The following is a 54,339-nucleotide window of genomic DNA, read 5'->3' on the forward strand; positions in this document are numbered from 1 at the left end:
GACGCGGAGAGCTTTCGGCGCAGGCTCGACACGTAGACCTCGACGAGGTTCGACTCGGTGCCGAAGTCGTACCCCCAGACCGCCTCGAGGATCTGAGCCCGCCGCAGCACCCGCCCGGCGTTGTTGGCGAGCAGGAGCAGCAGCTCGAACTCGGTGGGCGTGAGCTCGAGCGGCGATCCGGCGAGCTCGGCCGTCGACTCGCCCTTGTCCACCGCGAGGTCGCCGACCCGCAGCTGCGATTCGGCGGGCCGGGCGATCGCCGCGGCGCTGCGGGCCAGCACCCGTACTCTCGCCTGCAGCTCGGCGATCGCGAAGGGCTTGGTGAGGTAGTCGTCGCCACCGGCGCGGAGCCCTGCGATGCGGTCGTCGTGGCTGTCCAGCGCCGTGAGGAACAGCACCCTGATCTCGGGCCGGATCGCACGGATCCGCTCGAGGGTGTCGAGCCCGTCGATGTCGGGCATCATGATGTCGAGCACGACCACGTCGGGCTGGAACTCGCGCACCGCGATGAGGGCGCTCCGGCCGCGGTGCTCGATCCGCACCTCCCACCCATCGGCTCCCAGGGACTCGCCCACCGCCGCGGCGAGCGCCTGCTCGTCGTCGACCACGAGCGCGCGTGCCGGCGATCCGTCGGCCCGCACCACCGGCGGCAGTCCGAGCGGCATCGACGTCGCGGCGGATCCGGACTCGGTCGTGGCATCGGCCATGATCTGCTCCCCTCGCCCCTGCCGGTTCAATTCTGCGCCGTCAGGTCGTAGACCGTCACGCCGTCGACGGTCTTCGCCGTGAAGTTCGCCTCGACCCACTGCTGGATCTGGGAGGACGCGTCGCTGCCGCCGTTCGATCCTCCCATCCGCCCGCCGGCGATGAAGTAGTGGATCCGTCCCGCCGTGACGTAGGCCTGGAACTGGGCGAGCATCGGCGAGGGATCGCTGCCGTTGAATCCGCCGATCGGCATCACGGCCGCCCCCGTGCCCAGCTGGTAGCCGGCTGCGGTCTGCGAGCCGATCGCCGCGGCGGCCCAGGTGTAGGCCGACGCGTCGGCCGTGAGGAGCGTCTTCATGGCGGAGCCGACCGTGGAGGCCTCGAGCAGACCGCCCGCGCCACCCATGCCACGCCCCGCGCCGCCCGCGCCACCCTGGGTTCCCGTGCCGCCCACCTGCCCGCCGGTCTGCCCTCCAGGGAAGCCGCCGGTTCCCCCGGGTGCGCCACCGCCGAAGCCGCCGTTGCGGCCGGGGGTCCCGCCGGCGAAACCGCGCCCGCCGAATCCGCCCATGCCGCCCTGCACCGTCGGCCCCGCCGTCACGATGGAGCCGGAGTGCGCCGCACCGACCGTCTCGAGCGTGTACGCGGCGGGCGCAAGGAGCGCGCCCACGAGCAGGGCGGACAGCGTCGACGCGGTGAGGATCCGCGACCGCGGCGGAAGGAGCACGAGCGCGGCGCCGGCGAGCGAGACGACCAGCACCACGACCTTGAGCCACGGCAGCCAGGAGACCGCCCGGTCCAGCAGCGCCCAGGCCCAGCCGGCCGTGACGACCGCCGACACCGCGAGCAGGATGCGCACCCACAGCCGCTCCCGCTGCCGGAACAGGACGGCACCGGATGCTCCGACGAGCCCGGCGAGCGGGGCCGCGAGCGCGACCGTGTAGTAGGCGTGGAAGATCCCCGCCATGAAGCTGAATGCGATCATCGTAACGATGAGCCAGCCCGCGAGAGCGACGATCAGAACACGGCGAGGATCCCGCCGCGGCGCCCGGCCGATGAGTACGAGCGCGCCGACGCAGAGGATCAGGGCGGCGGGGATCAGCCACGAGATCTGACCTCCGATCTCGTTCTCGAACAGGCGGAACAGGCCGGTGGATCCCCACATCCCCGCCCCGCCCCCGGCAGCCGCACCACCGCCTCCGGTGACGCTGCCGGTCTCGTTCCCGGTGAGCCGGCCCAGGCCGTTGTAGCCGAAGGTGAGTTCGAGGAAGCTGTTCGTCTGCGAGCCGCCGATGTAGGGCCGGGCAGACGCCGGCACGAGCTCGACCACGGCGACCCACCAGCCGGCCGAGACGATCACCGCGCCCAGCGCAGCGAGCAGATGCCAGAGCCGCTTCAGGATCGGAGCCCCCGCGAAGGCGGCGTACAGGCCGGCGAGCACGGGCAGCACGAGGAAGGCCTGCAGCTGCTTGGTGAGGAAGCCGAAGCCGACGGCGACCCCGGCGAGGAGCAGCCAGCGCAACTGCCCGCGGTCGATCGCGCGCAGCGTCAGCGCCACCGACGCCGTCAGCAGCAGGAGCAGCAGCGCATCCGGGTTGTTGAACCGGAACATCAGCGCGGCGACCGGTGTCAGCGCGAACACTGCCGTCGAGACCAGCGCGGCGGCCGCACCGAACCGGCGCCGCACGGTGAACAGGATGATCGCGGCCGTGGCGACGCCCATGAGGGCCTCCGGCACGAGGATGCTCCACGAGCTGAGCCCGAAGATCCTCGCCGACAGCTCCATCACCCACAGGCTCGCCGGCGGCTTGTCCACCGTGATGGAGTTGCCGGCGTCGCTGGAGCCGTAGAAGAACGCGACCCAGTTCTGCGTGCCGGCCTGCACGGCGGCGGAGTAGAACGCGTTGGCCCATCCGCTCGCGGCGAGGTTCCAGACGTACAGGATCCCGGTGAGCAGGAGCGCGCCGGCCAAGGCGGGTGCCTCCCAGCGGGCGCGCGGGATCGCGTCTGCGGTGGAGATCGCGGCGACCGGATCCCGTCCGGTCGGCGGGTGGGCGGGCAGGGCGGGCGCGACGGCCACGGATGCGTTCATGATCGGTTCGCCTCCTGAGCGAGCGTGGTGAGATGGTGACGGGTGGACAGCGGTTCGACGGGCTCGGCGGGCGCGGGCTCCCCCCGTCCGCGCACGGCATCGCGGAACACCCAGATCTTCAGCAGCGCGAACCGCAGCAGTGTCGCGACGAGGTTCGCGACGGTGAGGACGCCGACCTCGGCGAGGGCTCCCGGACGCGGATCCGCCGTGTGCAGGAGGACGAGGGATCCGCTCGTGAGCGCCCACGCCATCCCGAACACCGCGAGACCCTGCAGATGATGCGTCGTGGCGCCCGCTCTGCCGCGGATGCCGAAGGTGAAGCGGCGGTTGGCGGCCGTGTTGGCGATCGCGGTGACGAGCAGCGCCAGGAAGTTCGCGGTCTGCGCCGGCATCACGACCTGGAGCACCAGATAGACCAGCGCATACGCGATCGTGGAGAGCACCCCGATGACGCCGAAGCGCACGACCTGCGCGATCAGGGGGGTCCGCGGCTGGGCGAACGGGTGGCGCCCGATGTCGCGATAGAGGTCGTCGACGGGGATCCGCCCGCGCGCGAGGCCCGTGCCGACACGGACCATGCCCTTCAGATCGGCGGTCGCGGTCGCGACGATGTCGACCGAGCTGTGCGGATCGTCGACCCAGTCGACGGGCACCTCGTGGATGCGCAGCCCCGCGCGCTCCGCGAGGATCAGCAGCTCGGTGTCGAAGAACCACCCGGTGTCCTCGACATGCGGCAGCAGGCGGCGGGCCACGTCGGCGCGGATCGCCTTGAACCCGCACTGCGCGTCGCTGAACCGCACTCCGAACGTGCCGCGCAGCAGCGCGTTGTAGGAACGCGAGACGAACTCGCGCTTGCCCCCGCGCACGATGCGCGAGGTGCTCGCCAGGCGGGATCCGATCGCGAGGTCGGAATGACCGCTGAGCAGCGGGGCGACCAGCGGCTGCAGCGCGCGCAGATCGGTGGACAGGTCCTCGTCGAGGTAGGCGAGCACCCGGGCCGGCGATGTCGACCAGGCCGCCTTGAGCGCACGGCCCCGCCCCTTCTCCGCCAGGTGCACCACCACCACGTGGTCGAGCCGGGCGGCCAGCTCATCGGCGATCGCCGCGGTGCCGTCGGTGCTGGCGTTGTCGGCGATCGTGATCCGCCAGGAGCCCGGCGCCTCGGCGCTGAGGTGCTCGTGCAGCAGCGCGATGCTCTGCGCGAGCGTCTCCTGCTCGTCGTGCACGGGGACGACGACGTCGAGGTCGAGGTCGAGGTCGAGAGTCGGATCCTGGGTCATGGGATCCATGCTCGGCGGCGCCCCGGGACGGGCGCTTTGGCACCGCTATGCGATGGCTAAGGACCCGCCTCGCTCACGCCGGAGCCGGCAGCACCCGCCCGCTCCTCGAGGTCAGCGCGACGGCCAGAGCGATGAGCGCGGGCGCACCGCCCGCGAGCAGGAACGTGATCTCTCCGCCGAGCGCGTGCACGGCCCAGCCCGCGGCGAGCGCCCCTGCCGCCTGCATGCCCGTCATGCACACGACGTAGAGCGACACCACCCGCCCGCGGATGGCGCCGTTGGCGGAGAGCTGGGTGAGCGAGTCGTTCCCGATCATGAACGCGGTCCGCATCAGCATCGATGCGACGAGCCCCACGACGAACAGTCCGGCGACGGGCGCGAGGCCCGAGCACGCCCAGACCAGGCCCGAGCCGGCGAGCAGCAGCGCGCTGTCGCGGAGGCGCAGCTGCCGCCGGCGCGCGGCCACCAGGCTGCCCAGCAGCGCACCCACCGCCGATGCGGTCTGGAACAGCGTGTACCCCAGCGTGCCGAGGCCGTAGCGCTCGTTCGCCGCCCAGGCCATCAGGATCGATGCCGTGAGGGCGAAGAACGCGAGCGACGAGATCAACAGCAGGGCGGTGCGGATCTCCGGCTTGCGCTGCACGTAGCGGATGGCTTCGCGGATCTGCCCTCGCCGAGCGGCGACCTTGATAGCCGGATGCAGCGCGGAGCGGCGGATCCCGAGCAGCATCACGATGCCCGCGAGCGGCCCGAGGGGTGCCGCCACGAGCGCCCATCCGGATCCGATGATCGCGACCAGACCGGCGGTGAGCAGTGCGCCGAGGATCCCGGCGAGCTGCTGCACGGCCGCGTTCAAGCTCATCGCGTTGGGCAGTGCGCGGGTACCGACCACCTGCACGAGCAGCACGGCCCGAGCCGGCGCCTCGAACGCCGCGGCGACGCCGAGCAGGAGCGACGAGGCGACGATCAGCGGCACGCCCGCGGTGCCGAGGATCGCCGGCACGCCCAGGCAGAGCGCCGACAGCACGACGAGGAGCTGGGTCAGCACGACCGTCTGGCGGGGCGCGAAGCGGTCGCTGAGGACGCCTCCCCACGGCCCGAGCACGATGGAGGGCAGCAGCTGCGAGGCGACGACCAGGGCGACGAGGCCGACATCGCCGGTGAGCTCGATCATCAGCGAGTCCGTGGCCAGCCGCGCCAGCCATCCGGCGGCGGAGGTCGCCGCGAGGCCGGCGAAGTAGAGCCGGAAGTTCGCCTCGCTCAGCGCCGCGAAGGTCGCGCGGAAGGTCGGTCGGGTCGCGAGCACCGGCAGCGGCTCGGTGATCGGATGATCCACGCCCGACAGAGAAGACATGACCTCAACGGTACGGAGGATCACGCGATCACTCATCATAATGAGAGACATAACTGTTATTGGATCTGTAAATGAGCAGGATTCTGCAGGGACGGGAGCGCGCGTGTTCGAGCCGGATCTGCTGCGGTGCTTCGTCGCCGTGGCGGAGAATCGCAGCTTCTCGGAGGCCGGGCGGCAGCTCGGGATCAGTCAGCCGACGGTCAGTCAGCGGGTCCGGCGACTCGAGGAGCAGGCCGGCCGCTCGCTGATCGCCCGGGACACCCACAGCGTCGGCCTCACCGACGGCGGCGAGTCGATGCTGGCCTTCGCGCGTCGCACGCTCGCCGTGCTCGATGAGGCGCAGGCCTACTTCTCCGGCCCTGCCGAACGGGCGACGGTCCGCTTCGGCACGGCGGACGACCTCGCCCTCACCCACCTGCCCGGGATCCTCCGCGACTTCCGCCGGAAGAACCCGCACATCGACGTCGAGATCACCGTCGGCCAGTCCGCAGCCGTCGCCCGGCGCCTGCGCGCCGGCGCGCTCGACCTCGTCTACGTGCGACAGGAGCCGGGCATCGCGGATGGCAGGGTCGTCCGGCGCGAGCAGCTGATCTGGGGCGCGCACCCGTCATTGCGACTCGACCCGGGCGACGTGGTCCCGCTCGTCACCTATCCCCGACCGAGCCACTCCCGCGCCGCCGCGGTCACCGCGCTCGAGACGGCTGGGCGACGCTGGAAGGCGAGGTGCACGGTGCGCGACATCACCGGGATCCTCGCCGGCGTCCGGGCGGGCCTGGGTGTCGCCGTCTTCCCCGGCGGGATGATGCCCCCGGATCTCGTGCGCGCCGACGCCGCACTGGGCCTGCCGCACCTCGACACACTGGATTTCGCACTCATCGACGATCCCGCGGCTCCCCGCGCGCCGATCGAGGCGCTGAGCGCGGCGATCATCGACTCGCACACCCGCGAGGCCCGCCAGCTCCCCGGCGCTTCGGAGAGCTGACGGGGATCGGCTGCGGCTCGACCGCGGATGCCGCGCGACAAAAGCGAAACGGCCCGCCGAAGCGGGCCGTTTCTTACTGTCTCAACACAGTGTGCGCCTGGAGGGACTCGAACCCCCAACCTTCTGATCCGTAGTCAGATGCTCTATCCATTGAGCTACAGGCGCATCCGGTCTTTCACAAGACCGCCCGCTCTCGCGGGCCTCGTCAACAATACCCCAGAGGCGGGGCGGAACGCGAATCGAGAGCGCGGCGAGCGCACCGGTCGGGCGTGGCGGATATCAGCGCACCTGCCGTGCGGCGCGCTTCTCCTCGCGCTCCGCCGCCTTCGCGGCCGCCTTGTCGGCCTTCTCCGCCGCCTTGTCGACCTTCTCGCGGTTCTTGCGTCGCGCGCGCTGATCCGAGGCGAGCGCCTGCAGGTCGACGAGCCGCAGCGCCTGCATGCGGGCCTCGCGCATCGTGGCGTAGTCCGGATCCTCGTCCGGGCGCATGGCTTCGACGGAAAGCCGGCTCTGCAGGTTTCCGGCGACGTCGCCCCACGCGGCGGCGCGCGCCGCCTCCACCAGGAACCGCAGCGTCTCGGGATCGTCGGCCATTTCCCGCAGCCGGTCGGCCACCGCCGAGGACTGCTTGGCCCGCCGCTTGAGGTTGCGCACATCGCGGTCGCGGTAGTCGTGCGTGCCGTGCGGATCGGAGTACCGGCCGTGGGCGCGCTTGCGCAGCTTGTTGGCCAGCTCGGCCGCCTCCTCGGACTCCGCGGCGAGCGCGATCAGCGCCTCGTGCGCGTCGTTCATGTACTTGGCGACGTCGAAGGATCCGCCCTGCGCGATCGTTCCCACGAGGATGTGGTTCTTGACGGTCAGACGGGCGGCAGACGTGGCGATCGCCACGCCCTCGGCAATGGCGTCCGCGCTCTTTCCCACTCCGACCTCCTCCTGACATCGAGCGTACCGGTTCCCGTTCCGCAAGAGCAGGGCGATGCGGCAGGATGGGACCAGCGTCTGCGCCCACCCGACGCATGCGACGAAGCGTGCGAGGGCGCAGCGGTAGGAGGAGCGTTGCCTGTTCTCGACGCATCAGGGCGCAGCAGTGCCATCACCGGGGCCGCCAACGGCATCGGCGCCGACACCGCCAGAGCGCTCGCGCGCCGCGGTGCGAACCTCGCGCTCATCGACCGCGACCGGGCGGGTCTGACCCGCGTCGCCGACGAACTGCGCGCCACCGGCACCACCGTGACGGTGCATCCGGTCGACCTGCGCGATGACGACGCGGTCGTCGCGGTCGGCGAGGACGTCGCCGCCGCGCACCCCGAGCTGCAGACGCTCATCACCTGCGCCGGATCCTCGATGCTCGGTTCCCTCGATCAGCTCTCCATGGAGGAGATGCGCTGGCTGATGGACGTGAACCTCTGGGGCACGGTGTCGATCACGAAGGCGCTGCTGCCCGCCCTGCGCCGCGCTCCCGCCGCGCACATCACCCATATCGCCAGCATCTACGCGATCGCCTCGCCGGGCGGGCGGATCCCCTACGCCATGACGAAGTTCGCCGTGCGCGCGTTCTCTGAGGCGCTCATGCACGAGCTCGAGGGGTCGACGGTCACGGTCGGCGCGATCTATCCCGCCGGTGTGCGCACGGGGATCATCCTGCACGGGCGCTACGCCTCGTCGATCGACCCCGGGGTCGCCGGACGGGCCGCCGCCGCCCAGGCCGCGATGTACCACATGGAGCCCGCCGCCGCGGCGGAGCGCATCGTGCGCGCCACGTTGCAGCGCCGGGCGCGCACCCTGATCGGGCGGGAGACCCGCCTCGTGGACGCGCTGGTACGACTCGCGCCGGTGCGCTACTGGGGACCGATGCGGCGCCCGCTGCGCGAGGCGATCGACACGACGACCCCGATGTCGCCGCGCTGAGCGTGTCACTCGCCGGCGACCGAGGCCTCCTGGCGGGCTGCGGGAGCCTCGTCGCCGTCGGCCGCCGCATCCGCATCCTCGCGCACGGGCTCCTCCGCGGCTCCCCCGCGCGCGGCCGCGGCGCGCGCACGGATCGCGGCCGTCTCGGCGTTGTACTCGGCGAGCTTGCGCAGGGCCGTCTCGGTGCCCGCCCTCAGGTGACGCTGCACGCGCAGCCGCAGGGTCGCCGTGTCCCGCGCCGCGAACGACTCGAAGATGCGCGCGTGGTCCTCCGCCATGGAGATCAGGTCGTCGTGGTCGCGGAACAGCAGGAGCAGGCGCCCGCGCATCATGCCCAGGATCTCGTTGACGGTCGCGTTCTCGGCGAGCTCGGCCATGACCAGGTGGAACTCCGCCCCCGCGGTGTGCGCCGCCGCCGTGTCACCGACCCCGGCCGCCGCGAACTCGCGCTGGAGCGCCGCCTCGACCTTCGCGATCCCGTCCGACGTGTGCCGCAGCGCCGCGATCTCGAAGACGAGCACCTCCAGCACGTCGCGCACCTGCGCGATGTCGCGCACGTCGTCCTCGGTGAACTGACGGACCACGGCCCAGGAGCGGGGACGCGCGGTGAGCATGCCCTCGGCGAGCAGCTGCCGGATCGCCTCGCGCACCGGCAGCCGGCTCACGGCGAGCTCTTCGGCGATGTCCCGCTCGATGAGCCGGTCGCCGGATCGCCGCTGTCCGGACAGGATCGAGTCGCGCAAGAGCCGGACCACCCTGGCCGACTCGAGCTCCACGCTGCCCGCGTTCCCCATGGGCCCATTGTGGCACCGTCGGGTGCGGGTGAACCTTGTCGGACCGAGTCCATCAACCAGGGCTCGGCAGGAGGGATCGCCGTCGTCGTCAGGGCCGCGTCGGCGTCCCGTGCTCCTCGAGCCAGTCGAGGACCTGCTGGGCGGCGTCCTGCACCGGCAGCGCCGCATCCACGACGAAGCCCGCCTCGCCGGGCGCGAGCGGCTCGAGGGTGTCCAGCTGCGAATCCAGCAGCGATGCCGGCATGAAGTGCCCGAGGCGGCGCCCGAGGCGTTCCGCGAGGTCGTGCTTGGTGCCCTTCAGGTGCACGAACTCGACGCCCGGGCGGGCGAGGATCTCGCGATAGCTGCGACGCAGCGCGGAGCACGTCACGATGCCGGGCTCCCCCGCCTCCTGCTTCTTGACGATCCACACCCGGATCAGCTCGAGCCAGGGGCGGCGGTCCTCGTCGGTGAGCGGGATGCCGGCCTCCATCTTCGCGACGTTCGCCGCGGGATGCAGGTCGTCCCCCTCCTGCAGCGCCCATCCCAGGCGCCCGGCCAGCACTCCGGCCAGCGTGCTCTTGCCGGATCCGGATACCCCCATCACCACGAGGACCGTCGGAGGCGCCGCGTGCGTCGTCATCATCGCTCCGTTCCCGTCAGCCGACGAAGACGCCGATGATCATGACGCCGGCGAGACCTGTGACCGAGATCAGGCACTCCATGATCGACCACGACTTCAGCGTCTGCGGGATGCTCAGGCCGAGGTACTCCTTGATCAGCCAGAACCCCGCATCGTTCACGTGCGAGAGGAAGACGGACCCGGCGCCGATCGCGAGCACCAGCAGGGCGGATCCGGCCGGCGACAGGCCGAGGTCGTGCACGAGCGGCTGCAGGATGCCCGCGGCCGTGATCGTGGCGACGGTGGCGGAGCCGGTGGCGACGCGGATCAGCACCGCGACGAGCCAGGCGAAGAACAGCACCACGGGCAGCGCGCCGCCGATGCCGGAGATCGCGTGGGCGATCACCGTGCCGATGGTGGAGTCGACGAGCACCTGCTTGAAGCCCCCGCCTGCACCCACGATGAGCAGGATGCCGGCGATCGCCGGCAGGGAGGACGACACCGAGGCGCCGACCTCCTTGGAGCTCATGTCGCCGCCGCGTCCCAGCACGACCATGCCGACGAGCACCGCGATGAGCAGCGCGATGACCGGCTTGCCGAGGAAGTCGACGATGCCCTTGAGCGCCGAGGTGTCGTTCGGGGCGACGATGTCGACGATGGCGGAGAGCAGCATCAGCACGACCGGCAGCAGGATGCTGAACAGGGTGGTGCCGAATCCGGGGCGCTTGCGCGCCTGGCTCGCCGCGGTCTCACCGGGCTGGGCGGAGTCCTGCGCCGTCTCGAACAGCGCCGGCACGGGCACGTCGACCCAGCGGGCGGCGAGGCGGCCGAACAGGGGGCCGGCGATGATGACGGTGGGGATCGCGACGAGGACGCCGAAAGCGAGGGTGAGGCCGAGGTTCGCACCGATCAGGCTGATCGCGGCGAGCGGGCCGGGGTGCGGCGGCACCAGGCCGTGCATCGCGGAGAGCCCCGCGAGCGTCGGGATCGCGATCTTCATCAGGGAGACCCCGGAGCGGCGGGCGACCAGGATGATCACCGGCACGAGCAGCACCAGACCGACCTCGAAGAACATCGGCAGACCGATCAGCGCGCCGACCAGGCCCATGACCCACGGCAGCGCCGCGGCGCTGGCCTTCGAGACCAGGGTGTCGACGATCCGGTCCGCGCCGCCCGAATCGGCGAGCAGCTTTCCGTAGATCGCGCCGAGCGCGATCAGCACGCCGACGCCGCCGGCGGTGGATCCGAAGCCGTTGGAGAAGCTCGTGACCGTCTGCGTGGCGGACATCCCGGCGACGAGACCGGTGACGAGCGCGCCGATCACGAGGGCGAGGAACGGATGCAGCTTGACCCAGGTGATGAGCACCACGATGGTGGCGATGCCGATGAGGGCGGCGAGGATCAGCACCCACTCCGGGGCTGTCGTCGTGGGAGGAACGGGATCGGCCGCCGCGAGGAGGGTTCCGGGAACGGCGGCGAGAAGGATCGAGGACATGGCCATGAGCTTCCTTGGTCTGGCGGAGAGATTTCGCCTCAGCGTAAGCGATAAGTAGGACTTAATCAAGCATCTTCTCGCAATACGCCCTCCTACAGTTCACTCAGGCGCCTTCTTGCCGGGCTATCGCCATAATGGACTTCATGGCAGAAGGGATCCGCGAGGCGGCCTCCGCGCAGCATCATCGGCTGCTCGACACGATCGGCATGCGGATCGTGGAGGGCGAGCTGGCGCCCGGTGCCCGGCTGCTGACCGCCGAGGTCGCCGCCGAGTTCGGCGCGTCCCGGTCCGCGATGCGCGAGGTGGTGCGCGTTCTGGAGACCATGGGCATGGTCGAGGTGCGCCGCCGGGCCGGGGTGGAGATCCTGTCTGCGGACCGATGGAGCCCGTACGCCCCCGAGGTGATCCGCTGGCGGCTGGACGGATCCGACCGGCTCCGCACCCTGCACGAACTCAGCCAGCTGCGCTCCGCGATCGAGCCGCTCGCCGCGCGTCTCGCCGCAGTGCAGGCACCTCCGGAGCACCGTGCGGCGCTCGTGAAGGCGGTGCTCGGGATGGTCGAGAACGGCGAGCGGGCGGATGAGCCCGCATACCTGCAGCACGACATCGACTTCCATGCGGCCGTGCTGCGCGGATCGGGCAACCCCTACCTCGCCGGGCTCGCCGACGTGGTCGCCGAGCTGCTGCACGGCCGCACCGCGCACGCGCTCATGCCGCACCGCGCGGATGAGACCGCGTTGCGACTCCACCAGGACGTGGCCGCCGCGATCACGTCCCGCGACCCCGAGGCCGCGGCCACCGCGATGGCGGCGATCGTGTCCGAGGCCGACGACGCCGTGGAGGCCATGTCGCAGCCCGAGCCCTGAGCACCCTCAGAGCCCTGAGCGCGCGAGCGACCGGCGGCGGTCTTCATCCCGCTGATAGCCGCCGGACAGCGCCCGCCAACGGCCGGCGCGCATAATCGAGGCATGACGAAGGCGGACGGCGGGACCGGGCGGGGCACGAGGGCGCCCAGCCTGCTTCCCGGGCTGCTCGCCGCCTCCGTCCGGGGCGTGCGGCGCGTGCGGCGCCCCGCCACGTCGACCGGGCCCGCCTTCGACCTGGCGTACGTGCGCACCGGCCCGCGCTCGGCCGTGCCGATCGTGGTGATCCCCGGCGGCCCCGGGCTCGGATCCGTGCTCCCCTATCGTCGGTTCCGGCGCCGCGCCGCGGCCCTCGGCCTCGACGTCATCATGATGGAGCACCGCGGCGTGGGGCTGTCCCGTGCCGATCTGAACGGACGCAGTCTGCCGCTGTCGGCGATGCGCATGGTCGACGTGATCGACGACCTCGCCGCCGTGCTGGAGGCGGAGGGCGTGCGCCGTGCCTACATCTCGGGCTCCTCGTACGGCAGCTACGTCGCGGCGGGATTCGGCGCGCGCCATCCCGAGCGGGTGGCCGGGATGCTGCTGGACTCCGCCCTGCAGTCGGTCGCGGATCGCGATGCCGAGCGGGCGATGATCCGCGAGCTCTTCGTCGACGGGGACACCCGCATCGCCGCGGCGGTGCGCGAGCTGCTGGACGACGGATCGGATCCGCGGATCCTCCTGGGAGTACTGCGCGCGGCGTACGAGCTGGGCGGAGCGGGACTGCTCGAACCGCTGCTGCGCCAGCGCCTGCACGGCGTGCACCGTGCCGTGCGCGATGGCCGGCCCGGCGGCTCGCACGGGCGCGGATCGGTGTGGTCGGCACTGGAGGCCTACGTCGACAAGGGCGAATCCGAGGCGCACGTGCCGGGGTTCTACGAGTTCGACCTCGTCGGGGCGATCGCGTTCCGCGAGCTGGGGTTCGGACCGGATCCGGACGGATCCGCCCTCGACCCCTCGCTCACCTACGCGCCGATCGCCGACCGGTTCCCGCGGTTCGCCGGCGAGCCCTTCGACCTGACCGCCGCGGCGGCGGGCTTCGACTGGCCCACCGTGCTGCTGACCGGCTCCCGCGACCTGCGCACGCCGGCCGCCGTGGCAGAGCGCGTGGCCGCGGCCGCTCCGGACACGGTGCTCGTCGAGATCGAGAACGGGCACAGCGCCCTCGAATCGCACCCGCTCGCGCTGCTGCATGCGCTGCAGCGGCTGAGCAGCGGCGAGCAACAGCGTCTCCCCGCCGAGAGCGCGATGATGAGCGCGCTCCCGCGCCGCGGACTCGTGGCCGGTCTGCCCCGGCTGCTCACCGCGGGCACCCGCTGGGAGGCGGCGCTCCGGTCGTGAGACCGTGCCAGGCCCGCCGGAATGCGCTGACGGCGGCGCCCGCCCGTCCCGGAATGGATCCTCGGCCCATTCCGTTGCAGAGATGGTGACCGCCTCCCGCTCCGATCTCCTCGCCGCCGACACGGCGATGGGCGCCGTGACCCTGCTCGTGGCCGACCTCGATGCCATGACCGCGTACTACCGCGACGCCGTCACGCTGCGGGTGCTCTCGGCCGAGGGCGACCGCGTGGTGCTCGGCCGCGGCACGACCCCGGTGGTGATCCTGCTGCACAGCCCCGGCCTCGCTCATGCGGCGCCGCGCGCCGCCGGACTGTTCCACACCGCGATCCTCTTCGAGACCCAGGCGGCCCTCGCCGCCGCGCTGTACTCCGTCGCGCGGCGCGCCCCTGGATCCTTCACCGGCAGCGCGGACCATCTGGTCAGCCAGGCCTTCTACTTCACGGACCCGGAGGGCAACGGCGTCGAGCTGTACTGGGATCGCGATCGCACGCAGTGGAGCTGGGCGCACGGGCAGATCGAGATGGACACGCTGTACCTGGATCCGAACGCGTTCCTGGGCGAGCACCTCACCGAGACAGCCGCCGACGACCCGGTGATCGGCGGCGCGAGCGTCGGCCATGTGCACCTCTCGGTCGGCGACGTGGCCTCGGCACGCGAGTTCTACGTGCAGCGGCTGGGATTCGAGACGACCGCGGAGCTCGGCGGATCCGCGCTGTTCGTGAGCGCCGGCGGCTACCACCACCACATGGCCATGAACACGTGGAACAGCGCCGGTGCCGGCCGGCGCTCCCCGGCACTCGGCCTCGGCCGCGTCGACATCGTGCTGCCCACCGCCGACGAGCTCGGGGCCGTCGCCGAGCGCATGACGCACTTCGGCGTGGACGTGCGCGACGACGGCCGCACGCTCGCCTTCGAGGATCCCTGGGCGAACGCGATCCGGCTCACGACCGCCGGCTGAGCCTCACGACCGCCGGCCAGCACGGGGCGACCGCGGGCTGAGCCGGCGACCGCGGGCTGAGCCCGCCGACCGCGGGGTCGCTCGACCGCCGCCGTCGGCGCGACGACGATCGGTCGGGCGTTCTCAGCCGATCCGCACGGCGCTCACGGCGTCGTCGGGCCAGGTCACCTCGAGGATCGCGTCGCCCTCGCGCGTGGTGACGACCCGTGACGACGGCGCCGCCTCGGCACCGCGCCCCAGCCGCACCGCCGCGACGACCACGTCGCCCTCGGCGACGGCGGCGAACTCCAGCCGTGGGATCGTCGTGATCGCCCCGATCGGCGATGTCCCCGTCTCCGTGCGCACCGAGGCGGCGAGCGCGCCGGCGCCGATCCCCGACAGCGCCTGCAGCTCGGAGCGCACCCCGTCCAGCTCCAGCGACACCGCGTCATCGACGCTGACCGCGACCGCCTCGGCGGGACCGGTCAGCGGCCAGCCGCTCACGCGGATGGGGAGCGGCGACGCGGCGACGCCCTCACGCGCCAGGCGCCGGGTCGCGCGCACCTCCCACGAGCCGCGGACCACGCTCGCCGTCGCGAGCAGCGGTCCGTCGGTGACGATCCCCGCGCGCCCGGATCCGTGGTCGTATCCGGGACCGTCGGTGCTCGAGTCCACCCAGTGCGCGTCGGCCACGGACGTCGCGAACGCCGCGATGCCGTCGTCGCCGATCGCACCGCGGGCGAACCCCGTGCGGTGCGTGGAGCGCCCTGCGGCGTCGACCGCGCCCACCATGTTGTCGGCGGGATCGTCGATCGTGGCGCCGGTGAGCGGCGGCAGTGTCGCGCTGGAGTAGCCGAACCGGGCGTAGAGGGCCGAGTCCCCGATGCGGTCGCCCTCGAAGGCATGGTCCGCGCCGTGGTTGATCACGCGCACGATGCCGTCCGCGGCGGTGCCGCTGACCAGCCAGCCGGCAGGCCGGATCACGCGGCGCACGTCGCCCTGCTCGATCGGCAGCGGCTCCTCCACCGCTGTCCAGACCTCATGGTCCGCCGGGAGTGCGAGTCCGAGGAAGCCCTTCGACGCCCAGTACGGCGAACCCGCACCCGAGTACGTCTGCGCCATCGCCGGCCACTCGCCGAACAGCCCCATCGTGAGCAGGCCGCGCTCGTCGATCGCCCCGCGCTCCACGAACGCGCGCAGCTCGCCCGAGGCGGCACGGCGCAGCGTTCCGAGCGGCAGCCGCGTGGCGCCCGAGACGGCGCCCATCCACAGCGGCGCGGCCGTGGCGAACCGGTAGATGAGGCTGCGCCCCTGCAGCACGGGCATGCCGTCCGCGCCGATGAGCGCCGCGTAGTCGTCGAGGAATTCGGTGAGCCGGGCGCGGAAGACGGGCGCGAGCGCGCCGGATCCGAACCCGTCCGCCCCTTCGGAACCGGCCCACAGCAGCGGATACAGATGCATCGCCCAGCCGCAGTAGTAGTCGTAGGCGCGCCAGGTGCCGTCGGCCCACCACCCGTCGGCCTGGTAGTAGTCCTCGATGCGGGCGAGGTCGGCCGCTATCCGTGCGGGATCGTGCGGTCCGCCGACCGAGGCCAGGAAGGTCTCGACGGTGATCCGGAACCACAGCCAGTTGTTGTCCGGGTACCGGCCCACGGGATTCAGCGCGAGCCAGTCCACGATGCGCTGCTGCGCGACCGTGTCGAGCGTGTCCCACAGCCATGGCCGGGTGAGCTGCAGGCCGAGTGCGATCGACGCGGCCTCGACCTGGGCCTGCGGCTGCGCGGCGGGCAGGATCCACCGCTCCGGATTCGCTGGATCCGTGCCGGCGACGAGCCCGTCGCGGTACCAGTCCAGGAAGCCGTGCGGGTCCGCCCCGCGCTCCCCGGTGAGGCGGAAGGCGAAGAGCATGAACGAGCGCGCGAAGCCCTCCAGGCCGTCGCTGTCCGCCCCGCTGCTGCTGGTCTGACCGGGCAGGCGCACCTGGCTGCGCGTCGGCGTGAAGTACGGCCGCAGCGACAGCAGCAGGTGGTCGGCGACGGCGGCCCAGTGATCGCGCGTCCACCCGGTGCGCGGCGAGAGCGCACGGTCCTCGGGCGGCAGGATCAGGCGAGCGGGGTCGAACGCGGTCACGGGGTCTCCTTCACGAGCGGGTCCTCTGGGGTCGGGATGATGGCGGTGGGGATGGCGGCCGGCGCCACGGCGATCGGCGCCGGGATGCTCGGCCGCAGGGAGGATTCGCGCACGTGCAGCTCGGGACTGAGCTTCACCCGGAACGCGGGGCGGCCGCTCCCGGCCTCGAGCCGGGCGATCAGCAGGTTCACGGCCTCGCGTCCGACGTGCTGCTTTGGCGGACGGACCGCGGTGATCGCGGGGTCGCCGAACCGGGCGACGTCGTCGTCGTACGCGACGATCGCCAGATCGTGCGGCACCCTGATGCCGCGATCCAGCGCGTGCTGCTCGAGTGCGAGGGCCTGCGGATCCGGCAGCACGATCACCGCCGTCGTCTCCGTGTCGCTGATCACCTGCAGCGCGTCGTCCATGGCGCGCTCCCGCCCCGCGGTGTCGAAGCGCACGCCGTTGATGCACGCGGCGTCGGTCGGCAGCCCGAGCGAGCGCAGTGTGCTCTCCCATCCGCGCCGCACGTAGCGTCCGGTGGGCCGCTCGGTCTCGGTGATCAGCCCGATCCGCTCGTGGCCCTGCTCGTGCAGGTGCCGCACGGCGAGCGCGGCGCCCGCGGTGTGGTCCGACACGACCGAGTCCAGATGCGGTGCCGCAGCCGCGGAGCGCACCCGGCGCTCCGCCAGCACGACGGGCACCGGGAGCGCATCGAGCCACTCCAGCATCTCGATCGCGTTCTCGCCGAAGGTGTCGGGGGCGACGATGAGCCCGTGCAGCCCCGGGGTGTTCAGCAGCGCCTCGACCTGGCGGCGGTTGTCGCGCAGCTCGTAGGTCGATGCGCGCAGCAGCAGCCGGGCGCGCAGCTGCGCGGCCTGGGCTCTCGCGCCGTGCACGATGGGCGGCCAGTAGTAGTCGAGCGAGGGCACGACCATGCCGATCGTGTAGCGGGTGACGGCGGGGTCGTGACCGGCGAGCGCCGGGCTGAGGCCGGGTTCGAGGCTGCTGCGCAGGGTCGCTCCGCCGTGCACGCGCGTGACGAGCCCCTGCTGGGCGAGGGTGTTGATGTCGCGTCGGATGGTGAGCTCGCTCACGCCCAGGCGTGCCGCGATCGTGGAGACACTGACCGAGCCGTGCTCGCGGATCTCGTCCATGATCCGCTCCCGGCGCTGCAGCGCGAACAGCGGATCCCGCCCGCTCACGAGATCTCCTCGATCACGGTCGTGAACGTGCCGGCGCGTCCGCCGACGCTGTAGACGAGGCGGGTCAGCCGCGGACCCCACACGGCGATGAGCTCGGGATCGTCCAGCTCCCACTCCTCGAGCGCGGGGACGATGGGAGTGCTCCCGGCCGTCGCGGCGATGCGGATCCGGTGTCCGTCGGCGGCGACCTCGACCCCGCCGGCGGACGGCGTGACCTCTCCCGCGGCGATGAGATGCAGCCGGTGCACGCCGGCCTCGCTCAGCCGCCAGCGGTCGGCGACCTCGATGCGCTCCGTCCCGCTCGGGGATCCTGTGCCGTCGAAGCGGAACGTCCGCCGCCAGGAGTCTCCCGCCGGGAGCGGGTAGGCGCCCGCCAACTCCAGTTCGAGCACGGCGGGATCGGCGGCGAGCGGCGCCGGCCCCGGTTCGCCGCGCGGCGCGGCGATCACCTGTGCGGCGAACACCGGTCCCTCGCCCTGCTCGAGCCCGAACGGCGCGGGGGCGTTGTGCCAGCCGCTCTGCATCGCGCGGATCCGATACCGCTCGGCGCTGAACGTCTGCGCGGTGTAGGTGGGCTTGCCCACGTCGAGGAGAAGCTGCCGACCGCCGGCCGCGACGAGGAAGGATCCGAGGTCCTTGTGGTTGTGATTCTCATCGTTCGTGCCGCCCTTCGCGGCGAGCGCCAGCCCGGCGGCCGAACCGTCCCGGGAGCGGCGCACCAGCACCTGCACCGACGGCAGCCAGACGGCGGCGGGAAGCGGGGCGGCGGCCGGCACGGCGTCCCGCCACGCCGCGTCGGCGAGCGCGCGGACCAGGCGCGGCAGCCCGCCCGCGACGTGCGCCACCGGAGCGTCGGGTCGGCGGGCGGCGCGCGCCCAGGCCGTCACCCTCGCGTCACCGGTGAGCGTGCCCCAGCGGAACGGGAGCTGCCAGGGCTCGTGCCCGCGTGAACGCGCCCAGCCGTCGGCCACGTTCACGTACCAGTCCCCGCCGAGGTGCATGCGCATCGGGAACCGCAGCGTCTCGGCGACCACGGGGATCCCGGTGGCGTCGAGCCCGCCGTCGGTGATCGCGGCCACGATGTCGAGCATCTCGAGCATGCGCCCCGCGCCGTTCCACCAGTACGCGACGCCCTCATCGATGGCCCCGTCGGCGGGCAGTTCCGCGACGTAGCGGTCGAGGCTGTCCAGCGCCCGCGCGAGGATGCGCGCCACACGCTCCGAGTCGTCGAGCAGCAGCACGGCGGCCAGCAGCACGTTGCCCAGGATCCACGGGTTCCAGTTGTTGACCTCGCGCCAGTAGCCGAGCCACCACAGGTCGTCCCGGGTCTCGAACGGCGTGAAGACGCGCGTCTCGGCCTCGTGCCGGATGCGCTCGCGCAGCCCGGGCCAGCTCTCGTCCCACCGCGGGCCGAGCACGCGGTCCGCGACCGCGAGCTGCGCCACGATCTCACCCGCGACGAGGTCCAGATAGGGGGACGCGACATCAGGCAGCACGAAGCCGCGGCGGGCGTGTGCGTCGTCGTGCGCCGGGAGTGACCAGGTGCTCTGCTCGCACAGCACCACGGCCCCGTCGGCGGCCTCGTCGATCCACGTCTGCTCGTCGGTCACGGCCGCGGCGACAACGGTCCCGGTGAGTCGCTCCTGCCGGTCCGACACGGCGCGCTCGTACGTCGCGCGATCGCCGTCGCGCACGTATCGGGCGAACAACGAGCCGAGAGCGTCGACCCAGGGGCAGCCGCGGGACTCCGCCGCGGCCGCGCGGATCCGTTCGATCGTGATCGGATCCGCCTGCTCCCACACCTCGCGCTGCACGATCGAGGGGATCCCGACCCGTTCGCGCAGCGCTTCAGGTGTGGCGCCGCCGACAGTCGTCCGGAGCGCCTCCCCGCGCATCGCCTGGCGCCACTCCGTGAACAGCGGACCGCGGAATTCCGCGGATCTCACGTCCGTGCCGTGCGGCGGCACGGCGTGCGCGCTGACCCGGGAGAGGGCATCAGCATCGAGGTTCCGCGTCATCGTTCAACCTTCGCTTGTGCTTGTATCTGTTCGACTCTGAATGTTTGGTTTCGTCTCGAACGAGTCCGAGTATCTACTGAGTTCAGCGACGACGCAATGCCCTGCTTCGTCGGGATCTGACGAAGGACGGGAACCCCCGGGAATGACCGCAACGACCACCCCCAACGCTCTCGTCGTGATGTCGCGCGAGGTGTTCGAGCGCCAGTTCGACGCCGCGCGCATCGCACGGCTGCGCCGTCTCGCGACCGTGCCCGAGCCGGTCTTCACGGACGACCTCGACGACCCGGCCCTCATCGGACGACTGGCCGAGGTCGAGGTGCTCCTGACCGGCTGGGGCGCCCCGCGCCTCGATGCCGCCCGACTCGATCGGATGCCGAACCTGCGCGCCATGCTGCACTGCGCCGGATCCATCCGCCCGCAGGTGAGCGACGAGTTCTGGCGGCGCGGCATCCGTGCCGCCTCGGTCGCCGAGGTCAATGCGGCGCCCGTGGCGGAGTTCACCCTCGCCGCGATCATCTTCGCCGGCAAGAAGGCGCCGTTCATCGCCGCCGACCCCGAGACGCGCCGGCAGAACGGACTGCGCGCCGAGCGCTTCGGCGCCCTCGGCAACCTCGGACTCACGATCGGCGTCGTCGGGTTCAGCCGCGTCGGCCGCCGTGTCGTCGACATCGTGCAGCAGCTCGAGGACGTCACGGTCCTCGTCGCGGACCCGTACGCGGACCCCGCCGAGATCGCCGCAGCCGGCGGCGTGCACACCACCCTCGAAGACCTGCTCCCGCGCGTCGACGTGCTGTCGCTGCACGCGCCGGAGCTGCCGTCGACCCGGCACATGATCGGCGCGACGCAGCTCGCGGCGCTGCAGGATCACGTGACCGTGATCAACACCGCCCGCGGCAGCGTGATCGACACCGCCGCCCTCGAACGCGAGTGTGCGAGCGGCCGCCTGAACGCGATGCTCGACGTGACCGACCCCGAGCCGCTCCCCGCGGACTCGCCGCTGTACCGGCTGCCGAACGTCATGATCACACCGCACCTGGCGGGCTCGCTCGGCTCCGAGCTGTACCGCATGACCGACGCTGCACTGGACGAGCTGGAGCGCTTCGTCGCCGGTCAACCCCTGCTCGAAGAGGTCACCGTCGACGCGCTCCAGCTCAGCGCCTGACCCCACGCGCTCCCCTTCTCTTCACCCGCACCACCGCATCCACCTTCAAAGGAGAACCTCGCATGAAGCGATCCCTCATCGCCGTCGGCACCGTCGCCGCGGCGGCGCTCGCCCTCGCCGGCTGCGCCGGCACGTCCGCCCCGGCCGCCACCGCCTCGGGCGGGAAGACGACCCTGCGCATCTCGGTGTGGAACTACGCACAGACGCCCGAGTTCAAGGCGCTCTTCGACGCGTTCCACACCGCCAACCCCGACATCACGATCGAACCGGTCGACATCCTCGCCGCGAACTACGAGGACAAGGTCACCACGATGCTCGCCGGCGGCGACTCCACCGACATCATCACCGTCAAGAACCTCACCGACTTCGGCGGCTACGCCCAGAAGAAGCAGTTCGTCGGGGTGAACGACCTCGTGAAGGCGCTGCCCGCCGACAAGATCCCCGCGCTCAGCGAGTACAAGGCTGATGGCACCTACTACGCGGTCCCCTACCGCCAGGACTTCAGCGTGCTCTTCTACAACAAGCAGATGTTCAAGGACGCCGGTGTCGCCGACCCCTCCGCCCTCACCTGGGAAGAGTTCGCCGCCGACGCGAAGAAGCTCACGAAGGGCGACGGCGCGGACAAGGTCTATGGCGCCTACATCCACACCTGGAACTCGATGGTGCAGGGCTACGCCTCCGCCCAGCAGGACAAGACCTTCGACAAGCCCGACTACTCGTGGATGAAGGACCAGTACGACCTCACTCTCGGCATGCAGAAGGACGGCACGATCCTGGACTGGGGCACCGCCAAGAGCCAGCAGGCCCAGTACAAGACGGTCTTCGAGACCGGCAAGGCCGCGATGGTGCCGATGGGCACCTGGCTCATCTCGCCGCTGCTCGCCGACGCCGCTGCCGGCACCACGTCCGTGGACTGGGGCATCGCGCCGATCCCGCAGATCAAGAGCGGATCCAAGATCACCACGATGGGCGGCCCGACCGGTTTCGGCATCAACAAGAATTCGAAGAACCAGGATGCGGCGAAGAAGTTCCTGTCGTTCGCGGCGGGAGCGGACGGCGCCAAGGCCGTCGCGTCGATCGGCATCGTGCCCGCCTACCACAGCGACGAGATCACGAAGCAGTACTTCGGCCTGAAGGGCATGCCGCAGGACGCGACCTCGAAGAAGGCCTTCACGCCCGACACGATCCGCCCCGACGGCGCGACCGGCACCCTCGCCGCGCAGCTGCAGGGCGTGCTCGATCAGGAGCACCAGCTCATCATGACCGGCAGCAAGTCGGTGGACGACGGCATCGCCGAGATGGGGAGCCGCGTCAAGTCCGAGGTGCTGAACCAGTGACGACCCGGGGTCGTTGAGCGAGGACGCCGAAGGCGACCGAGACGAGACGCGGCCACGCAAGTGGCACCCGAGCCGAGCGTCGCCCAACGACCCCGAACCTCCCCTCCCCCGATCCGGAGCAGAGACATCATGACCACCCTCACCGACCAGCCGTCCGCGGCCCCGGCGCGTTCCGTGGCGAGCCGCCGGATGCGCCGGCGCAGCATCCTCGTCGGCTGGAGCTTCATCCTGCCGAACTTCCTCGGTTTCGCGCTGTTCACCCTGGTGCCCGTGCTCGCCGCCTTCGTGCTGGCGTTCATGAACTGGGATGCCTACAACCCGCCCACGTTCGCCGGGATCAAGAACTTCACGCGCCTGTTCGCCGACCAGAACTTCCACGTCGCCCTCGGCAACACCCTGCTCTACGCGATCGGTCACGTGCCGCTCACACTCGTGTGCTCGCTCGGCCTCGCGATCCTGCTCAACCAGAAGCTGCGCGGCATCGCGTTCTTCCGGGTCGCGATCTTCTTCCCCTACATCACCTCGCTCGTCGCCATCGCGATCGTGTGGAACATGCTCTTCGATCCGGTGAACGGACCGATCAACCAGTTCCTGCATCTGCTCGGCGTCGCGAATCCGCCGGGGTGGACCTCGAGCACCGGCTGGGCGCTGCCCGCGGTGATCATCACCAGCGTGTGGCGCGACATGGGCTACTACATGGTGCTCTTCCTCGCCGGCCTCCAGGCGATCCCGCACGAGTACTACGAGGCGGCGGCGATGGACGGCGCGGGACGCTGGCGCACCTTCTGGAACATCACGCTGCCGTCCCTGCGGCCCACGACGTTCCTCGTGCTCGTGCTGCTCAGCGTGTCGAGTTTCAAGGTCTTCGACCTCATCTTCGTGATGACCGGCGGCGGTCCGGGCCGAGCGACGCTCGTGCTGTCGCAGCTCATCTACCAGGACGGCATCCTGAACGGCCAGTTCGGGTACTCCTCGGCGATCTCGCTCGTGCTGTTCCTCATCGTCCTCGTCGTCACCGTCTTCCAGTTCCGGATCCAGCAGAGGCGGGAGCGCTGATGTCCACCCTCATTTCCGACCTCGCCCAGGAGCTCGACGACGGGCACACCGTCGCCCCGGCCCCTGCCCGGCACGGCAGGCGACAGGTCCGCGCCCGGATCGGCCGCATTGCGATGTACCTGCTGCTCGTCGTCCTGCTGGCCGTCGTGCTGCTGCCGTTCCTGTGGATGCTGTCCTCGTCGTTCAAGCACGACGACGAGGTGCTCACGGTGCCCGTCCAATGGCTGCCGACCACCTTCGTGTGGAGCAACTATGCGGCGATCTGGACCCAGATCCCGATGGCCGGTTACCTCGCGAACTCCGCGTTCCTCGCGATCGTCATCACGATCCTGCAGGTGCTCACCGGCAGCTTCGCCGCCTACGGTTTCTCCAAGGTGCGCTTCCCCGGCCGGGACGCCCTGTTCCTGGCGTACATCGCGACGATCGCGGTGCCGTGGCAGGCGTACATGATCCCGCAGTACGTGATGATGCAGAAGGCGGGCCTGACGAACACGTTCACGGCGCTCATCCTGCTGCAGGCGTTCGGCGCGTTCGGCGTCTTCCTGATGCGCCAGTACTACATGACGATCCCCGACGAGCTCAACGAGGCCGCGCGGATCGACGGGCTCAGCGACTACGGCATCTGGGCGCGGATCATCCTGCCGCTCTCGAAGCCCGCGCTCGCCTCGCTGGCCCTGCTCACGTTCGTGAACACCTGGAACGACTACATGGGTCCGTTCATCTACCTCTCCAGCAACGAGCTGTGGACCGTGCAGATCGGGCTCAAGTCGTTCATCGGCCAGTATTCGGCGCAGTACGCCCTGATCATGACCGGATCCGTGATCTCGATCGTCCCGATCCTGGTCATCTTCCTCGCCGGGCAGCGCTATTTCATCGCCGGCATCGCGACGAGCGGGATGAAGGGGTGAGCGTCGTGACCGGCGAACGCAGCGGATCGCGGCGGCGGGGCCTCCCGCGCCTGCGGCAGGAGACCATGGAATCGATGTTCGGGTACGCGTACGCGATCCTGATGGTCGATCTGCTGCTCGTGCTCGCGAACCTGCCGCTCGCGGTGCTCCTGTTCGTCTCGCACGACGCGCTGCAGGCGTGGCCGACCGTGCTGCTGCTCTCGCTCACGCTCGCCCCCTCGCTGGCCGGCGCGTTCGAGGTGTTCCGCCGCCTGCGCGGCGACGAGCCCCCGCGGCCGTTCGCCGCGTTCTGGCACGGGTACCGCGCCCGCGGCGCGCCGGCCGCTCTGCTCGGCCTCATCACAGCGCTCGTGATCGGATTCGTCCTGTACGACGGCGCGATCCTGACCGGCACCGTCTGGGCGCCGCTGCTCGCGCCGACGCTCGCCGTGGTCGCGGCCTGGGCTCTGGCGACCTGCACCTCGACGCTGGCCGGCATCGTGCTGTATCCGCAGGCGTCGGTGCGGGCGATCGCGAAGGCCGCGGTCTACCTGTCGGTGCGGCGCTGGTACTTCAGCGTGTTCGCGCTCGCTCTGCTCGGGATCTCGGCAGCCGCGGTCATCGTGCAGCCCGTGCTCGGCGCCCTCGTCCCTGGGCTCCTGCTCTACGTCGTGTTCACCAACGCCGAGTTCGCGTTCCGCCGTGCGGTGGAGGCGGAGTCCGTCGCAGGCTGACCTCTGGCCGTGATCGGGAGTCCCACCCGCGCCGCAGCGAAACCGATCCGCCCTGGACGCGTACGCCTTCCGAGCGCATGCTGGAGCCATGACCGGCTTCCAGACCACGCACGCGTTCAGCGGCTTCAGCGTCGACGACATCGACGCCGCCCGTACCTTCTACGGCGAGACCCTCGGCCTCGAGGTGTCCACGAACCCGATGGGCTTCCTCGATATCCGGCTGCCGCAGGGCGGATCCATCCTCGTGTACGCCAAGCCGAACCACACCCCGGCGAGCTTCACCATCCTGAACTTCCCCGTCGACGACGTCGAGGCGGCGGTCGACGACCTCAACGCGCGCGGAGTCGTCACCAAGATCTACACGGACCCGGACTTCGGCACCGACGCGAAGGGCATCGCGCACGGCGGACCGGGCCGCGGTCCGGACATCGCCTGGTTCACCGACCCGGCCGGCAACGTGCTGTCGGTGCTCGCTGCGGGCTGATCGAATCCCCTTCTTGACTTCGAGTGCACTCGAAGTCGTAGCGTGGGGCGCATGCCGGAAACCACCACGACGCGCTCGATCTCCGAGGCGGCGCACGAGCTCGGGCTGACCGCGCACACCCTGCGCTACTACGAGCGGGAGGGGCTGCTGCTGGCGCCCGTCGATCGGGAGTCGTCCGACCGTCGCCGGTACACCGACGGGGACATCGCCTGGCTCGGTTTCCTGCGCAAACTCCGCTCCACCGCCATGCCGATCGCGACCCTTCGACGCTACGTCGAACTCGCCCGAGCCGGCGACGGCACGAGCGCGGACCGTCTCGCCCTGCTACGCGAGCACCGCGAGACGGTGCTGGCTCGGCGGGCGGAGCTGGACGACGCCCTCGGCGCCATCGACATCAAGATCGCTCTCTACTCCGAAAGGCTCTCATGAAGCACGCAACCCTCGGCACCCTCTCCGTCGGCCGGCTCGGCCTCGGCTGCATGGGCATGTCGGCCTTCTACTCCGGTGCGAACACGGACGAGACCGAGTCCATCCGCACGATCCACCGCGCGCTCGATCTCGGCGTGACCATGCTCGACACCGCCGAGATGTACGGTCCGCACACGAATGAGGAGCTGGTCGGCCGGGCGCTCGCGGGACGACGCGACGGCGTCGTGATCGCGACGAAGTTCGGCATCCACGCAGGGGCGGACGGCGGACGACGGCTCGACGGGACCCCGGAGAACGTGCGCCGCTCGGTCGAGGGATCGCTGCAGCGCCTCGGCACCGACAGGATCGATCTCTACTACCAGCACCGGATGGATCCCCGGACTCCCATCGAGGACACCGTCGGCACCCTCGCCGAACTGGTCGCCGAGGGGAAGATCCTGCACTACGGGCTCTCGGAGGCCGGCGAGGAGACGCTGCGCCGCGCGCATGCAGTACACCCCGTGACCGCGCTGGAGACCGAGTACTCGCTGTGGACCCGGGAGCCCGCCGAGCAGCTGCTGCCGGTGCTGCGCGAGCTGGGCATCGGTCTCGTGCCGTACTCGCCGCTCGGCCGGGGCTTCCTCACCGGAGCGATCCGCTCCGCCGAATCCCTCGACGCCGGCGACTTCCGGCGGAGCAACCCGCGCTTCGTCGGCGAGAACCTCGATGCCAACCTGCGCATCGTCGACGCCGTCGAGGAGGTCGCCGCCGACCTGGGAGCGACGCCTGCCCAGGTCGCCCTGGCGTGGGTGCTCGCGCAGGGCGACGACGTCGCGCCGATCCCCGGGACGAAGCGGGTGTCCCGCCTCGAGGAGAACGTCGCCGCCGACGCGCTCGTGCTCTCGGAGGAGCAGCTCGCCGCGCTCGGGGCGCTGCCGTCGGCCGCGGGCGACCGCTACGCCGACATGTCGAGCATCGGACGCTGAGGAGGGCGGCGCCGGTTCAGTCTCCGTCGGCGAACCGGCGCTGCACCTCTGCATACGGGAGGGCTCCGTCCAGGAACCCGAGCGTGCCCGTGCCGAGCAGTTCACGCCCGGCACGTTCGAGTGCGGTGAGCGCGGCGCGGGCGAGGCTGCCGCCGAGGCTCACCCGCTTCACCCCGAGCGCGAAGAGCTCCGGCGCAGGGATGACGTGCGCGGCGAGCCCGGCCACGATGTTCAGCGGGGCGGGGATCTCCGCGGCGAGGCGCCGGATCGTCTCCTCGTCGTTCACCCCGGGCACGAAGACGCAGTCCGCCCCGGCCTCGACATAGCGCTGCGCCCGCGCCACCGTCTCGGCGAACGGATCCGTGGTCCCGCCGAAGAAGTAGGCGTCGGTGCGGGCGTTCAACACGAACGTGCCGCGCGGCGCGACCCCGCGTGCGGCCGCGATCCGCTCGGCCGCCTCGTCGATGCCGAACAGCACGCCGTCCGCGGTGTCCTCGAGGTTGCCGCCGACCGCGCCGATCTCGGTCGCGCGCAGCACCGTGCGCGCGACGTCCTGAGCATCATCGCCGTACCCCGCCTCGAGGTCCGCGGTCACCGGCACGTCGACCGCGGCGACGATCGCCGCGACCTTCTCGAGCATGGTGTCGAGGTCGAGCGCGCCGCCGTCCGGCACGCCGAGCGACCACGCGATCCCGGCGCTCGTCGTCGCGATCGCGGGGAAGCCGAGCTGGGCGAGTATTCGCGCGGATCCCGGATCCCACGCGTTCGGCAGCACGAAGCCCCTGCCGTGGTGCAGCGCGAGGAAAGCGGTGGCACGATCGTTCGACATGACCCCTCCTGGATGCTGGTTCCGGACTACTCCGCCGCGATGGCGTCCGTCAACGGCGCATCATCGCTCCGGGTCGTCGGGGCGGTTCCACGCGATCTCGATGAGGCGGCGCAGCACGCCGAGGTCGATGTCGTCGAGCTTGCGGACGTAGACGCAGCCGCGCCCCTCGGTGAACTTTCCGAGGCTCGGCAGCAGCTCGGCACCTGCGGGGAGGTCCTTCAGACCGTAGAGCGACAGCTGCGCCTTGCGGGGCGAGAACGCGACCTTGGGCCAGTCGCCCTCGCTGCTGGCGCCGCGATAGCGATAGCTGCCGTAGCCGACCATCGTCGGCCCCCACAGCACGGGTGCGGCGCCCGTCACCTCGTCGAAGAGCTCGGCGAGCGCGATCCCGTCGAGCCGGCGGCGCTCGGGCGTCGCGGCCTCGAGGAACGCATGGACGTCCGCCGTCGTGGGCTGGGTCTTGATCTCGGCCATGCTGCCATCATCGCGCACGGCACGGACACCGCCACGGGAACGGCACGGTTCCACGTCGCTCAGACGATGCGGGCGAAGCGCGGCCCGCTGTACCCGTCGCGCTCGACGTGCTCCTCGAATATCGCCAGCGGCCGGGCCCAGTAGCCGTAGTCGTCGTAGAGCTTGCGGTAGAAGACCAGCTGTTCCTCGGTCTCGCTGTGCCGACCGACCGCGATCACCTCGTAGCGGGCGCCCTTGAAGTGCTGATAGATGCCGGGAGTCACGGACATCACCGGCTCCTCACCGTCACGCATGCAGGATCCGACATCCTCGGAGAAGAGGACCCGATCAGGGATTATGGCGGAGACGGAGGGATTTGAACCCTCGGTCCCCTTGCGAGGACTCCACCTTAGCAGTGCCAGAGAACGCACACGATGAGCGCAATGTCGCGGGCTGACGCACGTCATGCACGCGGTGTCTCTGCCTGCTCAGAGTCCTCCACTCCCCTGACGCTCCCCTGGTTCGGCCGCTCGGGCGATGGACCCACTGACCGTGGATCGCGAGTTCTACGAGCTCATCCGCGCACGCTATTGCGCCCGGCCGTATGAAGCCAAGCCCGGCGTGTGGGTACGATGCGGCAGCCGCCTCAAGGCCGAATGCGAGAGCTGCGCGGAACTGTACCGAGGCGACTGGGCCGCCATCGCACGCTCGGGCATATTCGACGAGGATGGCACAGTCGTCGAGGGCTACCGCTACGCGTTTCTCACTCTCACCGCACCGAGCTTCGGCAAGGTGGATGAGACTGGCGCAGCCGTCGATCCGACAACCTACGACTATCTCGGCCAGGTGACCTGGAACTACGCCTCCTCAGCGCTCTGGCGCTCGACGCTCCATCGCCTCCATCGCCAATTCAGCGGGCTCGCGTACTTCGCGGTGATCGAAGCTCAGCGCAGAGGTGTTCGGCACTATCACGTGGTCTTGCGCATCCCTGACGGGGAGGCTCCGTTCTTCCCCGAGGCCATTGGGAAGGTGGCCAGGGCCGCGACCACTCAGCATGTTGGAGCCGTGATCGAGTGGGGCACACAGATCGATTGCCAGTACATCTCCGGAGCGACGGATTCCGCGCGGGGCGAAATGGCTCAAACCGTTTGGTATATCTCGAAAGCGCTCGGCTACGCACTGAAGTCCGTAGACGAGAACGACCTGACGGCCGAGCCCGGAGCCACGGGCTCTCCGCACATCGATCACCTTCGCGCCTTGGCCTCGGCAGCGAGGAACGATCTGTGGTGCGCACGGTGTCCGGTGAACGGCCCCCGAGACTGCGCCGCCCCTATCCACGGGAACTTCGGTTCGTCGGCCCAGGTGGTGCTCTACGCACGGGGCTCCAAGGATCGCCCCTCTTGGTCGTTCGCAGGGCTCACCCGTACGAAGCAGCGCGAAGAGCGTACAGCGTGGATGCGAGCTGAGGTAGCCGCAGGACGACGCGAGCAGCGGGACGGAATGTCAGAGCAAGAACGACAGGCCGCCGAGTGGATCAGGGCGAATCGGCACCTTCGACATGACCCGTCTCCTGCTGAGGAGCCCTGCGCGAGCCGCGCGCCGTAGATCGCGCGTAAGCAAGTTCGACAGCACGAAGGTGATCCTCCTCAACATTCAGGGCTGCCTCGAAGCTTGTCCGCTCCTCTGGAGTCATCGCCGCGAGCGAAGCTTCTTCCACCTCTCGAAACGGGATGCCCATCAGCCTGACCTCTTGTCCCATGCCTCCGTCGATGCCGCTCTTCCACGGTGCGACACATGGTACCGCCATGATCTGACGGAGCACGGCAGGACTCATCGAGGGCAAGCGCCGCCCGCGGCGCGCGGCAGCCGTCACTCAGCGTGCGAATTCAGCGTTGGACGTTCGCCTGATCCACCCATCGGGCGAGGAGGCTGAAGGCGGCAAGCTGCTCTAGAGCCAATTGCTCCTCGCCCCCATCGCTTGGAGTGTGCATTCCCGGGTTTCGGATGGCGGCATACAAGCCTTCAGCGAACGCGCGCGCCCCACGGTGAAGGTTCTCGTAGGTCTTGCTTCCGTCATCCTGCGCGAGACGCAGACGAGCGGCACCATCTTTAGGTTCGGAGAGCGAGAACGCCTCATTGAACAGGGCAGTCTCGGATACATCCATGCGACCGACCTTTGCTTGCGTCTCGGCATTCACTCTGATCGCCGCCTGCATGACTGCCTGATGGAAGTGGCCCGTGTTCCAGTAGGAGCGCCCGTTCTCCCACGCCCACGGGTGCAGGTTCGCGGCATCCATATCAGGAGCCCCGTCACCTAATCTTTCGGCCAACTCCGTCGAACGAACCAAGGCAGCTTTAGCCCGCGACGCCTGATCCCTGAGCCAGGCATAGCTCTTGTCCTTGTCGGGCCGATCAGTCCGCCAACCTTTCAGCGCGCGATCCAAGATCTGTTCGACCACGTGTGACCGCTCTGATGCCTCGGTGGCAGGCCCCCGCATGACAGTCCCGAAGAAGACCACCCCGTCCCCAGTTTCCGGGACAACCTGCTCAGTTACGTACAGGAACTGGTCAATCTCGGAGATCGCCCATTCCGCGTCCAGCTTTGCCATGTAGCTATCTTGCCGCAGCGCATCGAGACTGATCGCGTTGACGGGCATCGCAGGACGGGCGGCCAAGCGAGAGCCCGAGCGGCCGAAGGCTTAGCGAGCGGCCGAGCGCGCGCCGCCGCAGTCGGCGTAGCCGGCTGCCTTGATCCTGTATCGGAGATCGTGCCGCGTGAAACGCGGCGTAGGTGTGAACGATTGCATCGGCCGACGCGGAGTGCGAATGGGGCAAAGGTTCCTGAGACTTCCCTGTGAAGCTGCCCCTGACTGCGTGGCCTACCGACTAACTACGTGGACGGACCGGCTGCTTGCAACTTGCTGACAGGTTCACGCCTCGTCGCCGTCTGAAATCAAGGACACTCGCGTCAGCGCGTCGATAATGACGCCCGCGTCCTTGCTTGCAACTCGCAAGCAACTTGCAAGTAAATCCCAGATCAGAAGGCTAATCGGCAGCTTGCAACATGCCCAACGCCGTGTAATTCTCAGTGCCACAGCGGCGGAAACGCACCCCGCTGAACAACTACGAGAGAAGACACGGAGCAGAACATGTCCAACGCCGTTACGATCCCCGTTCCCGCCACGATCCCGGTGCGGTTCCAGCAGGTCACCGCGCCCCGTCCCCAGAGCGTCTACGTGAATGGCTCGCGCACGGACGTACCCAAGACCAACGCTCAGGGAGAGCCGCTCTACGGCTTCGAGGCGACCGTCAATTGCGAGCTGCTGGGCGGGACGGTGGGGTCCGTCCGTGTGAGCACGCCGCTGGCTGAACTGCCTGCGGTCGAGTTCGGTCAGGTGCTCACGCTGGCGAATCCGACGCTCACCATCCGCAACAACCGCGACGGGTATGACCTTGGAGTGTCCATCGAGGCCGCTGGAATCACCGACGACCAGCCGACCGCTGGCCGACGCCAGGGAGCATCGAATGACTGAGTCGATTAGCCCCGCGGAGGCATTTGCCATGCCCACCTCCGCGCGGGACATCGTGAGTCTGTGGCCGAGCTATTCGTTCATGAGCAGGTGGGCGCTGGATGTCCTGCGCTGGGGCATGAGTGACGGAGGGGTCGATGCTCTCCTCGCGCAGTTGCGTGATGCCCAGCGCATGCAGGTCGAGGCGAACCTTCGGCGGCGATTCCTCATCGCGTTCATGCGCGAACGCCTCCCCGCGTCACAGCGGGTCTCTCTCCAACGCATCGCAGAAGTCGCTGGCATGTCGATCTCGGGCGTCCGAACTGCATACAGCGACGCAGATGTCGAAGTCCTCGACGAGTTGATCGTCGAGCTGAAGAAGGAAGGCGACCGATGAAGCTGAAGCTGATCAGGAGTACGCGCGAAGTTGAAACGCAAGTTCCGGAACCTCGCGAGGAGCCGATGAGCGCGGCCACGTTCCGAGGCTGCGTCTCAATGGCGATCTGGCTTGTCGCGCTGTGCATCGCTGTTCTGACGATTGCGGTGGTAATGCGCGGCTGGCCTGCCGCTGAGGACGCCACGGTGCAAGAGATCGGCACCGTTCAGTCTGGGTACGTAGCGATTCCCCCGTGCGGTTGGAACCAGGTCACTGCGACTCGCCCAGGCGAGTCCTCGGTGTCTGTGTCGTCCGACTGCCCGTCGCTGGATCGGACGCGCTGATGTTCCGGCGTTGGATGGCATGGGCTCTACGCACCGCGAAGCTGGCGCTGCTGCTAACGATCTGCTGGTTGGCCCTCGCGGCGGCGGCATCGTTCTTCGGTGCTCTTCAACCTTGGTTGGTGTCGCTGGCCACGGTAGCCGCGCTGGCGACCTTCATCACGGTGTCACTGTTCCGCGAGCCGATGCGGACTCTCACGATGGCACGCCCGAAGGTCGACCGCTCCCCCGAGACCGTGAAGCTCTGGCGCTGGCTTCAGCGGCGCTGGGAATCGCTGTGCATCGCTTCTGGCCTCGCCGGTCCGCTCCCCGTCAAACCCCGTGCTCGACGGCTGTTCCCGAAGGTCAAGCAGATCGCGATGGGACCGCGCGGCCCGGTGCTCGAGATCGCTGTCCTCGTCACTTCGACGTACGCCCAGACCCCAACGGACTGGGTGCGGCGCACAGAGGAGTTGGCGAGCATCATCGGGTGCCCGGTCGAGGTCCGACCGATCAGCGCTCAGCGCGTTCGCGTCGAGCTGCTGGCACGCGCCCCGCTCCGCGAGAAGTCCTTCGTGCGGCTGCCTGCTCAGCTCGACCTGAGCCGCCCTCTGACCATCGGCGTCCGGGCCGACGGCACTCCGTTCCGCCTCGCGGTGGCAGAGAAGCAGACGCTGCTCGTTGGTCAGTCGGGATCGGGCAAGGGCTCGGTTATTGCGTCGATTCTTGCGGGGCTCGGCCCCGGAATCCGCGACGGGATCGTGACGGTGGATGCCATCGATCTGAAGGGCGGCGTGGAGGCGGGCTCCTACGTCAAGCTCGTGCGCACCTCCGCGTGGGATTACGAGTCTGCCCGTCAACTCCTATTGGACCTGGTTCAGGAGTTGGATGATCGGCTCACGACGATGCGCATGGGCGGCTACCGAAAGATCGAGCCGAGCGTGGCTACCCCACTCCGCCTGCTGATCATCGACGAGGCAGCTCACCTGATCTATCAGGCTCCCGACGCCAAGACTCGCGCCGAGGTCGATCTGCTTCTGAAGCGCATCCTCTCCACCGGTCGGGCGGCAGGGTACGTCGTGATTGCCGCACTTCAGGATCCGAGGAAGGAAGCGCTCGCGTCACGTGATTTGTACACACAGACCTTGGCGCTGAAATTCCGCACCCGGGATGACGCAGTGCTGGCGCTGGGGCAATCGGCATACGATGCCGGGGCACGGTGCGAGCTGATTCCGAGCGCGACTCCGGGCACGGGGTTCGCCGTTGACGGCGAAACAGGTGACATCGTGCAATTCCGCGCCTTCTGGGTCTCCGACGGCGATCTGCGCGAGATGGCGCGCATCTACGCCCCGACCGCGCGCGAGCCGCACTCATGACCGACGAACTCACGGCCCTTGCCGCGATCATCCTCCGCACCGAGCGCGCTGCAATCGTCAAGGCAATGTGCGGACAGTGGACGGACGCCGACGATGCTCGTCTCGCCGCCCTCTATGCCGAACGCCGCCGCATCCAGGAGAAGGGAACTCACCATGCATGACTCACCTGAGAAGCTTTGGTACACGGAAGCCGAACTTGCTTCGCTGCTTCGGGTGCATCCGTCCACGGTCTCGCGCCGAGTCCGGGAAGGCAGCCTTCCCGTCAAGCCGCTGATGGTCGGTGCCCGTCGCATGTACCCCGTCGCTGAAGTGCACCGTCTTGCGGGCCTGGTGGCATGAGCATCGAACGTCGGGAGGGAACGGCAGGCGTCCGATGGCGGGTGCGGCTGCACTCAGGCGGGCGAGTGGTTGCCGATCGAACATTCACGACGAAGCGCGCTGCCGAACTCTGGGAGCGTCAGCAGAAGGAAGCGCTCCACGGTGGCGGGTTCGTGCCACCGGAGCGGACCCGCACGCCGGTCTCCGAAGTGGCGTCCGCGTTCCTCCTCGCTCGCTCCGGTCAGGTCGCTCCGCACACGCTGCGGACAGATCGAGACAACATCGCCGCGCTGCCGTCGAAGTTCGTGGCGCGCCCCATCGGCTCGATCTCAGAGGCCGATGTCCTCGCGCTTCTCACCAATCTTCTCGGCGTGCGAGCGCACTCTACGGTTTCGCGCCTGCGCACCACGCTCTCGGCGCTCTGGACGTGGGCGGTGCGCGAGCGCTGGACTCCGACCAACCCCGTCCGTGGCGTACGGATGCCCTCAGGGTCGGTGCAAGCTCACGACGGGGCTCCGCTGACGTTCCCCGTCGTTGTCGCGATCATCGACGCTCAGCGGGACCGGTCTCCGCACGGAGCGCTCATCACCGAGTGGTTGAGTCTCACGGGACTCCGCTGGTCGGAGCTGCGTGCTCTTCGCGTTGCCGATCTGCAAGACCTTCCATTCCCTGCCGTGCGGGTGCTTCGCGCACAGAGCGATGGCTACGCCGAGAAGGCCCCGAAGTCAGTGCGTGGACGCCGTACGGTTCCCCTCGTCACACGTGCGCACGAGATCGCCCACGAATGGGCGTCCGGCAAGGGTCCGACCGATTACCTGGCCACGAGCGCGACCGGCCTGCAACTGCGCGGCACCTACTTCCGTCGTGCCGTCGCCTGGACGACAACCTCACCGGAGCACACGATCCATGATCTGCGGCACTATGCGGCCAGCACGTGGCTTCGCCAGGGCGTCCCGATCAACCAGGTTGCCGCCTGGTTGGGCGACGATCCGCGCACGGTTCTGAAGGTCTACGCGCACGTTCTCGGAGAGGCGCAGGACATCGAGGCACTGCGCCGTCTGAACGCGCCGCTCCCCTCACACTCCCCTAAGTACGCATCCGAACGCGAAACACGGGAAGGAGGAAGGCCGGAAGAGCTTGAGAAAACCAGGCTCTGACCAGGTAAATAGTGGCGGAGACGGAGGGATTTGAACCCTCGGTCCCCTTGCGAGGACTCCACCTTAGCAGGGTGGTGCACTAGGCCTGACTATGCGACGTCTCCAGATGTCCGGCAGGCCGAACACCAGGGACCATCCTAACGGACGCCGCGGGGTGCTGCGAACCGACCGGATCTCGAGCGCCCGCGTCTGGGGCGACACGCGCGGAGTGCGACGATCAGCACAGGGTGTCACGATCAGCACACGGTTCCACGCCAAGAGGTGTGCCGATCGTGACATGGTGTGCCGATCGTCACCCCGCGCACCCGCGGGCAGGGCACCCGACCGCCGCGTGCGGCCGGCACCGCCCCCGGGTGCGCTGCGAGCGAGCCAGCGCCGCCGCCGGGCGTGGAAGCGCGTCAGCCGCTGAAGCCGTTGCCGTTCGAGCAGGTCTGCTGCGCGGCCGACTGGCCGGAGACGTTCTTCGGGAGCTCGACGGGACCGCCGGTCGCGCCGGGCGTCGGCGTCGCGGACGGATCCGTCGTCGCGGGATCGGTCGTCGCCGAGTCGGTCGGTGTCGGCGTCGCGGAGACGACCGCATCGTCGCGCTGGCCGGCGACCTGGATCGGCTGGTTCGCGGCGAGGGCGGACCAGAGCTGGTCGGCGCTATCGGTGTCGGGCACGACCTTGTTCGGGTTGTCGGGGTCGGTGAGCACCGGGTAGTTCACGAAGTTGATCTGGTCCAGCGGCACGTCCTTCATCGCCAGGGCGATCTGCACGAGCAGCGTCGGGCTGGTCAGGGTGGTGCTGGGGGTGACGTTCGACATCACCGTGTTGGCGAGCTTGAGCAGCGTGGCGGGGTTGCCCAGCACCTGGGCGGACACCATCTTGCGCGCCAATGACGCCATGTACACCTGCTGGTTGCTGCCGCGTCCGAGGTCGCTGCCGTCGCCGACGCCGTGCCGGGTGCGCAGGAACTGGAGCGCCTCGTAGCCCTGCAGGGTGTGCGTGCCCGGCGTGAGGTTGAGGGCGGTGTCGGGATCCGTGATGCCGTTCGCGATGCAGACGTCCACGCCGCCGATCGCGTTCGTGATCTCGATCACGCCGCCCCAGGTGACCTTGGCGGCGAACTGGATGTCGAGCCCGGAGACCTCGTGAATGGTGCGAGCGACGCAGTTCAGCCCGCCCGTCTCGAGCGTGACGTTGATCGGCTGCTTGGACATCTCGCTGGTCGCGTTGCCCTGCGCATCGGTGCACGACGGGATCGGGACCATGAGGTCGCGCGGGAACGTGATGACGGTGACGCGGCGCGGGGCGTCGGAGATGTGCAGCAGCAGGTTCGTGTCGTTGCGCTCGCCCTCGTTGCCCGGATCCGAGCAGCGGTCGCCGAACTCCGCGGAGAACTTCGCCTCGCAGATGTCGCTGCCCACGAGCAGCATGTTCACGCCGCCCTTGATCGCGCCGATGTCCGGCGGCACCGACTTCTCGCCGTCCAGGGCGACGGCGTTCGCGCTGAAGGTGTGGCCCAGATCGTAGGCGACGTACGCCGCGACGGAGACGCCGGAGACGAGCACCACGGCCATGGCGATGCCGACGATCTTCATCAGCTGGCTCCAGGCGCTCGGACGGCGCAGCTGGCCGTGTCCGGCGACGGGGCGTCGGGATCGGGACGTCACGCTCACACGGTGCCTTTCACGATTCGGCGGGTGACCCGCGCCACCCTGCGCTCACTCAGCGGAGAGTGTGGGATTCGAACCCACGGGACATTGCTGCCCACTGGTTTTCAAGACCAGGTCCTTCGGCCGCTCGGACAACTCTCCTCGGCGTGCATGCACACGCCGAACAGGGGTCGAGTCTAACGGAGAACCGGGTAGCGCCCTGCGAGCGCTCCTCCATTGTGCCCGCCAGCGGCTGGACGGGTGCTGAGTGAAGGCCCAGGTCAGGCCCGAGAAGGCCTCCCTTCGTCTCGCTTCGCCGCTCAGGAACCGTCGGCCGATCGCAGACGTTTCGCCTCGGTCGCCTTCGGCGTCCTCGCTCAACGACCCCGGGTGGGGGCGACGGGAGCGGCCAGCACGATCCGCTCGATCGCGGCGGCGAGCCCGCCGTCCTCGACGTCGCCGGTGACCTCGCCGGCCGCGGCCTTGACCTCGTCGGGCGCCTGCCCCATCGCCACCGCGCGGCCGCCGAACCCGCGCGCCCAGGCGAACATGCCGAGGTCGTTGCGTCCGTCTCCGGCGACCAGCACGCGGTCGCCCTCCCCGCCGAGCGCCTCCCGCACGCGGGCCAGCGCTGTGCCCTTGTCCACGCCGCGCGGAGCGATGTCGAGCCACGCGGTCCAGCCGATCGCATACGACACCTCGTTGAGCCCGGCGTCCTGCACGAGCCGGTGGAAGTCGTCCTCGTCGTGGCCCGGGGAGACCACGACCACGCGCGACACCTCCTGGGCGCCCAACTCGGCGAAGGAGACCTGGCGCCCACCGTCGAGCGTCCAGTCGTCCAGCTCCGCGGTGTACAGGCGCTGGCCGGATCCGAGCTCCACCATGTACCGCGCATCGGGCAGACGATCGTGCAGCAGCGCGAGCACGGCGGAGGGGTCGAAGGTCTCCACGTTCCAGCGCTCGTACTCGTCCGCTGCGGGCCGTTCCGAGGCCGCGGCATCCGCGGCCTCCCCGATGCGGCGCATCGTCACGGCGCCGTTCGAGCACACCACGAACTCCGGCCGGATCTCGAGCTGGTCGAGGAAGCGGTGCGTGCCCATCCAGCTGCGGCCGGTCGCGAGCATGACCTCATGGCCGGCGTCGCGGGCGCGGCCCACGGCGTCGAGAACGCCCGGGCTCATCGTCTCGTCCTGCAGCAGGATGGTGCCGTCGATGTCGAGGGCGATGAACCAGGCGTTCGTCATGCGTCCGCGCCCTCGGTTCCCACGGCGTCGGCAGCGGCCAGCGGCCTCAGCACCTCGAGCCCGCCGAGGTAAGGGCGCAGGACTTCCGGCACCCGCACGGATCCGTCCTCCTGCTGATGCGTCTCGAGGATCGCGACGATCCAGCGCGTCGTGGCGAGCGTGCCGTTCAGGGTCGCCACGTGCTGTGTCTTCGCCGCGCCCTCGGCCGCCTCCGGGCGGTGGCGGATGTCGAGGCGCCGCGCCTGGTAGGTGGTGCAGTTCGAGGTCGAGGTGAGCTCGCGGAACGCACCCTGAGTGGGCACCCACGCCTCGATGTCGTACTTGCGCGCGGCACTGGATCCGAGATCCCCGGCCGCCACGTCGATGACCCTGTAGGAGAGGCCGAGGGCGGTGAGCATCTCCTCCTGCAGCGCGACGAGGCGGAGGTGCTCGGCCTCGGCCTCCTCGGGCGTCGTGTAGACGAACATCTCCAGCTTGTTGAACTGGTGCACGCGGATGATGCCGCGGGTGTCCTTGCCGTAGGAACCGGCCTCGCGGCGGTAGCAGGTCGACCAGCCGGCGTAGCGCAGAGCACCGCGGGACAGGTCGACGATCTCGCCGGAGTGATAGCCGGCCAGGGCCACCTCGCTCGTGCCGACCAGGTAGAGGTCGTCGTCCTTGTCGAGGTGGTAGACCTCGTCGGCGTGCTTGCCGAGGAAGCCGGTGCCCTGCATGATCTCCGGGCGCACCAGGGTGGGCACGATCATCGGGGTGAACCCGGCGGCGAGCGCCCGCTCGAGCGCGAGGTTCATGAGCGCGATCTCGAGCCGGGCGCCGATGCCGGTGAGGAAGTAGAACCGTGCGCCGGAGACCTTCGCGCCGCGCTCCATGTCGATCGCGCCGAGAAGCTCGCCGATGGCGAGGTGGTCGCGCGCCTCGAAGTCGAAGGTCGGGGTCTCACCGACCCGGCGCAGCTCGACGAAGTCGTCCTCGCCACCCGCGGGCACCCCGTCGATGACGACGTTCTCGATCGCGGAGAGCGCGTCGGCGGCGACCTCCGCCGCCTCGTTCGACGCCGCCTGCGCCTGCTTCACGCGCTCGGCGAGGTCCTTCGCCTGCGCCACCAGCGCGGCCTTCTCGTCCTTCGGCGCCTTCGCGACCTGCTTGCCGAACGCGTTCTGCTCGGCGCGCAACTCCTCGAATGCGGAGAGGGCCGCCCGGCGCGATCGGTCGGCCTCGATCGCCGCATCGACGGTCTCCGGCGCGTTGCCGCGCGCGGCCTGGGACTGACGGACGAGCTCGGGCTGGTCGCGGAGAAGGGCGAGATCGATCACCGGTCAAGTCTATCCAGGCGTCACCCCGCGGTTCTCCGGGCTCCGCGAGGGCAGCCCAGGCGCACCACGGCCCTGTCGACAGCCGAGGACGGCTTCGCCGGCACCGCCTCCCCGACGCGGTGCATGCCCGTATCACCCGGTCGCGGATCCGATTCCGTCGACGCCGGAATAGGCTGAGCGCATGACTGACGATGCCGGACGCCCGCGCGCCGCACTCGTCGTCAACCCGGTCAAGGCCGATGCGCCGAAGCTCGTCGAGCTGCTGCGCGCGCGGTCGGCGGAAGCGGGCTGGGACGCCCCGCTCATCATCGAGACCTCCGTGCAGGATCCGGGCCAGGAGGCCACCCGCGTCGCACTCGCCGACGGAGCCGCCGCCGTGCTGGTCGCCGGCGGCGACGGCACCGTCCGCGCGGTGTCCGAGACGATGGCGGGAACCGGAGTGCCGCTGGCGATCGTTCCCAGCGGCACGGGCAACCTGCTCGCCCGCAATCTGGGCCTCGCGCTGGACATGCCGTCGGCCGTGATCGACGCCGTGTTCCACGGCGACCGGCATCCGGTCGACATCGGCTGGGCGGAGCTGACGCGCGCGGACGGCGCCGTGCAGAGACACGGTTTCGTCGTCCTCGCCGGCATCGGACTGGACGCCCACATGATCGCGAACACCCGTCCCGGTCTGAAGAAGTCCGTGGGCTGGGTCGCCTATGTCGACGGCGCCGCGCGCTCCCTGCCCGGCGCGAAGCCGTTCCGCATCATGTACGCCGTCGACGATCTCAAGCTGCACTCGGTCAAGGTGCACAGCATGCTGTTCGCGAACTGCGGCGCGCTGCCCGCGGGCATCGCCCTCATCCCCGACGCCTCGATCACCGACGGCACCCTCGACGTCGCGGTCATCCAGGCACGCGGTCCGTTCGGCTGGCTGGCGGTGTGGCGCACGGTGTGGTGGCAGAACTCGGTGCTGCGCCGCAGCAAGGCCGGCCGGCGCATGATCGAGCTCACGGGATCCGGCGGCTCGATCCGCTACCTCAGCGGCAGCGACGCGGACGCCGCCACCACGGAGCCGGCCCCGGTCGAGCTGGACGGCGACGAGTTCGGCGAGGCCGTGCGGATCCACTGCAGGATCGACCCGGGCGCGCTGCTCGTGGCCGTACCGGCCGGGCATGTGATCAGCCCGGCCTGAGCAGACCTCAGCCGATGACGGCGACGGTGCCGTCCAGCTTGTCCCCCTTGAGCGTCAGCGTGTAGCCGGCCGGATCGGCAGGCGCATTCACGCCGAGCATCGTGATCCGGGGGACGAAGTCCATGGTGCAGGCCTGGGTGGCGTCGGTCTGGAACGTCACCGTCGCGCCGGTCTTGTCCTGGTTCTCGGTCAGATCGGTCACGACCGGCCGGCACGTCGAGGATCCCCAGGTCAGAAGCAGGATCCCGTTCTCCGAGAACCATCCCGCGCTGGGCTTGCCGTCGCTGCTGCCGCCAGCGCTGAGCGAGCTGTTGCCCGAGAGAGGCAGCCGCCCCTGGAAACCGCCGCCCTGGAAGGACACCGTCACGTCCTTGGTCGCGTCGATGCCCTCCGGCACGCCGATGAAGGTCGCCCGGGGCGCGAAGTCGGCCGTGCACACGGCCTTCGGATCCGGTTCGGCGAGCGTCACGGTGATCGTCTGCCCGTCGGCCTTCACGTCCTCGGCGACCGGGGTGCAGGCGAGCGAGGAGGACCCGTAGGTGACGAGCCCGATCCCGCGCCCGCCGTCCAGCCAGGCCGCCGCCGGATCCGTGGACGGCTCCGGGGATGCGGTCGACTCGGCCGTCGGAATGGGCGCGCTCACCGGTTCCAGCTGGGCGCAGCCCGCCAGGGCGATCGTTGCGGACGCGGCGAGCGCCGCGATGGCCAGAGCGGTCCGGATCCTCATGCGCTCATGCTATCCAGCGCGGGCGCCCGGCCACCATGCCCGCGGTCCGGTGACCGGGGGACCGTCCGGCGCCGCGCGCTACTGCAGCGAGGAGGTGAGCCGGGCGAGGTTGTCCAGCACGGTGGAGCGCAGCGGCTGCTGCATCCACTCCTCGAGCGTCAGCTCCCGGCTGAGCGAGCGGTAGCGGTCTTCGACCTCACGCAACTCCCGGACGAACTCCTCCCCGCGCACGAACATCGAGATCTCGAGGTTCAGACCGAAGGAGCGCATGTCCATGTTGCTGGATCCGATGACCGCGACGTCGTCGTCGATCGTGAGGCTCTTGGTGTGCAGGATGTAGGGCTTTCGGTACATCCAGATCCGCACGCCGGCCTTCAGCAGCGCCTCGTAGTAGCTGCGCTGCGCGTGGTAGACGATCGCCTGATCGCCCTCCTCCGAGACGAACAGCTCGACCTGGACCCCGCGATCGCAGGCCGTGGAGACGGCGAGCAGCAGGGCCTCATCGGGCACGAAGTAGGGGCTCACGATCATGATCTTGCGCTCGGCCGCGTACAACAGGCCGAGGAAGAGCCGGAGGTTGTTCTCCGCCTCGAAACCCGGCCCGGACGGCACGATCTGGCAGTCCAGGTCGCCGCTGCCGCTCTCCGTCGGTGCGAAGGCGACGGAGTCGGGCACGTCGTCGGTCTCGCTGTACCAGTCGGACAGGAAGACCGCATTCACGCTCCCGACCACCGGGCCGTCGACGCGCACCATCAGGTCGACCCAGTGCAGGCCCCGCTTGATGTTCTTCGGCAGGTTGTAGGTCGAGTCGGTGACGTTCTGGGATCCGAGGAACGCCACTTCGTTGTCGACCACGAGCAGCTTGCGGTGGTTGCGCAGATCGGGGCGCTGGGTGCGCCCCTTGAGCGGCTGCACCGGCAGCATCAGGTGCCAGTCGGCGCCCATCGCGTCCAGCCGGGCGATGGTCTGCCGGTACCGCGGCTTCCACCGGTTCGCCCAGTGGTCCAGCAGCACGCGCACGGGCACGCCGCGGGCGGCCGTCTCCTCCATCGCGCGGAAGAAGTTGTCGGTCGCGGCGTCGGACTGCAGGATGTAGAACTCGACGTGCACGAACTCCGTGGCGTTCCGGATCGCGTCCGCCATCGCGTCGAGCGAGGCCTGGTAGTCGGAGATCAGGTGCGCGCCGTTGTCGCCGAACAGCGGCAGGGCCCCGAGCCGCTGGTTCATGCGCACGAGTGAGGCGAGGCTCTCCGGCATCTCCGTGCCGGAGCTGCCCAGATGCAGGTCCTTCGTGACCTCGGCGATGGTCTCGTTGATGAGATCCTGCTTCTTGCGCCGCGCACGGGGCAGCCGCGGGTTCCCGATCAGCAGGAACAGCAGCACCCCGATGTACGGGATGAAGTAGATCGCCAGCAGCCACGCGGTCGCGGCCGTGGGGCGGCGGTTTCTCGGCACGACGATGATCGCGATGATGCGGATCGTGAGGTCGATCAGAACAGCCGCCACCGCGATGATCAGGGACCACACACTGGGGTCCATGCGCCACTCCTGATCCGGGAAGGGTCGCCCGATCGGCGACTTCGTCCCACAGTAGCGGCTGGAGCGGACAACGCCCGGAGGCGGCCCTGGGCGATGCGATGAGGTGGACTCGCGCCTCAGGTCACGACGAGCCTCGCGTCAGGACGAGCCTCGCGTGACGAGGACCCTTGCGTCAGGACGAGCGGGGCGGCATGCCGCGGGCCGCGCGCTCTTCGGCCTCGATGCGCGCGTGCGTCTGCCGTTCGGTGCGATCGAAGCGCAGGATCCCGCGGAGCACGAACCAGAACACGACGCAGACGACGATCGTGGGGATCACCGACCACGCGGCGGCCACCCAGAATTCGTCCATGCTCCGATCCTACCCGGGGCTCCGGTGCGCCCGCTGGGAGCGCCCGGGACCGTGCCGGGCCCCGGGCGCAATCGATCCGCACATCCGGGATCCGCAAGGTTCCTCCGCACCGTTCCGTTCCTGACGCGGAAGGCGATCCGGCGCGCTCACGATCGTGGGTCCATGACCACCATCGTTCACGCCGCGGGAGCCGCAGAGCTGCTCGCCGCCATCCCCGTGCTCACCGGCTTCACTCCGCGCGAATCCGTGGTGCTGCTGCCGTTCCGCGGATCGCGCACCGCCGGGGCGCTCCGCTTCGACCTTCCTCCGGGATCCGTCTCCGTCGCATCCGCGCCGCCGGACGCACCGCCGCCGCCCTCCCCTCTTCGCGAGTCCGCCGCCCCCACCGCCGAGGAGTTCGCCGCGACGGCGATCGGGCTGGCCTGCCGCGTCCCGGACACGGATGCGCTCGCGATCGCGGTGTATGCAGACGGCGGTGTTTCCGCGGTGACGCCCGACGCCGGCACGGCGCGGTCCGCGACGCCCGGGCGGCCGCCCCACGCGGGGCTTCCCGCGGCGTCACTGGTCGAGGCGCTGATCCGTCGTACCGAGGCGTGCGGCCTGCACGTCGTCGAGGCGCTGTTCGTCGGAGCCGGATCCTGGGCCGACTACCGGGATCCGCAGGCCCCGCCGCGTCCGCTCGAGGAGGTGCCGCCCCCGCCCTCCGTCCCGGGCTTCGCAGGGCCCGCGCCGGATCAGTTCAGCGGCACCGAGCTGCCCTCGCCCGGACTGTTCGCCGCGGAATCGGTCGGCCGTGCGCTCCTCGCCGTCGAACGCGTGCTCGGCCCCGCCTCGGCCGGGCGCACACCTCCCGCCGCGGAGGTGCGGACGGATCCGAGGGCGCAGGAGACCGCGCTGCTGCTGGACGATCTGCCCTCGTTCCTGGAGGAGGTGCTGGATTCGCCCGAGGCGCTGTCACCGTTCGCGACGGCCGCACTCGTGTGGATCCTGAACCGTCCGGCGCTGCGCGACGTCGCACTCGTGCAGTGGGCGAGCAGCATCGACCGCGGCGATCGGGCGCTCGTCGCGCAGCTGGGCCACAGCCTGAGCGGATCCGCGGTGCCTCCGGACATCGGCGGCATCCTGATCGGGCACGGCCCGCGCCCGGACAGCGATCGCCTGGGCGTGGCACTGACCCTCGTCCGCCGCACGATCACGCTCGCGCCGCGCCAGGCGCGGAGTGGACCACTCGCGGCCGCCGCGTGGCTGTCGTGGGCGGTCGGGCGCTCGACGCATGCCGCGCGGTTCCTCGATCAGGCGCAGGAGATCGACCCCGGGCTCACCTTCGTGCAGCTGCTGCGCGCCGTGGTCGACGCCGGCATGCTGCCGGAGTGGTCCTTCCGCGCCGCCGCGGCGTGACGCCGGCGGGAATCGGGCTGTGGACGACTACTTCACCAGCGGGAACAGGATCGTCTCGCGGATGCCCAGGCCCGTCACGGCCATGAGCAGGCGGTCGATGCCCATGCCCATTCCACCGGTCGGCGGCATGCCGTGCTCGAGCGCGCGCAGGAACTCGTCGTCCACGCGCATCGCCTCGAGATCGCCGCCCGCGGCGAGCTTCGCCTGTTCGACGAACCGCTCGCGCTGGATGACGGGGTCGACGAGCTCGGAGTAGCCCGTGGCGAGCTCGAAACCGCGCACGTACAGGTCCCACTTCTCAACGACGCCCGGGATCGAGCGATGCTCGCGCACGAGCGGGGAGGTGTCGACGGGGAAGTCCATCACGAAGGTCGGCCGCTCGAGTCCGCCCTTGACGAAGTGCTCCCACAGCTCCTCGATGAGTTTGCCGTGGGTCGCGTGCGGCGGGATGTCGACGCCGTTCGCCTCGGCGAACGCGATGAGCTCGGACACCGGGTCGGACGGGGTGAAGGTGCGCCCCGCCGCCTCGGACAGGGAGTCGTACATCGAGATGCGCGCCCACTGCCCGCCGAGGTCGTATTCGGTGCCGTCGGCCCAGGTCACGAGGGTGGATCCGGCGACCGCGATCGCGGCGTTCTGGATCAGCTCCTGCGTGAGGTCGGCGATGCCGTTGTAGTCGGAGTACGCCTGATACGCCTCGAGCATGGCGAACTCCGGGCTGTGCGTGGAGTCGGCCCCCTCGTTGCGGAAGTTCCTGTTGATCTCGTACACGCGCTCGATGCCGCCGACGACGGCGCGCTTCAGGTACAGCTCCGGCGCGATCCGCAGGTACAGCTCGGTGTCGAACGCGTTCGAGTGCGTGATGAACGGGCGGGCCGAGGCGCCGCCGTGCTGCACCTGCAGCATCGGGGTCTCGACTTCGAGGAAGTCGTGGCTCGTGAAGGTCTGGCGCAGGCTGGCGTTGACCGCCGCGCGGGCGCGCACGGTGCTGCGGGCCTGGTCGCGCAGGATCAGGTCGAGGAAACGGCTGCGCACGCGGCCCTCTTCGCTGAGCTCGCCATAGGCGTTGGGCAGCGGCAGGATCGCCTTGGATGCGATCGTCCAGCTGTCGGCCATGATCGACAGCTCACCTCGGCGGCTGGAGATGACCTCGCCGTGCACGAACACGTGGTCGCCGAGGTCGACGAGCTCCTTCCACTGCGCGAGGGATTCCTCCCCCACGTTGGCGAGCGAGATCATCGCCTGGATCCGGGATCCGTCGCCGGCCTGCAGTGTGGCGAAGCAGAGCTTGCCGGTGTTGCGGCTGAACACCACGCGTCCGGCGACGCCGACGAACACCCCGGTCTCGGCGCCCGGCTCGAGCTCGCCGTACTCGGCGCGCAGCTGCGGGATGGTGTGCGAGACCGGCACGGCCACCGGGAAGGCCCCGCCCGACGCGTCCGCACGGTCGGCGATCAGCCGCTCGCGCTTGGCGAGGCGCACCTCGCGCTGCTCGAAGGTGTCGTCCGCCTCGGCGGTGTCGTCGGTGGGCGCGGTGACGGGCGCGTCGGTCATGTGCAGGGCTCCTCGGAAGTCGCCGACAAGTCTACCGGCGCGCGCCTTCGCGCCCGCCGGGCACGGGTCGGGGGCGCGCCCGTGCGACCCCGCCGGAGGCTGGAGGACCCGATCCTGACCGTGAGACCGAACTTGCGTCTCGAAACCGCCGATGAGAACGTCGGTCTCGGGAGGCAGGTTCGGTCTCGTGGTCGAACGGCACCGGAGCAGTCGGAACCGGAGCGGTCAGGACGGAGCGGTCAGGACGGAGCGGTCAGGACGGAGCGGTCAGAAGACTCCGGAGGGCGACAGCGGATCCGGCGGGGACGCCTCGCGCAGCGCCCGGTCGAAGGTCGACGAGACCAGCGCGGACAGGTATCCGCCGGGGTTCTCCACGCCGATCCCGCGCAGGATCCCGGTCGCCTGGCCGACGATCGAGCGGGCGAACTCCGAGGCCGTCGAGATGGCCTCCGCATAGGCGGGACGATCCGCCTCCTCGATCACGACCGGCTCGCATCCGAGCTCGACCGCGAGCGCCTGGGCGATCGGCAGCACCATCGCGGGTGCGGTCACCGCGGCGTACGACGCGTGCAGCTGGCGCAGGTCGAGCGTGGTGCCGGTGAACGAGATCGCCGGATGCACCGCGAGGGGGATCGCACCGCCGCGCACCGCCGGCTCGAGCACATCCGTGCCGTAGGCGGGATCGGTGTGCAGCACGAGCTGACCCGGCTGCCAGGCTCCCACCTCGGCGAGGCCCGCGACCAGTCCGGGCAGCTGGTCGTGGGGCACCGCGATCACGACGAGCTGCGAAGCGCGCACGAGTTCTGGCGCGCCCATCACGGTCACGCCCGGCAGCACCGCAGCCGCCCGGTCCGGGTCGGATCCCGCGGTGATGCCGACGAGGGCGTGACCCGCTCCGCCGAGCGCCGCGCCGATCACCGGCCCCACGTGGCCCGCGCCGATGATGCCGACGTTCAGACGCCCCGCCCGGCTCACGCGGCGCCGTCCGCAGGTCCGCCCAGCCCGGCGGGGAGACCGTGACCCGCCGGGAGGCCGCCACCGGCGGGCCCGCCCAGCCCGGCAGGTCCGCCCGGCCCGGCAGGGAGGCCGCCACCCGCGAGTCCGCCTAACCCGGCAGGGAGACCATGCCCCGCGGGCAGACCGCGCCCAGCGGGGAGATCGTCACCCGCGCGGAAGCGGGGAGTTGCGGGTGAAGGGTCGTGGTCCTCGGCCCAGCGATGCGCACGATCCGCGGCGGCCGCGCGCGCGGCCGACACCGACAGCGTGTTCAGCATGCCGAGCAGCACCTGGCTGTCCAGCCCCGAGACCTCGCCCCGCACCGGGCCGACGGCGGAGTGCGCCTGCGCCTTGGCGACGCCCTGCGCCCGGTCGATCGGACCCTGGTGCAGGGAGAAGCCCTGCAGACGCGCGAGTGGGAACACCGCCAGCTGCCGCCAGATCCGGCCGCGCCGCAGCAGGAGTGCGAAGTCGGTGAGCGCCGCGCCGTGGCGGCGCCACGACAGCGGGCGCCGCCACCATGCCCGCGGCGGGATCGTCGTGTACGGGTCGTCGGCGACCGGGCCGAGCACGCCCTGCTCCCAGATCAGGGGCAGCACGTCGGCGGGGACGTCGGGCAGGATCAGACCCAGCACGCGCTCCACGTCTGCCCGAGCGCCCACCGGCAGCACGATGTTGAACTGCTGGGCCTGGCTGGACTGCTGCTGGGACGCGGCCTTGCCGCTCATCCGGTTGATCCGCACGGACCACCAGCCGAACGGCCTCCACAGCAGCGGCTGCATGACCTCGACGGCGAAGATGCGCCCGGGTGGAATCGTCTCCGTCACGGTCGTGAAGAGCCCGAACGTGATGCGCACCCCGTCGGGGGTCGGCGCGATCGAGTAGCGCAGCGCCCGCGCGATCCGGCCCCAGGTGACCGCGATCGCGGCGAGCAGCAGCGGGATGCCCATCGCGAGGGCGATGCCGATCGCGACCGCGCCTCCGGCCGGCCCGGCATCGGCGAGCACTGCAGGCAGCGTGCCGATCATGCCCCCCACGAAGATCACGGCGAACAGCGCGAGCCAGGTGAGCCCGGACAGCACGTGCGACCCGACGAGGCGCCCCGTGGGGATCCGCAGCACGTGCTCGGGGGCGATGTCGTCCAGATCCACCCCGGCGATGAGCCCGGTGACACCGGCATCCATCGAGGCCGCGAGCTGCGCGCGCATCGTGCGTGCGGCCCCCGGCTCGCCTCCCCGCGTCGCCTCTCGGGCGTGCCGCGCCCCCGAGGCGAGGCGCAGGATGTCGGCGCGCACCGACTCGGCCTTCGCCGTGGAGAGGTACTCCAGCGGCACGTTGGCGTCGTTGCCCGCGCCGTCGACCTCGAGCTTCGCCAGCCCGATCAGGCGCGCGGGGAACGGGCGGGTGAGGTTCACGCCCTGCACCCGGTCGAGCGGGGCGCGACGGTGCGAACGGAAGATCACGCCCTTGCGCACCTCGACGTGCGCCTCGGTGATGCGGAAGTCGTGGAAGCGCCACATCAGCCAGAACATCGCCACGAGCAGCACAGCCACGGCGAGCACGCCCAGCAGCACCACGAGCACGAGGTTGTTGTTCAGGACCCAGTCGACGGGATCGCCCCCGAACTCCGGCACGCGCGCCGGAGTGAACAGCGAGATGAGCCAGTACACGATCTTCTCGCGCAGGTTCGCGATCAGATAGCCGATCACGATCACCAGGACCAGGCCGCCCTTCATGAGCGGCGTGAGCGGGTGCATCCGATGCCACTCGCCGTCGGCGAGCGAGGGCGTTCCCAGCGGACGGGCAGGCACGGTCCCGAACGGGGCTCCCTGCTCCGGTGCGGACGGCGAGCCGTAGGGCGGCTGTTCGGGCGTGCTCACAGGCCCGTCCGGCGCATCTCGGCGACGTCGATCAGGGTGTCGCGCAGCGACTCCGCAGCGTCTTCGGTCATGCCGGGGATCTCGACACCGGTGGTCGCGGCAGCGGTGACGAGCTTGAGCTTGGCGATCCCGAACGCCCGGTCGACCGGCCCGCGGGTGATGTCGACGAGCTGCATGCGGCCGTAGGGCACCGCGATCATGCGCTGCCACAGGATCCCGCGCCGGAAGACGATGTCGTCGGCGCGCAGCATGTAGCCGATCGCCCTGGCCTGTCGCGGCAGGATCACGAGTTCGAACAGGATGCCGAGCGCGATCACGCCCGCGACCGTCCAGGCCCACGGCCAGGGCTGGGCGAGGAGGGTCGTGGCAGCATACGCGCCGACGGCGATCACCACGAGCAGGATCACCCGCAGGATCACCTCGGCGATCACGAACTTCGGAGAGATCTGGTGCCACGTGCCGTCCAGCGCGAGCGCACCGCGTGCCGTCGGCGTGCGAAGCGCCGGATACGTGCCCTCGTCGAGGACCGGAGCGAGGGCCGGTGCCGCGTGAACAGGCACCGGGCTCTCGGCCGGAGCGACGGCGGGCGCGGCAGGCACGGGGCTCTCGGCCGCGGCGGGAGCGGATCCGTGCTGCGTCTGGGGCGCGGGAACCGGCTGGCCCGGCGCCGCGGCGTGCGCGGGCTGAGCGCCGTTCGCGGCCTGAGCGCGGGCCTGCGCGCGTGTCGGCGGTACGACGGGCTCAGTGCCCGGGTTCTGCGGCGGTTCGGGGATGGTCGTCATCGTCGTCCTCCAGGCGCGGCCCGTCGTGGCCGTCGGGGTCGTGGGGCCCGTTTCCGGGCAGCAGGCAGAAGCTCTCGGCGATCACCGCGGCGATCGTGAGCACGAGTGCGGCGACCGCGGTCGCGATGATCGAGCCTATCGGCGGGGTGATCGGCCGCGAGAGCAGATAGGCCCCCAGGCCGACCGCGAAGCCGGTGATCCCCGCGCCGACCAGGCTCGAGGCCCGCGCGAGCATCGCGATCCGCACGGCGCGGAAGGGATTGACGCGGGGCAGCGATGCCGACCGGGTGCTGCGCCGGATCGGCCATGCCAGTGCGAGCACCGCCATCGCCAGCAGCACGAGGAAGATCGGCAGCAGGATCGACGGGGTGAACGTGGCCCTGCCCGCGGTGGTCAGCGCATGGTCGAGCAGGAACCCGGCCGCGGCGCCGGCGAGCGCCAGCACGAACAGCACCACGGGCGAGATCCGTCTCATGAGTCGTCCTCGAGCGCGGCCAGCAGGTCGGCGACCCGTCCGCGGCCCGGCAGCACGGCATCCGGATCCACGTCGAGCCAGGGCCCCAGCACGAACGTGCGCTCGGCTGCTCGGGGGTGCGGCAGCAGCAGGTGCTCGTCGTCGCTGCGGACGTCGTCGTACGCGATCAGATCGAGGTCGAGGGTGCGGTCGCCCCAGCGCTCGGCGCGGATGCGGCCGTGCTCCTCCTCGATCGCGTGCAGCATGCCCAGCAGCACCTGCGGGGCGAGGCGGGTGGTGACGATCGCGACGGCGTTGGCGAACTCCGGAGCATCCGGATCCGGCCCGTCCAGCCGCACCGCGACCGTGCGGAAGATCTTCGAGACGCGCACGTCGTCCACGAGGGGCAGCCGCCGGATCGCCCGCACCGCCTCGTCGATGGTCGAGGCGGTGTCGCCGAGGTTGGACCCGAGGGCGACGACGGCCTCGACCGGCTCCTCCTCGGGGCGCGGATCGATGGCCGGGAGCCTCCGGCCGCGCGGGACCGGGGGGATCGGGCGCGCCGGTGTCATGCCCCGCTCCACTCGCGCTGCACGTGGCTCACGCGCTTGACCGTCACCGACACGTCGGCGAAGGTCAGCGGGATCGGCGCGTACGGCTTGTGCACGGTGACCTCGACGCCGTGGATCCGCTCGTCCTCCATCACCACGTCCGCGATGCGGGTGGCGAGCGTCTCCAGCAGGTTGACCGGCTCCCCGGCGACGACCGCGGCGACCCGTTCCGCGAGCTCGCCGTAGTGCACGGTGTCGGCGACGTCGTCGCTGATCGCCGCCTGACGCACCGACAGATGCAGGCGCAGATCGACGATGAAGTCCTGGCCGTTCTCGCGCTCATGGTCGAACACGCCGTGGCGCCCGAACACCGTCAGGCCGGTCAGCGTGATCGCGTCGAGGAAGTCCATGTCCCCCAGCCTACGGCGGGAGGCGGTCAGCGGTCCCAGGCGCCGAGCACGGCGAGCGCATCGCGCGTGGCGGCGACGTCGTGCACCCGCACGGCCCACGCCCCGGCGCGCGCCGCGAGCACGCTCGTCACGGCGGTCGCCAGATCCTTGCGTCGCTCATCGGCGTCCGCGCCCAGCGCGTCGGCGAGGAAGCGCTTGCGCGAGGTGCCCACGAGCACGCGCGGTCCGAGCGCGACGACATCGGCGAGCTCGCGCAGCAGATCCCAGTTCTGGCCCGCGGTCTTCGCGAAGCCCACCCCCGGATCCACGATGATGCGAGACGGAGCGATCCCCGCAGCGGCCGCGGCGGCCACGCGCTCACGCAGCTCGGCGGCCACCTCGCGGCCCACCCGGGCGTACTCGGCGCGTGCGTACATGTCCGACGACGGGCCCCGCCAGTGCCCGAGCGCGATGTCGGCGCCCGACTCGGCCACGGCCGCGAGCATCTCCGGATCCGCGAGGCCGCCCGAGACGTCGTTGACGATGCGCGCTCCTGCCCGGACCGCGGCGGCCGCCGTTGCGGCGTTCAGGGTGTCCACGCTCACCGGGATGCCCTCCGCGGCGAGGCGCTCGATCACCGGCAGCACACGGCGCTGCTCCTCGTCCGCGGTGACCCGCTCGGCGCCGGGGCGGGTGGACTCCCCGCCGATGTCGAGCACGTCGGCGCCCTGAGCGCGCAGCAGCACGCCGTGCGCGACGGCGCGGTCAGGGTCGGCGTAGCGGCCGCCGTCGCTGAACGAGTCGGGGGTGGCGTTGACGATCCCCCAGATCGCGGTCATGCGCCGGATCCCGAGCCGATCAGCGCGATCAGCTCGGCGCGCGCGACCGGATCCGTGTACACGCCCCTGGCCGCGATCGTGAGCGTCGAGGCCTCGGTCTGGCGACCCCCGCGCATGGTGACGCAGCCGTGCACCGCGTCCATCACCACGAGCACGCCCTGCGCGTCGAGGTGGGATGCGATGGCATCCGCCACCTGCTCGCCGAGTCGCTCCTGCACCTGCGGACGGGACGCGAGGATCTCGACCACCTTCACGAGCGCGCCGAGGCCCACCACGCGCTCCCCCGGCAGGTACGCGATGTGCGCGTGCCCGGCGAACGGGAGCAGGTGGTGCTCGCACACCGAGCGGAACCGGATGCCGCGCAGCAGCACCGCACCCGAGGGCAGCGTGTCGGGGGCGGGCCCGTGCGAGACGCTGATCGTGTGCGCGAGGGGAGCTGCCGGATCCTCGCCGAGGCCGGCGAAGAACTCCGCATACAGGTCCGCCATGCGCGCCGGGGTCTGCTTCAGCCCCGGACGCTCCGGATCCTCGCCGATCGCGAGCAGCAGCTCACGGGTCAGGCTCGCGACGCGGTCCCGATCGACGGCCATCGCTCAGGCCGTCGCGGGGCGCGGCTTCCCGCCACCCGCGGCGCCCGGACGGCGCTCCGTCGACGGCTGCGCCGCCTCGGTCGCCGCGGTGCCGACCTCGACGCCGCGCTGCGGCATCTCGATCGGGGGCAGCAGCGACACCGGACGGTCCTCGCTCGAGAGCCACTGCGGACGCTCGGGGAGCTTGCGGATCTCGGTGAAGATCTCCGCGATCTGGTTGTGGTCCAGCGTCTCCTTCTCGAGGAGCTCGCGCGCGAGCTTGTCGAGGATGTCGCGGTTGGCGCTGAGCACCTCGTACGCCTCGTTGTGCGCCTGCTCGATGAGCGCGCGCACCTGCGTGTCCACACGCTCGGCGATGGTCTCGGAGTACTCGCGGCCACGGCCCATGTCGCGGCCCGCGAACGGCTCACCGCCCTCGGTGCCGAGCTTGACCGGGCCGAGCTCGGTCGTCATGCCGTACTCCAGCACCATCTTGCGGGCGATGGAGGTCGCCTTCTCGATGTCGTTCGAGGCTCCCGTGGTGGGGTCGTGGAACACGATCTCCTCGGCCACGCGGCCGCCCATCGCGTAGGTGAGCTGGTCCTGCAGTTCGTTGCGGGTCACCGAGTACTTGTCGTCCAGCGGCAGCACCATCGTGTAGCCGAGGGCCTTGCCGCGCGGCAGGATCGTGATCTTGGTGACCGGGTCGGTGTAGTTCATCGCCGCCGCCGCGAGCGCGTGACCGCCCTCGTGGTACGCCGTGATGAGCTTCTCCTTGTCCTTCATCACGCGGGTGCGGCGCTGCGGACCGGCGATGACGCGGTCGATCGCCTCGTCGAGAGCGCGGTTGTCGATGAGCTGCGCGTTCGAGCGCGCGGTCAGCAGAGCGGCCTCGTTGAGCACGTTGGCCAGGTCGGCGCCGGTGAAGCCCGGGGTCTTGCGGGCGACGACCTCGAGGTCGACGCCGTTCGCGAGCGGCTTGCCCTTCGCGTGCACCTCGAGGATGTGCTGGCGGCCCTTGAGGTCCGGCGCATCCACGCCGATCTGCCGGTCGAAGCGGCCGGGGCGCAGCAGCGCCGGGTCGAGGATGTCGGGGCGGTTCGTCGCTGCGATCACGATGACGTTCGCGTTCGGGTCGAAGCCGTCCATCTCGACGAGCATCTGGTTCAGCGTCTGCTCGCGCTCGTCGTTTCCGCCGCCGAGGCCCGCACCGCGGTGCCGGCCGACGGCGTCGATCTCGTCGATGAAGATGATCGCGGGGGCGTTCTCCTTGGCCTGCGTGAACAGGTCGCGCACGCGAGAGGCGCCGACGCCGACGAACATCTCGACGAAGTCGGATCCGGAGATCGAGTAGAACGGGGCGCCCGCCTCGCCGGCGACGGCGCGTGCGAGCAGGGTCTTTCCGGTTCCGGGAGGGCCGTACAGCAGCACGCCCTTGGGGATCCGCGCGCCGATCGCCTGGAACTTGCCCGGGTCCTGCAGGAACTCCTTGATCTCGTGGAGCTCCTCGATGGCCTCGTCGGCACCCGCGACGTCAGCGAACGTGACGGTCGGGTTCTCCTTGTTCACGAGCTTCGCTCGGGACTTGCCGAACTGCATGATCTTGCTGTTGCCGCCCTGTGCGCTGGAGAGCAGCCACCAGAACAGCAGGCCGAGCAGCACCATGGGGATCAGGATCGAGAGGAAGCCGTCGAACCAGCTCGCCTTCGGCACGGCGTCGTTGAAACCGTCCTTGGGTGCGGCGGAGTCGATCGCCTTCACCACGTCGGCCGCGCGGGCCTGCACGTAGTAGAACTGCACCGTCTTGGAGCCCTTGTACT

General features: G+C 70.4%; 54 protein-coding genes and 3 tRNA genes (2 of these 57 only partly in view). 23 read left to right on the forward strand and 34 right to left on the reverse strand.

The window, feature by feature from the left end; genetic code table 11:
* From ACFWCK_RS04075 to ACFWCK_RS04090, 4 genes are all read right to left on the reverse strand, one after another.
* Nucleotides 1-707, reverse strand: the 5' portion of a protein-coding gene (locus ACFWCK_RS04075) for a response regulator transcription factor (RefSeq protein ID WP_378804689.1). 133 nt of this gene lie to the left of the window's left edge; the window shows 707 of its 840 coding nt (coding positions 1-707); the start codon lies at nt 705-707; its stop codon lies off the left edge, out of view.
* A 26-nt stretch (nt 708-733) separates the two neighbouring features.
* Nucleotides 734-2,797, reverse strand: a complete 2,064-nt coding sequence (locus tag ACFWCK_RS04080; protein WP_378804690.1) for a glycosyltransferase family 39 protein — start codon at nt 2,795-2,797, stop codon at nt 734-736.
* Nucleotides 2,794-4,077, reverse strand: a complete 1,284-nt coding sequence (locus tag ACFWCK_RS04085) for a glycosyltransferase (RefSeq protein WP_378804692.1) — start codon at nt 4,075-4,077, stop codon at nt 2,794-2,796. Before ACFWCK_RS04085 ends, ACFWCK_RS04080 begins: the two co-directional genes overlap by 4 nt.
* A 73-nt stretch (nt 4,078-4,150) precedes the next feature.
* A complete protein-coding gene (locus ACFWCK_RS04090; RefSeq protein ID WP_378804693.1) occupies nt 4,151-5,431 on the reverse strand; it encodes an MFS transporter in 1,281 nt (426 codons plus the stop codon).
* 103 nt (nt 5,432-5,534) lie between these two features.
* On the opposite strand from ACFWCK_RS04090, the gene ACFWCK_RS04095 reads away from it, so the two are divergent.
* Nucleotides 5,535-6,413 (forward strand): LysR substrate-binding domain-containing protein, encoded by an 879-nt coding sequence (locus tag ACFWCK_RS04095; protein ID WP_378804694.1) that lies wholly within the window; start codon nt 5,535-5,537, stop codon nt 6,411-6,413.
* Nucleotides 6,414-6,505: 92 nt separating this feature from the next.
* Here the strand turns inward: ACFWCK_RS04095 and ACFWCK_RS04100 are convergent.
* Together ACFWCK_RS04100 and ACFWCK_RS04105 are read right to left on the reverse strand one after the other, a co-directional pair.
* Nucleotides 6,506-6,578, reverse strand: a tRNA-Arg gene (locus ACFWCK_RS04100).
* 114 nt (nt 6,579-6,692) lie between these two features.
* Nucleotides 6,693-7,334, reverse strand: a complete 642-nt coding sequence (locus ACFWCK_RS04105; protein WP_378804695.1) for an asparagine synthase — start codon at nt 7,332-7,334, stop codon at nt 6,693-6,695.
* 135 nt (nt 7,335-7,469) lie between these two features.
* On the opposite strand from ACFWCK_RS04105, the gene ACFWCK_RS04110 reads away from it, so the two are divergent.
* On the forward strand, nt 7,470-8,321 hold the full coding sequence (locus ACFWCK_RS04110; RefSeq protein WP_378804697.1) for an SDR family NAD(P)-dependent oxidoreductase: 852 nt from the start codon (nt 7,470-7,472) through the stop codon (nt 8,319-8,321).
* Between the two features lie 5 nt (nt 8,322-8,326).
* On the opposite strand, the gene ACFWCK_RS04115 is transcribed toward ACFWCK_RS04110, so the two are convergent.
* The 3 genes from ACFWCK_RS04115 to ACFWCK_RS04125 all read right to left on the reverse strand — a co-directional run bounded on the left by ACFWCK_RS04115 (nt 8,327) and on the right by ACFWCK_RS04125 (nt 11,211).
* Complete coding sequence (locus ACFWCK_RS04115; protein WP_378804698.1) at nt 8,327-9,115, reverse strand: GntR family transcriptional regulator; 789 nt, start codon at nt 9,113-9,115, stop codon at nt 8,327-8,329.
* An 88-nt stretch (nt 9,116-9,203) separates the two neighbouring features.
* A complete protein-coding gene (locus tag ACFWCK_RS04120; protein ID WP_378804699.1) occupies nt 9,204-9,737 on the reverse strand; it encodes a gluconokinase in 534 nt (177 codons plus the stop codon).
* A 16-nt stretch (nt 9,738-9,753) separates the two neighbouring features.
* Complete coding sequence (locus ACFWCK_RS04125) at nt 9,754-11,211, reverse strand: GntP family permease (RefSeq protein ID WP_378804700.1); 1,458 nt, start codon at nt 11,209-11,211, stop codon at nt 9,754-9,756.
* Between the two features lie 143 nt (nt 11,212-11,354).
* On the opposite strand from ACFWCK_RS04125, the gene ACFWCK_RS04130 reads away from it, so the two are divergent.
* The 3 genes from ACFWCK_RS04130 to ACFWCK_RS04140 all read left to right on the forward strand — a co-directional run bounded on the left by ACFWCK_RS04130 (nt 11,355) and on the right by ACFWCK_RS04140 (nt 14,415).
* A complete protein-coding gene (locus ACFWCK_RS04130) occupies nt 11,355-12,077 on the forward strand; it encodes a FadR/GntR family transcriptional regulator (RefSeq protein ID WP_378804701.1) in 723 nt (240 codons plus the stop codon).
* Nucleotides 12,078-12,179: 102 nt separating this feature from the next.
* Nucleotides 12,180-13,457, forward strand: coding sequence for an alpha/beta fold hydrolase (locus tag ACFWCK_RS04135; protein ID WP_378804702.1), 1,278 nt, complete (start codon nt 12,180-12,182; stop codon nt 13,455-13,457).
* Between the two features lie 82 nt (nt 13,458-13,539).
* The gene (locus tag ACFWCK_RS04140; protein WP_378804703.1) at nt 13,540-14,415 is read left to right on the forward strand and encodes a VOC family protein; all 876 of its coding nucleotides are present in this window, start codon (nt 13,540-13,542) and stop codon (nt 14,413-14,415) included.
* 123 nt (nt 14,416-14,538) lie between these two features.
* Here ACFWCK_RS04140 and ACFWCK_RS04145 read toward each other — a convergent pair whose 3' ends face one another.
* Genes ACFWCK_RS04145 through ACFWCK_RS04155 form a run of 3 tightly spaced genes read right to left on the reverse strand, consistent with a single transcriptional unit; the run spans nt 14,539 to nt 19,729 of the window.
* Complete coding sequence (locus ACFWCK_RS04145) at nt 14,539-16,524, reverse strand: DUF2264 domain-containing protein (protein ID WP_378804704.1); 1,986 nt, start codon at nt 16,522-16,524, stop codon at nt 14,539-14,541.
* On the reverse strand, nt 16,521-17,711 hold the full coding sequence (locus ACFWCK_RS04150; protein ID WP_378804705.1) for a substrate-binding domain-containing protein: 1,191 nt from the start codon (nt 17,709-17,711) through the stop codon (nt 16,521-16,523). The genes ACFWCK_RS04145 and ACFWCK_RS04150 overlap by 4 nt, the downstream gene beginning before the upstream one ends.
* The gene (locus tag ACFWCK_RS04155; protein ID WP_378804706.1) at nt 17,708-19,729 is read right to left on the reverse strand and encodes a hypothetical protein; all 2,022 of its coding nucleotides are present in this window, start codon (nt 19,727-19,729) and stop codon (nt 17,708-17,710) included. Before ACFWCK_RS04155 ends, ACFWCK_RS04150 begins: the two co-directional genes overlap by 4 nt.
* 142 nt (nt 19,730-19,871) lie before the next feature.
* On the opposite strand from ACFWCK_RS04155, the gene ACFWCK_RS04160 reads away from it, so the two are divergent.
* The 8 genes from ACFWCK_RS04160 to ACFWCK_RS04195 all read left to right on the forward strand — a co-directional run bounded on the left by ACFWCK_RS04160 (nt 19,872) and on the right by ACFWCK_RS04195 (nt 26,783).
* Nucleotides 19,872-20,891 (forward strand): hydroxyacid dehydrogenase, encoded by a 1,020-nt coding sequence (locus tag ACFWCK_RS04160; protein ID WP_233312217.1) that lies wholly within the window; start codon nt 19,872-19,874, stop codon nt 20,889-20,891.
* Between the two features lie 62 nt (nt 20,892-20,953).
* Nucleotides 20,954-22,228, forward strand: a complete 1,275-nt coding sequence (locus ACFWCK_RS04165) for an ABC transporter substrate-binding protein (protein WP_233312223.1) — start codon at nt 20,954-20,956, stop codon at nt 22,226-22,228.
* 129 nt (nt 22,229-22,357) lie between these two features.
* Nucleotides 22,358-23,284, forward strand: coding sequence for a carbohydrate ABC transporter permease (locus ACFWCK_RS04170; RefSeq protein WP_233312224.1), 927 nt, complete (start codon nt 22,358-22,360; stop codon nt 23,282-23,284).
* Nucleotides 23,284-24,192, forward strand: a complete 909-nt coding sequence (locus ACFWCK_RS04175) for a carbohydrate ABC transporter permease (RefSeq protein ID WP_378804707.1) — start codon at nt 23,284-23,286, stop codon at nt 24,190-24,192. The genes ACFWCK_RS04170 and ACFWCK_RS04175 overlap by 1 nt, the downstream gene beginning before the upstream one ends.
* Nucleotides 24,189-24,905, forward strand: coding sequence for a DUF624 domain-containing protein (locus ACFWCK_RS04180; RefSeq protein ID WP_378804708.1), 717 nt, complete (start codon nt 24,189-24,191; stop codon nt 24,903-24,905). Before ACFWCK_RS04175 ends, ACFWCK_RS04180 begins: the two co-directional genes overlap by 4 nt.
* Before the next feature lie 88 nt (nt 24,906-24,993).
* A complete protein-coding gene (locus tag ACFWCK_RS04185; RefSeq protein WP_233312227.1) occupies nt 24,994-25,389 on the forward strand; it encodes a VOC family protein in 396 nt (131 codons plus the stop codon).
* A 51-nt stretch (nt 25,390-25,440) separates the two neighbouring features.
* Nucleotides 25,441-25,818 carry a MerR family transcriptional regulator gene (locus ACFWCK_RS04190; protein ID WP_233312228.1) on the forward strand — a complete coding sequence of 126 codons (378 nt, stop codon included), beginning with the start codon at nt 25,441-25,443 and terminating at the stop codon, nt 25,816-25,818.
* Complete coding sequence (locus tag ACFWCK_RS04195) at nt 25,815-26,783, forward strand: aldo/keto reductase (RefSeq protein ID WP_378804710.1); 969 nt, start codon at nt 25,815-25,817, stop codon at nt 26,781-26,783. Before ACFWCK_RS04190 ends, ACFWCK_RS04195 begins: the two co-directional genes overlap by 4 nt.
* A gap of 16 nt (nt 26,784-26,799) precedes the next feature.
* Here ACFWCK_RS04195 and ACFWCK_RS04200 read toward each other — a convergent pair whose 3' ends face one another.
* The 3 genes from ACFWCK_RS04200 to ACFWCK_RS04210 are packed head-to-tail and all read right to left on the reverse strand — an operon-like array spanning nt 26,800 to nt 28,355.
* A complete protein-coding gene (locus tag ACFWCK_RS04200; protein WP_378804711.1) occupies nt 26,800-27,612 on the reverse strand; it encodes an isocitrate lyase/phosphoenolpyruvate mutase family protein in 813 nt (270 codons plus the stop codon).
* Between the two features lie 60 nt (nt 27,613-27,672).
* Entirely contained in the window at nt 27,673-28,086 is a 414-nt protein-coding gene (locus ACFWCK_RS04205) for a DUF1801 domain-containing protein (RefSeq protein ID WP_378804712.1), read from the reverse strand.
* Nucleotides 28,087-28,145: 59 nt separating this feature from the next.
* Entirely contained in the window at nt 28,146-28,355 is a 210-nt protein-coding gene (locus tag ACFWCK_RS04210) for a DUF1653 domain-containing protein (RefSeq protein ID WP_378804713.1), read from the reverse strand.
* Between the two features lie 247 nt (nt 28,356-28,602).
* Here ACFWCK_RS04210 and ACFWCK_RS04215 point away from each other — a divergent pair, with 247 nt between their 5' ends.
* On the forward strand, nt 28,603-29,670 hold the full coding sequence (locus ACFWCK_RS04215) for a replication initiator (RefSeq protein WP_378804714.1): 1,068 nt from the start codon (nt 28,603-28,605) through the stop codon (nt 29,668-29,670).
* 281 nt (nt 29,671-29,951) lie between these two features.
* Here the strand turns inward: ACFWCK_RS04215 and ACFWCK_RS04220 are convergent, their stop codons facing one another.
* Nucleotides 29,952-30,674, reverse strand: coding sequence for a TIGR02391 family protein (locus tag ACFWCK_RS04220; RefSeq protein ID WP_378804715.1), 723 nt, complete (start codon nt 30,672-30,674; stop codon nt 29,952-29,954).
* A 540-nt stretch (nt 30,675-31,214) separates the two neighbouring features.
* Here ACFWCK_RS04220 and ACFWCK_RS04225 point away from each other — a divergent pair.
* The 7 genes from ACFWCK_RS04225 to ACFWCK_RS04255 are packed head-to-tail and all read left to right on the forward strand — an operon-like array spanning nt 31,215 to nt 35,121.
* Nucleotides 31,215-31,598, forward strand: coding sequence for a hypothetical protein (locus ACFWCK_RS04225; RefSeq protein WP_378804716.1), 384 nt, complete (start codon nt 31,215-31,217; stop codon nt 31,596-31,598).
* A gap of 28 nt (nt 31,599-31,626) precedes the next feature.
* A complete protein-coding gene (locus ACFWCK_RS04230; protein ID WP_378804718.1) occupies nt 31,627-31,971 on the forward strand; it encodes a hypothetical protein in 345 nt (114 codons plus the stop codon).
* A complete protein-coding gene (locus ACFWCK_RS04235) occupies nt 31,968-32,294 on the forward strand; it encodes a hypothetical protein (RefSeq protein ID WP_378804719.1) in 327 nt (108 codons plus the stop codon). Before ACFWCK_RS04230 ends, ACFWCK_RS04235 begins: the two co-directional genes overlap by 4 nt.
* A gap of 14 nt (nt 32,295-32,308) precedes the next feature.
* Nucleotides 32,309-33,646 carry an FtsK/SpoIIIE domain-containing protein gene (locus ACFWCK_RS04240; RefSeq protein WP_378804720.1) on the forward strand — a complete coding sequence of 446 codons (1,338 nt, stop codon included), beginning with the start codon at nt 32,309-32,311 and terminating at the stop codon, nt 33,644-33,646.
* Entirely contained in the window at nt 33,643-33,807 is a 165-nt protein-coding gene (locus tag ACFWCK_RS04245) for a hypothetical protein (protein ID WP_378804721.1), read from the forward strand. Before ACFWCK_RS04240 ends, ACFWCK_RS04245 begins: the two co-directional genes overlap by 4 nt.
* On the forward strand, nt 33,800-33,985 hold the full coding sequence (locus ACFWCK_RS04250) for a helix-turn-helix domain-containing protein (protein WP_378804722.1): 186 nt from the start codon (nt 33,800-33,802) through the stop codon (nt 33,983-33,985). The genes ACFWCK_RS04245 and ACFWCK_RS04250 overlap by 8 nt, the downstream gene beginning before the upstream one ends.
* The gene (locus ACFWCK_RS04255) at nt 33,982-35,121 is read left to right on the forward strand and encodes a tyrosine-type recombinase/integrase (RefSeq protein ID WP_378804723.1); all 1,140 of its coding nucleotides are present in this window, start codon (nt 33,982-33,984) and stop codon (nt 35,119-35,121) included. Before ACFWCK_RS04250 ends, ACFWCK_RS04255 begins: the two co-directional genes overlap by 4 nt.
* A gap of 12 nt (nt 35,122-35,133) precedes the next feature.
* On the opposite strand, the gene ACFWCK_RS04260 is transcribed toward ACFWCK_RS04255, so the two are convergent.
* From ACFWCK_RS04260 to serS, 5 genes are all read right to left on the reverse strand, one after another.
* A tRNA-Ser gene (locus ACFWCK_RS04260) sits at nt 35,134-35,225 on the reverse strand.
* Nucleotides 35,226-35,519: 294 nt separating this feature from the next.
* On the reverse strand, nt 35,520-36,776 hold the full coding sequence (locus tag ACFWCK_RS04265) for an LCP family protein (RefSeq protein ID WP_378804724.1): 1,257 nt from the start codon (nt 36,774-36,776) through the stop codon (nt 35,520-35,522).
* 59 nt (nt 36,777-36,835) lie between these two features.
* A tRNA-Ser gene (locus ACFWCK_RS04270) sits at nt 36,836-36,920 on the reverse strand.
* Between the two features lie 215 nt (nt 36,921-37,135).
* On the reverse strand, nt 37,136-38,002 hold the full coding sequence (locus ACFWCK_RS04275; protein ID WP_233312234.1) for an HAD family hydrolase: 867 nt from the start codon (nt 38,000-38,002) through the stop codon (nt 37,136-37,138).
* Nucleotides 37,999-39,315: a serine--tRNA ligase gene (gene serS, locus ACFWCK_RS04280; protein ID WP_378804725.1), complete on the reverse strand. Its 1,317-nt coding sequence runs from the start codon at nt 39,313-39,315 to the stop codon at nt 37,999-38,001. The genes ACFWCK_RS04275 and serS overlap by 4 nt, the downstream gene beginning before the upstream one ends.
* Nucleotides 39,316-39,496: 181 nt before the next feature.
* On the opposite strand from serS, the gene ACFWCK_RS04285 reads away from it, so the two are divergent.
* Entirely contained in the window at nt 39,497-40,492 is a 996-nt protein-coding gene (locus tag ACFWCK_RS04285; protein WP_378804727.1) for a diacylglycerol/lipid kinase family protein, read from the forward strand.
* A 7-nt stretch (nt 40,493-40,499) separates the two neighbouring features.
* Here ACFWCK_RS04285 and ACFWCK_RS04290 read toward each other — a convergent pair whose 3' ends face one another.
* The 3 genes from ACFWCK_RS04290 to ACFWCK_RS04300 all read right to left on the reverse strand — a co-directional run bounded on the left by ACFWCK_RS04290 (nt 40,500) and on the right by ACFWCK_RS04300 (nt 43,107).
* Nucleotides 40,500-41,219: a hypothetical protein gene (locus tag ACFWCK_RS04290; RefSeq protein ID WP_378804728.1), complete on the reverse strand. Its 720-nt coding sequence runs from the start codon at nt 41,217-41,219 to the stop codon at nt 40,500-40,502.
* 78 nt (nt 41,220-41,297) lie between these two features.
* The gene (gene cls, locus ACFWCK_RS04295) at nt 41,298-42,758 is read right to left on the reverse strand and encodes a cardiolipin synthase (RefSeq protein ID WP_233312238.1); all 1,461 of its coding nucleotides are present in this window, start codon (nt 42,756-42,758) and stop codon (nt 41,298-41,300) included.
* Nucleotides 42,759-42,930: 172 nt separating this feature from the next.
* The gene (locus tag ACFWCK_RS04300) at nt 42,931-43,107 is read right to left on the reverse strand and encodes a hypothetical protein (RefSeq protein WP_233312239.1); all 177 of its coding nucleotides are present in this window, start codon (nt 43,105-43,107) and stop codon (nt 42,931-42,933) included.
* Nucleotides 43,108-43,269: 162 nt separating this feature from the next.
* Here ACFWCK_RS04300 and ACFWCK_RS04305 point away from each other — a divergent pair, with 162 nt between their 5' ends.
* The gene (locus tag ACFWCK_RS04305) at nt 43,270-44,505 is read left to right on the forward strand and encodes a DUF4192 family protein (protein WP_378804729.1); all 1,236 of its coding nucleotides are present in this window, start codon (nt 43,270-43,272) and stop codon (nt 44,503-44,505) included.
* Nucleotides 44,506-44,532: 27 nt separating this feature from the next.
* Here ACFWCK_RS04305 and lysS read toward each other — a convergent pair whose 3' ends face one another.
* The 10 genes from lysS to ftsH all read right to left on the reverse strand — a co-directional run.
* On the reverse strand, nt 44,533-46,059 hold the full coding sequence (lysS, locus tag ACFWCK_RS04310) for a lysine--tRNA ligase (protein WP_378804730.1): 1,527 nt from the start codon (nt 46,057-46,059) through the stop codon (nt 44,533-44,535).
* Between the two features lie 267 nt (nt 46,060-46,326).
* Nucleotides 46,327-47,034: a DUF2520 domain-containing protein gene (locus ACFWCK_RS04315; protein WP_233312242.1), complete on the reverse strand. Its 708-nt coding sequence runs from the start codon at nt 47,032-47,034 to the stop codon at nt 46,327-46,329.
* Nucleotides 47,031-48,935, reverse strand: a complete 1,905-nt coding sequence (locus tag ACFWCK_RS04320) for a PH domain-containing protein (RefSeq protein WP_378804731.1) — start codon at nt 48,933-48,935, stop codon at nt 47,031-47,033. The genes ACFWCK_RS04315 and ACFWCK_RS04320 overlap by 4 nt, the downstream gene beginning before the upstream one ends.
* On the reverse strand, nt 48,932-49,402 hold the full coding sequence (locus tag ACFWCK_RS04325; protein WP_374107839.1) for a PH domain-containing protein: 471 nt from the start codon (nt 49,400-49,402) through the stop codon (nt 48,932-48,934). The genes ACFWCK_RS04320 and ACFWCK_RS04325 overlap by 4 nt, the downstream gene beginning before the upstream one ends.
* A gap of 274 nt (nt 49,403-49,676) precedes the next feature.
* On the reverse strand, nt 49,677-50,192 hold the full coding sequence (locus ACFWCK_RS04330; RefSeq protein WP_233312244.1) for a DUF3180 domain-containing protein: 516 nt from the start codon (nt 50,190-50,192) through the stop codon (nt 49,677-49,679).
* Nucleotides 50,189-50,743, reverse strand: coding sequence for a 2-amino-4-hydroxy-6-hydroxymethyldihydropteridine diphosphokinase (gene folK, locus ACFWCK_RS04335; protein WP_378804733.1), 555 nt, complete (start codon nt 50,741-50,743; stop codon nt 50,189-50,191). Before folK ends, ACFWCK_RS04330 begins: the two co-directional genes overlap by 4 nt.
* Complete coding sequence (folB, locus tag ACFWCK_RS04340; RefSeq protein ID WP_378804735.1) at nt 50,740-51,132, reverse strand: dihydroneopterin aldolase; 393 nt, start codon at nt 51,130-51,132, stop codon at nt 50,740-50,742. The genes folK and folB overlap by 4 nt, the downstream gene beginning before the upstream one ends.
* A 26-nt stretch (nt 51,133-51,158) precedes the next feature.
* Nucleotides 51,159-51,950, reverse strand: a complete 792-nt coding sequence (folP, locus tag ACFWCK_RS04345) for a dihydropteroate synthase (protein WP_378804736.1) — start codon at nt 51,948-51,950, stop codon at nt 51,159-51,161.
* Nucleotides 51,947-52,540, reverse strand: a complete 594-nt coding sequence (folE, locus tag ACFWCK_RS04350) for a GTP cyclohydrolase I (RefSeq protein ID WP_233312248.1) — start codon at nt 52,538-52,540, stop codon at nt 51,947-51,949. Before folE ends, folP begins: the two co-directional genes overlap by 4 nt.
* A gap of 3 nt (nt 52,541-52,543) precedes the next feature.
* A protein-coding gene (gene ftsH / locus ACFWCK_RS04355; protein ID WP_233312249.1) for an ATP-dependent zinc metalloprotease FtsH crosses the window boundary here: on the reverse strand, nt 52,544-54,339 show its 3' portion. 208 nt of this gene lie beyond the right edge of the window; 1,796 of the gene's 2,004 nt are visible here — the last part of the coding sequence; its start codon lies off the right edge, out of view — the gene reads right to left on this strand; the stop codon is at nt 52,544-52,546.

Source organism: Microbacterium sp. NPDC060117 (genome assembly GCF_042729315.1).
Taxonomy (GTDB): Bacteria; Actinomycetota; Actinomycetes; order Actinomycetales; family Microbacteriaceae; genus Microbacterium.

What these genes read in the sequence shown, in the direction of transcription:
- folE (WP_233312248.1), bottom strand. Translation starts at nt 52,540, where the DNA reads ATGGCCGTCGATCGGGACCGCGTCGCGAGCCTGACCCGTGAGCTGCTG.
- ACFWCK_RS04165 (WP_233312223.1), top strand. Translation starts at nt 20,954, where the DNA reads ATGAAGCGATCCCTCATCGCCGTCGGCACCGTCGCCGCGGCGGCGCTC.
- ACFWCK_RS04235 (WP_378804719.1), top strand. Translation starts at nt 31,968, where the DNA reads ATGAAGCTGAAGCTGATCAGGAGTACGCGCGAAGTTGAAACGCAAGTT.
- ACFWCK_RS04305 (WP_378804729.1), top strand. Translation starts at nt 43,270, where the DNA reads ATGACCACCATCGTTCACGCCGCGGGAGCCGCAGAGCTGCTCGCCGCC.
- ACFWCK_RS04190 (WP_233312228.1), top strand. Translation starts at nt 25,441, where the DNA reads ATGCCGGAAACCACCACGACGCGCTCGATCTCCGAGGCGGCGCACGAG.
- ACFWCK_RS04125 (WP_378804700.1), bottom strand. Translation starts at nt 11,211, where the DNA reads ATGTCCTCGATCCTTCTCGCCGCCGTTCCCGGAACCCTCCTCGCGGCG.
- ACFWCK_RS04130 (WP_378804701.1), top strand. Translation starts at nt 11,355, where the DNA reads ATGGCAGAAGGGATCCGCGAGGCGGCCTCCGCGCAGCATCATCGGCTG.
- ACFWCK_RS04220 (WP_378804715.1), bottom strand. Translation starts at nt 30,674, where the DNA reads ATGGCAAAGCTGGACGCGGAATGGGCGATCTCCGAGATTGACCAGTTC.
- ACFWCK_RS04135 (WP_378804702.1), top strand. Translation starts at nt 12,180, where the DNA reads ATGACGAAGGCGGACGGCGGGACCGGGCGGGGCACGAGGGCGCCCAGC.
- ACFWCK_RS04205 (WP_378804712.1), bottom strand. Translation starts at nt 28,086, where the DNA reads ATGGCCGAGATCAAGACCCAGCCCACGACGGCGGACGTCCATGCGTTC.
- ACFWCK_RS04210 (WP_378804713.1), bottom strand. Translation starts at nt 28,355, where the DNA reads ATGTCCGTGACTCCCGGCATCTATCAGCACTTCAAGGGCGCCCGCTAC.
- ACFWCK_RS04245 (WP_378804721.1), top strand. Translation starts at nt 33,643, where the DNA reads ATGACCGACGAACTCACGGCCCTTGCCGCGATCATCCTCCGCACCGAG.
- ACFWCK_RS04085 (WP_378804692.1), bottom strand. Translation starts at nt 4,077, where the DNA reads ATGACCCAGGATCCGACTCTCGACCTCGACCTCGACCTCGACGTCGTC.
- ACFWCK_RS04115 (WP_378804698.1), bottom strand. Translation starts at nt 9,115, where the DNA reads ATGGGGAACGCGGGCAGCGTGGAGCTCGAGTCGGCCAGGGTGGTCCGG.
- ACFWCK_RS04225 (WP_378804716.1), top strand. Translation starts at nt 31,215, where the DNA reads ATGTCCAACGCCGTTACGATCCCCGTTCCCGCCACGATCCCGGTGCGG.
- folK (WP_378804733.1), bottom strand. Translation starts at nt 50,743, where the DNA reads ATGACACCGGCGCGCCCGATCCCCCCGGTCCCGCGCGGCCGGAGGCTC.
- lysS (WP_378804730.1), bottom strand. Translation starts at nt 46,059, where the DNA reads ATGACCGACGCGCCCGTCACCGCGCCCACCGACGACACCGCCGAGGCG.
- ACFWCK_RS04275 (WP_233312234.1), bottom strand. Translation starts at nt 38,002, where the DNA reads ATGACGAACGCCTGGTTCATCGCCCTCGACATCGACGGCACCATCCTG.
- ACFWCK_RS04120 (WP_378804699.1), bottom strand. Translation starts at nt 9,737, where the DNA reads ATGACGACGCACGCGGCGCCTCCGACGGTCCTCGTGGTGATGGGGGTA.
- ACFWCK_RS04255 (WP_378804723.1), top strand. Translation starts at nt 33,982, where the DNA reads ATGAGCATCGAACGTCGGGAGGGAACGGCAGGCGTCCGATGGCGGGTG.
- ACFWCK_RS04250 (WP_378804722.1), top strand. Translation starts at nt 33,800, where the DNA reads ATGCATGACTCACCTGAGAAGCTTTGGTACACGGAAGCCGAACTTGCT.
- folP (WP_378804736.1), bottom strand. Translation starts at nt 51,950, where the DNA reads ATGACCGCGATCTGGGGGATCGTCAACGCCACCCCCGACTCGTTCAGC.
- cls (WP_233312238.1), bottom strand. Translation starts at nt 42,758, where the DNA reads ATGGACCCCAGTGTGTGGTCCCTGATCATCGCGGTGGCGGCTGTTCTG.
- ACFWCK_RS04160 (WP_233312217.1), top strand. Translation starts at nt 19,872, where the DNA reads ATGACCGCAACGACCACCCCCAACGCTCTCGTCGTGATGTCGCGCGAG.
- ACFWCK_RS04175 (WP_378804707.1), top strand. Translation starts at nt 23,284, where the DNA reads ATGTCCACCCTCATTTCCGACCTCGCCCAGGAGCTCGACGACGGGCAC.
- folB (WP_378804735.1), bottom strand. Translation starts at nt 51,132, where the DNA reads ATGGACTTCCTCGACGCGATCACGCTGACCGGCCTGACGGTGTTCGGG.
- ACFWCK_RS04090 (WP_378804693.1), bottom strand. Translation starts at nt 5,431, where the DNA reads ATGTCTTCTCTGTCGGGCGTGGATCATCCGATCACCGAGCCGCTGCCG.
- ACFWCK_RS04170 (WP_233312224.1), top strand. Translation starts at nt 22,358, where the DNA reads ATGACCACCCTCACCGACCAGCCGTCCGCGGCCCCGGCGCGTTCCGTG.
- ACFWCK_RS04300 (WP_233312239.1), bottom strand. Translation starts at nt 43,107, where the DNA reads ATGGACGAATTCTGGGTGGCCGCCGCGTGGTCGGTGATCCCCACGATC.
- ACFWCK_RS04290 (WP_378804728.1), bottom strand. Translation starts at nt 41,219, where the DNA reads ATGAGGATCCGGACCGCTCTGGCCATCGCGGCGCTCGCCGCGTCCGCA.
- ACFWCK_RS04285 (WP_378804727.1), top strand. Translation starts at nt 39,497, where the DNA reads ATGACTGACGATGCCGGACGCCCGCGCGCCGCACTCGTCGTCAACCCG.
- ACFWCK_RS04200 (WP_378804711.1), bottom strand. Translation starts at nt 27,612, where the DNA reads ATGTCGAACGATCGTGCCACCGCTTTCCTCGCGCTGCACCACGGCAGG.
- ACFWCK_RS04195 (WP_378804710.1), top strand. Translation starts at nt 25,815, where the DNA reads ATGAAGCACGCAACCCTCGGCACCCTCTCCGTCGGCCGGCTCGGCCTC.
- ACFWCK_RS04080 (WP_378804690.1), bottom strand. Translation starts at nt 2,797, where the DNA reads ATGAACGCATCCGTGGCCGTCGCGCCCGCCCTGCCCGCCCACCCGCCG.
- ACFWCK_RS04155 (WP_378804706.1), bottom strand. Translation starts at nt 19,729, where the DNA reads ATGACGCGGAACCTCGATGCTGATGCCCTCTCCCGGGTCAGCGCGCAC.
- ACFWCK_RS04240 (WP_378804720.1), top strand. Translation starts at nt 32,309, where the DNA reads ATGGCATGGGCTCTACGCACCGCGAAGCTGGCGCTGCTGCTAACGATC.
- ACFWCK_RS04215 (WP_378804714.1), top strand. Translation starts at nt 28,603, where the DNA reads ATGGACCCACTGACCGTGGATCGCGAGTTCTACGAGCTCATCCGCGCA.
- ACFWCK_RS04330 (WP_233312244.1), bottom strand. Translation starts at nt 50,192, where the DNA reads ATGAGACGGATCTCGCCCGTGGTGCTGTTCGTGCTGGCGCTCGCCGGC.
- ACFWCK_RS04185 (WP_233312227.1), top strand. Translation starts at nt 24,994, where the DNA reads ATGACCGGCTTCCAGACCACGCACGCGTTCAGCGGCTTCAGCGTCGAC.
- ACFWCK_RS04230 (WP_378804718.1), top strand. Translation starts at nt 31,627, where the DNA reads ATGCCCACCTCCGCGCGGGACATCGTGAGTCTGTGGCCGAGCTATTCG.
- ACFWCK_RS04140 (WP_378804703.1), top strand. Translation starts at nt 13,540, where the DNA reads ATGGTGACCGCCTCCCGCTCCGATCTCCTCGCCGCCGACACGGCGATG.